This window comes from Winogradskyella sediminis, assembly GCF_003387355.1.
GTDB classification, from domain to species: domain Bacteria; phylum Bacteroidota; class Bacteroidia; order Flavobacteriales; family Flavobacteriaceae; genus Winogradskyella; species Winogradskyella sediminis.
On record NZ_QUNH01000003.1, the window covers coordinates 350,008 to 407,678 of the forward strand.

Consider the following 57,671-nt stretch of genomic DNA (forward strand, 5'->3'; position numbering starts at 1 on the left):
TGGCGACACATACCATGTTCGAAGTAATGGTAATAATGCGAATAATACCGACATAAATAATCCTAGAAATACACCAATTAATATCGGTTGGGCTGATATGGAAATCTCTACAGAAAACGGTAAAAAATCTTTTAATAGATACGGAAATAATTCTTGCACACCTACGCCAATTAAAGCTCCAATTAAGCCACCAATAACTCCTATGCCAGCAATTTGAATAAGAAAAATAAGAAAACTCTGGAGTCGTGATGCTCCCATACATTTTAAAACAGCAATAGATTTTAGTTTTTCTTTAATATAAATATGCACCGAACTAGCAATTCCAATACAACCCAATAATAAGGCTACAAATGCAGCAAGGTTTAGAAATTTGCCCACATTATCATAGCGTTGCCCTAACCGTTGGCTCGTACTAGTATGTGTATCTAAATCTGCTTTTTCAGCTTTTAATTGAGGATCTATAACTTTTTCAAACTGTTCTAAATCAAAATTTTCTGAGGTTGTATAGAAAAACTGATACTCTTTTCGGCTTCCAAACTGTAAGAGTTCGGTTTTTTCAAGAAATCGATATGGAATAATAATTGGAGGTGCGACAGAGGTTGAGATGGCAGTGCTTCCTGGAATCGCTTTTAACGCACCTAAAACCGGAAGGGTTACATTACCAACTTTAATAGAATCACCAGCTTTAACATCAAATTGAAGCATTAATGTAGCGTCAACTAACGCTCCACCTAACTCTTGGTAAGTGGTTGCAGCAGAGGTTGGTTGTGTGTCTATAGTTCCGTAAAAAGGAAAGTCTCCTTCTAGGCCTCGGACTTTTGCTAATTTCGTTCCGCCGTTCTTCGGAAAAGCAATCATGGAAACAAAATTAATTTCTCTGGCCTCAGGTTGCAAAGAATCTATTATTGCTTGTGCACGTTCGGTTGGCTCTTGTCTACTGTTAATATTGTAATCGGCACCCATTAAGGCTTTAGATTGCAACTTAATATTGTCTTTAAGATTGGTGCTAAATAATTGTATAGATACCACAGCGGCAATACCTAAAATTATGGATGCCATAAAGAGCAATAATCGTACTTTACTTGCTTTGGCATCTTTCCATGCCATTTTAAAAAGCCAGATTGTATTTTTACTCATGTTGATTTGTAAAATAATTAAAGTACAGCGGTACGTTCATTGGTTAATATTTGACCACCTTTAAGTCTTAAAATTTGTTGTGTGCGGTTGGCTAAATCCAAATCGTGAGTAATTATAACTAAGGTTGTTCCTGCTTCTTGGTTCAATTCAAAAAGTAATTGAATCACTTTTTCGCCTGTATCTTCATCTAAATTACCTGTAGGCTCATCTGCAAATAAAATAGAAGGAGCATTCGCAAAGGCTCTGGCAAGCGCCACACGTTGTTGCTCTCCTCCAGATAACTGAGAAGGATAATGGTGAACTCTATCCGCTAAACCCACTTTTTCTAATAGTGCTAAACTTTTAGACGTAGCATCTTTACCTCCTTGCAGTTCTAGGGGAACACTTACATTTTCTAGTGCTGTAAGTGTTGGTAATAATTGAAAATTCTGAAATATAAACCCGACATTTTTATTACGTAATTGTGCGCGTTCATCTTCCGAGAGCATATTTAAATCCTCTCCACATAATTCTATGGTGCCAGAATTGGGTTGGTCTAAACCTGCACATAATCCCAGTAACGTAGTTTTTCCGCTTCCCGACGGTCCAACAATAGAAAAGGTCTGACCTTTTTCTATAGAAAATGAAATGTTTTGTAGGACTGTTAATTGTTTGTTACCGCTAGAATATGTTTTTTCTAGACCAGTTATGTTTAATATCTTTGGCATATCAATTTTAATTAAATAAGACACTTTATGTCGAAGGCTCAAAATAATCAATTGCATTTAAATTTACCAATCTTAAGGAGCGCTAAACTCTTAAAGTTTTGTTATATTATAACAGCCTTTGTCTGCGTGGCTTGTGGTGAGAATTCATCGAACCGTAACAATACTGAAACTCAAACAAAAACTGAAAAAGTAGACAGCGACACAACTGAAACGTCTGCTAAAACTATATTATGTTTTGGAGATAGTATTACTGCAGGATATGGTTTAGATGATACGGAAGACGCCTTTCCTGGAGTTTTACAACGAAAGATTGATTCTTTAGATTTAAATTATACGGTAGTGAATTCTGGTTTAAGTGGAGAAACAACGGCTGGTGGTAAAGGGAGAATCGATTGGATTCTTAATCAAGAAATTGATATTTTTATTCTAGAATTAGGCGCTAATGACGGATTACGAGGCGTGCCACTCTCTGAAACACGCGCAAATCTACAAGCGATAATAGACACGGTAAGATCGAAAATGCCAGAGACCACAATTATCCTTGCAGGTATGGAGTTACCTCCAAATATGGGTGAGGATTATACCAGCGAATTCAGGGAAATATTCGCAGACTTAGCTCAAAAAAATAATTTAGAGTTTATTCCTTTTATATTAAAAGATGTTGGTGGTATCAAAGAACTCAACCAAAACGACGGTATTCATCCAACGGTTGAAGGTCATAAAATTTTAGCCCATACTGTGTGGGAGGTTTTAGAACCTTTATTGAAATCTGAGATTAAAAAGTAATTAGCCATACAATACAAAGCGGAGTGATATGGCAGACCAAGGCTCCACCTATCTTTTCTTTTTCTTAGCTTTAGAATCCTGAGGTTTTTGTAAAGCAAGTGATGTTTGAGCCACCTGATTCGCTAAAACCTTTTCGATAAGTTCTTCTTTAGTTAAATGATGAAACACGGTTTTAACATCTTGTTTTAATTGTTCCGAAATCGCACGATTGGGTTTGGTCTTAAATATTTTTTTAGCCCATAAAAGAATCTTCGTTTCCTCTATACTCTTGGCATCTGCTTTTTTGTACGCATTAAAGACAATACCTAATTCGTCTTCAAAATCATCAATATCTATAACTTCTTCTTGCTGAAGAATGGTAAGCGCTAAGCCCTTTGCTCCTGCTCTAGCCGTTCTTCCACTTCTATGCACATAGGCATCGTAAGTATCAGGCAAATGGTAATTAATAACGTATTCTACGGCTTTTATATCTAACCCACGTGAAGCTAAATCCGTAGCTACTAAAATATCAATATGACCTTCTCTAAATTGGCCCATAATCCGATCGCGAATCCCTTGTGTTAAACTACCATGAATTGCACCCGAAGAAAATTTATGAATCGCTAAGTTTTTAGCAAGTTTATTTACTGCTGCCTTAGTTTTACAAAAAATGATTCCACGTTGACCAACTTTTGAATTTAAAAAATGAAGTAAAACATCTAATTTCTCTATAGGTTCCACAACTACAAACTGATGATCTATACCTTGGTGTCCGGCAGTTGCCATATCAGCTTCAATATGCACCACCTCTTTAGACATGTAATTCTGAACCAATTGCTTAATAGTGCCTGGCATAGTTGCAGTAAAAAGCAGTGTACGTCTCGTTTTAGGTATTACTTTAATAATAGCATCTAGGCCTTCTTTTAAAGCACTAACCATTTCATCGGCTTCATCCAAAACAAAATAAGAGATTTTAGTAATGTCAATAGCATTTCGCTTTACCAAATCTGCCAATCGGCCTGGCGTTGCAACCACAATATGTGTGGTCGCCTTAAGTCGTTCAATTTGAGGTTTTATTGGAATTCCACCACAAAGCGTAGCTATAGACAGTTCGGGCATATACTTAGCAAAGGCACTTAAATTAGAACCGATTTGTTGCCCCAATTCTCTTGTTGGTGCTAAAATTATAGCTTGTACAGTTGAAACCTCTGTGTCAATTAATTGTAAAAGCGGCAATCCGAAGGCGGCAGTCTTTCCTGTTCCTGTTTTAGCTAAAGCGACTACATCTTGTGATTGTTGCAATACCGCAGGAATTGTTTTGACTTGAATATCAGTTGGTATGGAAATCTGTAAATCAGCTAAACTTTTTTGTAGCTGTTCATTAATTCCTAAATCGGAAAAACGTTTAGACATAAAATTATTTTTTTAAAAGGTGGAAAAGCCTTTTTTATAAGAAATAAAACAAAGCTCGTTCTTACAACGATACAGTCCTATTTTATAACTATAAATCTCTAAATTAAAGAGGTAAGTAGGTATTCAAAACAAACGGATAGTTTGTGGTCTATCTGTATAAAATGAAGTTATATAGTAATTGCGTCGTTATTTTTTTATAACGCGAACATTTGTGGCGATTAAGCCTTTTTTACCTTTTTCTATATTGAAGGTTACTTTATTCTTTTCTCTAATCTTATCGACTAGGTTTGTAGTATGAACAAAAATTTCTTCTTTTGAATCTTTTAGTATAATAAAGCCAAAACCTTTCTTTGCATTAAAAAATTTAACGGTTCCTTCTTTGGTTTCGCTTACTTTGTTAAGATTAAATAATTTGTTTATGAAACTTCTAATCATCGTTCTGTTGTAGTTTTTATAAAGTTTAAAAAGTAATACTTCTAATTGGTCTACTTTTAATTCACGCTACAAAAATAGTATAAATAATAGAGTTTGTAATAAAGTCTTCAGAGATAGTTGATTCTTATTCAATTTCACTGTATAGATTATATGAATTTATATCTTTGCATTCCTTTAAATCAGCCTGTGCAAAACGTGAAACAAATAAAAGCATACTTGGATCAAATCGCAACGATATCGCCATCCGATTGGGAGTTCTTCACCTCTAAGTTACAACGACGTGTGATAAAAAAAAAGAGTGTATTTTTAAAACTAAACGACATTGAGAATCATATTTCGTTTATAGAATCTGGTGTAGTCCGATTGTTTATACCTAAGGAAAATCCGGATAAGGAAATTACTTTTGGATTTAGTTTTAAAGATCAATTTGTAAGTGCTTACGATTCTTTTTTAACTCAAACACCTTCTGCTTACCAATTACAAGCGCTCTCAGAAACGACCTTGCTAAGTATAACGTATTCCGATTTGCAAGATGTTTATAAAACTACGCAAATAGGAAATTTAATAGGACGACTAACTGCAGAACGCCTTTTTTTACTTAAATCTAGTCGCGAACAAAACCTTTTAAACCTCTCAGCAGAAGAACGTTATTTGAAATTATTTAAAGAACGACCAGAACTATTAAAAATCATCCCACTAAAATATATCAGTTCTTATATTGGTGTTACAGCTCAAGCTTTAAGTAGAATTAGAAAACGACTTTAAAGCTAAACGATAAGGTTGTTTTAAGTTTTTTTATACCCCTTTGCGTAAGTTATAGTGTTTTTTTTATTGATTTAGATTCATTGTTTGAGACTTTGAGTACGTCTATCTTTGCAAAAAAACAGCTATGATTATATTACTTTTTGTTCTGGTGCTCTGGTATGGAGGTCTATTTTTTCAGTCTTTCTTTTTACATCGTTATGCAGCGCACCAAGTCTTTACAATGTCTAAAACCATGGAGCGTATCACCTTTATTTTAACCTGGATTTTTCAAGGTTCTAGCTACTTAAGCGCCTATGGTTATGGTATAATGCATCGTATGCATCACGCTTATACAGATACAGAAAAAGATCCTCATTCTCCCTCTTATGATGCCAATGTGTTTGCAATGATGTGGAAAACAAAAACGATTTATCAAGATATTAATAAGCAACGTATCCCTGTAGATCAGCGTTTTACTAAAAATGTACCACAATGGAAATCGTTTGATGCCTTTGCCAGCTCCCGTTTTTCTAGAGTCTTATGGATGTCTTTATATGTATTATTCTTTGTGTTATTTGTAACCTCGTGGTGGCAATGGTTATTGTTACCTATTACCTTTTTAATGGCTCCCATTCACGGCGTTATTATTAATTGGTTTGGCCATATTTATGGGTATGTAAATTTTCAAATGAAAAATACGAGCAAAAATTTATTTCGTTTCGATTTTTTAATGATGGGAGAAGGATATCATAACAATCACCACAAACATGCTAGCAGAGCTAATTTTGGGGTAAAATGGTATGAAATCGATGTCACTTATGTCATTATCAAAATACTAGATGCCTTAGGTGTTATTCAACTAAAACCTATAAGCATTAAGCCATAACAGATTATCAATTACATATGATAAGCTCATCAATTTTGATGGGCTTTTTTTTGCTATCAACCTATATATTAAATGCTTAAATTTATAAATTTAGAGTTCAAAGTGTTTTAATTAGTCCTTGCTGTGGTCACTGTTTTAGGCATCCAAAACATGATATATCTCATAATTTAGCATGCTGAAAGCCTTAAATTTGTATTCTGTTTTTTAGTGACTATCTAATACTTATATTTTTAAGACCTATGAATAAAAATGCAACCAATAAAGCAATCTATATTGCCACTACAGAACCCGATAGTGGAAAGTCTGTAATCTCACTAGGATTAATGCAGTTACTGCTAGGTAAAGCAGCTAAGGTAGGATATTTTAGGCCTATTATCGATGACCTTAAAACAGGCGAAATAGACAATCATATTAACACCGTGACGTCTTATTTTAATCTCGATTTAAATTTTGAAGATGCCTATGCTTTTACCCGAAGTGAAGTCATAAGATTGAAAAATGAAGATAAAGACGATAAGATTATCAGTAAAATTATAGATAAATATAAAGCTGTAGAAGAACGTTTCGATTTTGTATTAATTGAGGGCAGTAGTTTCGTTGGTGAAGGAGCTATTATTGAGTTTGATATTAATGTCTTAATTGCCAAAAACTTGGGTGTTCCGGCTATAATAATTGCCAACGGACATCATAAAACCACTGAAGATGTAGTCAGTAATTTACGAATGGCTTACGATTCTTTTAAAGACAAAGGAGTTGAAATTTTGTCCGTTATAGCCAATAAGGTTGACAAGACGAAGTCATCCATTATGGTTTCAGAATTAGAAAAAAACTTACCTTCTAATGTTATTGTAAATGCCATTCCTCTAAATCCTATATTGGCAAATCCATCTATAAAGGAGATTGTAGAAGAACTCAATGCTGAAGTGCTTTTTGGTGAGTCGCACATAAATAATCAAGCAGGTAATTATAGTGTTGGTGCTATGCAGTTGCGCAACTATCTCACACATTTAAAAGATAATGCTTTAGTTATTACGCCAGGTGACCGAGCCGATATTATTTTAGGAGCGCTACAGGCGCATGTTTCGGAAAACTACCCTTCTATTTCTGGTATTGTTCTAACTGGTGGTTTAAAACCCGAAGATTCAATTATAAAATTAATTGAAGGGCTTTCGGATGTGGTCCCTATTATTTCTGCTAAACGTGGCACCTTTTCGGTAACGAATTGTATTGGGACGATAAAATCTCAGATTTATGCTGAAAACACTCAAAAAATTTTGACGTCCATTAAAGATTTTGAAAAATATGTAAAATCCGATGCACTCGTTGAACGTCTTATAACTTTTGAAACCAGTGGAATTACTCCAAGGATGTTTCAGTATAATTTATTAAAAAGTGCCCGTTCAAATAAAAAACATATTGTTTTACCTGAAGGCTTAGATGAGCGTATTTTAAGAGCAACTAAACAACTTATAGATGTCGATGCTGTAGAAATCACATTGCTAGGAGATAAAAAACAGATTGAAGCTAAATTAGTTATGTTAGATATTCCTTTAGACCTCAATCGTATTAATATTATAAACCCCATTGAATCAGAACATTTTGAGTCTTACGCTAATACGCTTTATGAGCTTAGAAAACATAAAAATGTTAATTTAGCTATGGCTAAAGATTTAATGGAAGACGTCTCTTATTTTGGTACCATGATGGTGCACAAAGGAGATGCAGATGGCATGGTGTCTGGTGCTGTGCATACAACGCAGCATACTGTGCTTCCTGCACTTCAGTTTATAAAAACACGTCCAGAAACCTCCATTGTGTCGTCTATATTTTTTATGTGTTTAGAAGACCGTGTGTCAGTGTACGGAGATTGTGCTATTAATCCCAATCCAAATTCCGAGCAATTAGCCGAAATTGCAATTTCTTCAGCAGCAACGAGTACAGCCTTTGGAATAGATCCTAAAGTAGCTATGTTATCTTATTCTTCGGGTTCGTCTGGAGTTGGAGAAGATGTAGAACGCGTACGAAAAGCAACAGATATCATTAAATCTAAGCGTCCAGATTTAAAAGTGGAAGGTCCTATTCAATATGATGCAGCTGTGGATATAAAAGTAGGAAAAACCAAACTACCAGATTCGGAAGTTGCCGGACAAGCAAATGTATTTATTTTTCCTGATCTCAACACAGGGAACAATACGTACAAAGCTGTACAACGCGAAACGAAGGCCTTAGCCATTGGCCCCATAATACAAGGGTTAAATAAACCAGTAAACGATTTAAGTCGTGGTTGTACAACAGATGATATTTTTAACACTGTTATTGTTACCGTAATCCAAGCACAAGGACTTTAAAATTGAATTAGAATGAACATATTAGTCATAAACTCAGGAAGCTCTTCTATAAAATTTCAACTTATTGAAATGCCTTCTGAAACCTTAATTTGTAGTGGTTTGGTAGAACGTATTGGTGCAGAGGATGCCATACTTAATTATAAAACTAAGCAGATAGATCTTAAGCATGTAGAACATATAAAAGATTATAAGGAAGGGCTTAAAAAGATTGAAGATTTATTGCTCGATCCTGAGCTGGGCGTCATAAAAAACACCGATGAAATTGAGATCATAGGACATCGTGTAGTGCATGGTGGTAATTCGTTTTCAGACCCTAAATTAATTACAGATACTGTAAAGCAAGATATAAAAGCCTATAGTTCTTTGGCACCTTTACATAATCCTAATAATCTTCAAGGTATCATAGTGGCAGAACAACTTTTTCCGAAGGCTAAACAAGTGGCTATTTTTGATACTGCATTTTTTCAGACCTTACCAGAGAAAGCAAAAAAATATGCGCTTCCAAATCAACTTTACAACGAGGAGCAAATTCAGGTTTATGGATTTCATGGTACGAGTCATAAATATGTTACAGAAAAAGCTTTAGCGTACTTAAATTTAAAATCTTCTAAGATTATCACTATTCATCTAGGTAATGGTTGTAGCATGACTGCTTCTATAAATGGAAAAAGTGTAGATCATAGTTTAGGGTTTACACCTTCTAATGGTTTAATCATGGGAACACGTGTTGGAGATATAGATCATGCCATTATTTTTTATTTGGTTGATAAATTGGGTTATACGCTTCAGGAAGTAAATCATTTAGTCAATAAACAAAGTGGTATGCTTGGTATAACAGGTTATTCAGACTTAAGAGATATTGAAAGAGAAGCCGGAAGTGGCAACAAAGATTGTCAGTTAGCTTTGTCCATGAATGCTTACCGAATTAAAAAATATATCGGAGCATACACCGCTGCGATGAATGGTTTAGATGCCATTGTTTTTACTGCCGGAATTGGTGAAAACTCAAGCGTAATCCGACAATTGGTTTGTGAGGATATGGATTACTTTGGTATTGATATTAACATTGCTAAAAATGAAATTAGATCTAAAACAATCAGAGAGATTAACACCGCAACTTCAAGAACTAAAATTCTAATCGTTCCAACTAATGAAGAATTAGAAATTGCCAATCAAGCCTTTCAGCTTCTAACCTAATATAGAATTTTGCATTATTAATTTATAGATTATCGATTCCGACCCTAGAGGTCTAGAAATAGTATAAAAAAAGCGTCATATAATATATAGGACGCTTTTTCGTTTATGATCTTCTCACTAAATTTTAGCCAGAGTTCCATTTGGCTTTAATGTTATATTGCGTTCAGCAACGAAAATCCCATCTTCAGTTTTTAATTTCAGAATACGTGTAGGATCTCCTTTCTTTGTCATACGTTTTCTACATGTTTTTGTTAATAACGGATCTTCATCAAATAAAAACGACTCTACAACATATTCTTCGGAAGATGGTGCTTTTATAACAGGAAATATTTGTTGCAATTGATTGTATCTTCGATCTCCACCAGGTACAAAAGTGTAAAATGTATATCGTCCGTCAGCATCGGTTTTAATCCAACTCCTATGAAATACGTAACGGTCTTCACCTGTATTTCTCAAATCGAATTCACCATTTTCATTGGGTTGTTCAATAAATAGAATGACATCATTAGCAGGTGTAACACCATCACTTTGGTAAATGATACCTGTAAGTTTTAGTTTGTTCTTTTTAGATCTAAAATCTGGAATCGTATCCGTGCTTCTTAATTGATCTTCGGCACGATCATAAATAGGATTATTAAAATCTAAAATAGTATTAGATTCTTGTGCCTTCACATTAGTATATATATTTAAGAAAGCAATTACGAACACTAAAGTCAATAGGTTTTTCATTGGGATAAGCTTTTGGGTTTCACCAAAATTGACTCTTTTATATTGTAATACCTTAAAAATCACATAAATGCATCATTTTTACGATAAACCGAAAAAACAAACCAAAATTTCCGATGAACTGCGACACAGGGATTTATTAATGAGTCTCAACACAAGGGATCTAAAGCGATTTTGATAAAACTATTTTTAATAGAAAAAACAATATGAAAATAGGGATATTTAGCGTCCATAATTTATTAGAAATCAAATTGGTTTTATAGACTGAAATTCGGTAAGAAATTTAGGGTTTAATTAGGAAGCGTTAAACCTATAAAATGGCCTAATATTTAAAGAAATCGACACCCTTTTGTTACAAAAAAGCAATGATATTTAGGTGAAACACTCCCGAAAACGGTAAAAGTATTTCGTCGGTATTATTAGCGTTTAATCCACTAAACATGCAGTTTAACCTTAAAATATGTATTTCATATACAAAAATCTTTAGTGAAAAATGCTCAAATAAAGTTGTTTTCTTTAATAAATTGTATAGATTTGTGGAACTAAGATTAATTAAATAGCGTGAATATGAAAACCAAATCTACTTTATTTTGTGCTTTATTTTTTCTAATGATCAGTGTGAGTTTTGCTCAAAAAAAAGGGCAATCTCAAAGTATTATTAGTGGTAAAGTAAACATCGCAAAATATCATAGTCGAGAAGACCTTAAAAGGATGAAAAAAGGCGAGCTCCTCGACCTTTATATAGAACGAATTGAAGTTATAGTAAATATCCTTCCAAATATCGCGTTTGCTACAAAACCGGGAGTTACTATGGAAAATCTCGGGATTCCAGATACAAAAGATAACAAGAAAGCTTTAGAAGATAATATAGATGCTTCTACCTCTTATTTTGATAGCACTATGGAATTTCAAAAAAAGATACTACCCTACTCTGATACTACAGATTTAATTGCGGCAATTCTTTTTTACGAATCCACTTTAAAAGCATTACATACCTACGACGATTTCAAAAAAGATTAGTTAGTTTTTTTAATTATTAAATGTGTTTTAGAACCTTGACCCCAAAAAGTCAAGGTTTTTTTTAGTCCATTATTTTTCTTTTAATTAGCACTTGTAGATTCGGCTTAATGTTCTAATTTTGACGTTTAATAGGAATAATCTGTAGTACAATTCCTATATATTTTAATATATGTAGTATTTTGTCGATATTATTTGTGTTTCGTGGAATATATTTATATGTTTGATATTAATTGTAAGAATAGACCCCTTTAAATTTACCTACTATGAAAAAAATTACACTTTCTTCACTTTTATTTCTTTTGGTGTTTGGTAATTTATTTGCTCAACAAGAAAAAGGAATTATAGGTTACAATAACTGGTTAGACTCTTGGACAGACTTTCAGCCTAACAAGGCTAACTACGAAGAACCAACACAAATTTTATCTGGAAACATTTCAGAAGATATGACTTTGACTAAAAGGAACACCTATCTTTTATTAGGTGAAGTTTTTGTCACAGATAGTACAACATTAACTATAGAGCCAGGAACGGTTATATTAGGAGATCACAAAAGTAAAGGATCTTTAATTGTAGCCAATGGATCTAAACTCATTGCTGAGGGAAATTCAACAGATCCAATTGTTTTTACATCTAATAGAACGGATAAAAAACCTGGTGATTGGGGAGGCTTATTTTTGCTTGGTGATGCACCTATAAATGTATTTGGTAAAGTAGCATCGCTTAATTATGGTTTAAACCCATCATCAACAGAAAGCATTAGCTATGGTGGAGATAACATTGAAAGCGACTCTGGTATATTGGATTATGTGAGAATTGAATACGCAGGTAAGAAAACAAAAGGATTTGAAAATTTTAGCGGCTTAACTCTTGCTGGTGTCGGCAATAAAACGGCTATTAGTAATGTAATGGTGAGTTATAGCGAAGGCCATTCTTTTAATGTTTTAGGTGGCGAAGTGAATTTAACGAAGACCGTTTCCTATAGATCTAAATATAATGATTATAATTTTAATACAGGTACGCAGTGTCGTATAGAAAATGCTTTAGCAATTAGATCACCATACATCTCAAGTGCTGATGGTTCTCGGTGCATGTCTGTTCAGTCTTACGATTTAAAAGAAAATGCAGATACATCCAAAAAACAAACTTTTGTTGATGCAGAAAACCTAACGCTAGTTAACATTAGTAAAGATTTAAAATCTGATATCAGTGTTGGTTTGGTACAAGAAGCAATTTCTATTGGTCCAGATGTATCTTTTCATATTAATAAAAGTGTGATTTCTGGATTTAAGCCAGCAGTAATTTTAGATGAACGCATTACTATTAATAGTGAAAACTTAGAAAAGATTAAGATTACGCAATCTTATTTTAATAATTGTAAAGGCAACATTTTTAAGGAATATTCGTCTAATAACGATGATTTAGAAAGTTGGTATGGTAGTAGAGCTTTCAATAATGTCTATTCTAAAGGTCCAGATCACGAAACCTTTATCGCCTCTGATAACGCCAGGAATCCAGATTTTAGATTAAGAATCAATAAAATTATTGCTTCCAATGACTTGTTTGACGATGAAGAGGAAGATTAATTTGAATCTCAAAAACGCTATAAAACTCATATATGAGTCTACACTATGTAAATCATTAATTTAACCCTAAACCGCTTATAGACTAAAACTACAATTCCCAAACCAATGCTTAAACCTACTTACCTAACCCATTTCTTTTACGGAATTTGCTTTTGCCTCGCTATTATAGCGCAGCGAGCTAACGCGCAAGTAGTAATTGGTGCGCCAAACTTAGGATTTTCGCAAGCCTGTGCTAGTGAATCCTTCAACACTTATAATGCCACTTTTATTTTTTCACCAGAATCTGCTTTAGACGCCTCTAATCAATTTACCATTGAAATGTCTGATGCTGACGGTGATTTTGCTGACCCTACCGTTATACACACTACTGCAGCAGGATCAGTAACCGTTTCGCCTGCTACGATTTCTTTTTCTATTCCAGAAACCACAGCTGGTGAAAACTACCGCATTCGAATTAAAAGTAGTGCGCCTATAGCAACGAGTTCAAAATCGGTTCCTTTTGCAGCATATTATAAAATTCAAGATTCTCCTTTTACCATTAACAACCTAGTGTCTACAGGAGCGTATTGCTTAGGAGGCAGTTACTTATTATCTATTGATAATCCAGGGAATGGTACCAACGATTCACCACTTCAGTATCCAAGTCTTACTTATAAATGGTACAAGGAAACAGGACCTACGACTTCCGATTTTGTTGCCGATGGTCCGACCTTAGCCGTAAATACAGAAGGGACTTATTTTGTAAGAACAAATTATGGTACTTGTACTTCCAATTCTTTTTCTAATCGTGTTACTATTAGTGAAGCCGTATCTGGTGAAGCCAATGCCACAATAGTATCGAGTTTAGGAAATCCGTATTGCCCAGAACAAGGTCTTACCACCTTAAGTACCATTGGCGGCATTTCTTATCAGTGGTATAAGGATGGTAATATTATTCCAGATGCCACAAGTCAAATGTACCTAACTGACGAATCTGGTACTTTTTCAGTTCAAGTTGATTTAGGTGAATGTGTAGCTTCTGGTTCTATTGATCTAGTAAGTGAATTATTTGATAGTTCTATTGATGTTCCAGAATACAATGAGATGTCTGCTGAAGACTCTTTATGGGTAACGGTAACGACCACAGCATTAAATCCTGAATTCATATGGTATTTAAACGGTAATATAATTGCAAGTGCTACAGAGGCTTCATTTGAAGCTACGGAATTTGGTGATTATACCGTAAGTATAACACAAACAACAGGATGCGCTGCAACGGTTGAATATGGTTTTACCATTGAAGAAGAGCTCGATCTTTTTCCAGATGTTGAAGCTATTCCTAATCTTATCAGCCCTAATGGTGATAGTATCAATGATACATGGATTATACCAACAGCTTATGTAAGTGGTACGGATACGGAAGTGATTATAATGAATAATCAAGGAAAAATAGTTTTACAGACTAAAGATTACTTAAATAATTGGCCAGAAAACGATTTAAAACTAACAAGTATTAACCAGGTGTATTATTATATCATAACCACATCTGATAATGAAACAAAAAAAGGTTCTATAACCGTAGTGAAATAACATGAAAGGACTATTCTTACTTCTTATATTATGTTTCTGTTCTGTACAGACATTCTACGCTCAAGAAGATGACGGAGTGGTTTCACTTGCTATACCAACTCGAAATTCGTTGACCTTTAATCGTTATACCATTAACCCAACTTTTAGCTTTGTGCGAGAGCAAACCAAATATATAAGTTTCTATAATAAAAGAGAATGGGTACAGTTTGAAAACGCACCTCTCACCTATTTGGCTAGTTATTCAGGACGATTTGGTGAAAACATTGGAGCCGGCTTAGGATTGTTTCAGCAGAATTATGGAGTACTCACCACCTTTGGTGGTATTTTGAATTTTGCATATAATGCAACATTAGGATACGACAGTAATCTTACTTTCGGACTTAACATAGGTGCTTATAAAAGTGGTATCAATACAGGAAATGTAGTCACCAATTTTAATGATCCATCTTTACAAAATGTACCCGAAAATTTTCTAATAACAATTAATCCAGGTATCAATTATGGTACTGAGTTTTTAGATTTTGGTGTTTCTATAAACAATTTAGCTTTATATAATCTAGAATCGTCTGCACTTATAGAAGATAATCCTCAACAAAGTGTTCAAGCTCATGTTATGTATACAGGTTACATGTCTAGTAGAGGTTTTTTTGATGAAAGTAAATTTACTGGATTATTACGTTCAGAATTTCAAAAAGAAGAAACTATTATTTCTGGTGTTGCCATGGTAACAGTGCCTAAAGGAATTTGGGGACAAGTAGGTTACAATACACTTTATGGTGTTTCTGGTGGCATTGGATTGAATATAACTACGCAAATCGCTATTGAATATAATTATGAAACTGCTTTTGGTGACTTAAGCAATTATGGACCTTCTCATGAAATTTCTTTAGCCTATAGATTTAAAAATAATAATTATTACGATTACAGTCGTGCAGACGAAGTAACAGGTATTCTATCTACAAATAAAAACAGAAGACGTCGCGTAACTAAAACACCCAAGTCAACTGTAGCAAGTCGTAAATCAGTTATTGATGCCAAAGCAAAAGCAGATGCAGAAGCTCAACGCAAAGTAGAACAAGAAGAACTAGTATTACAGCAACAACAGGAAGCTGAAGCAAAACGTATCGAAGCTCAAAAAACAAAAGCATTGGCAGAAGCAAAAGCCAAGGCTGAAAAGGAAGAAGCAGAACGAATAGCAGCACAACGTGCAGAAATGAGAGCTAAAATTCAGGCAGAACAAAAAGCTCAAGAAGAAGCCGCTGCTCAAGCTAAACTATTAGCAGAACAAAAAGCTAAAGAAGAAGCTGCTGCTCAAGCTAAACTATTAGCAGAACAAAAAGCTAAAGAAGAAGCTGCTGCTCAAGCTAAACTATTAGCGGAACAAAAAGCTAAAGAAGAAGCTGCTGCTCAAGCTAAACTATTAGCAGAACAAAAAGCTCAAGAAGAAGCCGCTGCTCAAGCTAAACTATTAGCAGAACAAAAAGCTAAAGAAGAAGCTGCTGCTCAAGCTAAACTATTAGCAGAACAAAAAGCTAAAGAAGAAGCTGCTGCTCAAGCTAAACTATTAGCGGAACAAAAAGCTAAAGAAGAAGCTGCTGCTCAAGCTAAACTATTAGCAGAACAAAAAGCTCAAGAAGAAGCTGCTGCTCAAGCCAAACTATTAACGGAACAAAAAGCTCAAGAGGAAGCTGCTGCTCAAGCTAAACTATTAGCAGAACAAAAAGCTCAAGAAGAAGCTGCTGCTCAAGCCAAACTATTAGCGGAACAAAAAGCTCAAGAGGAAGCTGCTGCTCAAGCTAAACTATTAGCAGAACAAAAAGCTCAAGAAGAAGCTGCTGCTCAAGCCAAACTATTAGCGGAACAAAAAGCTCAAGAGGAAGCTGCTGCTCAAGCTAAACTATTAGCAGAACAAAAAGCTCAAGAAGAAGCTGCTGCTCAAGCCAAACTATTAGCGGAACAAAAAGCTCAAGAAGAAAAAGAAGCTAATGTAGATGCTATTGCAAATCCAAAGGATGCGCTCGCAGTATCGATGCAAACCATATCTAAAGCAACGGAAGCGTCTAAAGCTGTTCAAAATGAATTATTAAAGCAATTCGATGACATTGTTGCTATTAAGGATCAGGATCTAAAGGATATGAAGGAAGAGAATGATTTAAGTGATCAAGGGATTGTAGTACAGCCAAAACCATTTAAAAGTGTTACAGCTGAAAACAATAAACTTAGAGCTATTAAAGCAGATTTAGATGCTGTGATAAAAACACGTAGCGAAAAAATTGAAGAACTAAAAGCAATATATGAAGAGCGTGCAGCTATAAAGGAATTAGCCTTAGATGAAGTGACATTATTCTACAAAAAAGAAATTAACAGATTACAATCAGAACAGTTAAAAGCCAATGAAGCCAAATCTAAATTAGATCTGAAGCTAGAAGCGATTAAAGTGGCCACTGAATTTGAGAAAAGAAGACGTATTAAGCGCGCAGCTTTTAATAACGAAGATGATAGATATAGCCAAGATAGAGCTCGATTAAAAAAATTAAAGGAAACTACAGCATTAGCCGAAACTCCTTATAAAGCTGAAGATTTTGATTTTGGAGAAGCTCAAGGTAATAGTATTAAAATATTAAAAAACATCAGTCATGTTAAAAGTGGTTTCTACCTAATCATTGCGGTCCACAGTGACGTAAAAAGTAGAGATGAATTTTTAAGAAAAGTTATCGCATCTGGAAGAACTAATGTTGATTTCTTTCACGATGTAAATACGAGTAAGTATTACATCTATTATGATAAAGTTGATGATATTTCAAGTGCTAATAGAGCCTTAGAAACCAAAGGAAATAGACCTTATAATGGAAAAATGACAATAGTAAAAATAGAAAACCAATAATAGTTAAGCCACCTTTCACTTTAGTTTTTGCCCCAAGATTAAAGTGATAAACTAAAATAAAGTATCATGAAAAAACCTACTTTTTCTAGAATAGCCTTAATTGCCCTAACACTTCTTTTAGGACAACTGACATTTGCTCAAAACTACCAACCCTTTAACCCGCGATTTAATGAGGATTTAAAAGGAGATATCGTCCTAATTGGAAATAACATTCTCGGACCAAATAACGAGCCTTTTAATAATAATTGGGTTTATAACCATCAAGTTGATATGACCTATATTGATATTGATTCCGATGGTTCTACCTTTAGTTCTTCAAGTGCAGACTTAACCATACCAAATCCTAATTGTTATAGAATTATATATGCAGGTTTATATTGGGGAGCGGTAAATCCTGGAGATGCTCCTATAACCGAAGTAAAATTTAAAGGGCCTTCTGGTGGTTATAATGATATTGATGGGACAATTATTTATGAAGCAGGAAGTAATACCGTAGATGGTGGTGATAGCTTTTCTTATGCGTGTTTTGCCGATGTGACCTCTATTGTTACTAGTTTTGGTTCTGGTGCTGACTTAGGAACTTACACCGTTGCTAATGTGTCATCAGCTGAAGGAAGAACCGCTTCTTATAATCCCTATAATGGTACTGGTCAATCGGCTGGTTGGTCTTTATTTGTTGTTTATGAAGATCCGACTTTACCTGGTAAATCAATTACTAGTTTTGATGGTTTTAGTGCGATTAGTGTTGCTGGTGGAAACCCAACATTAGATATTCCTGTAGATGGTTTTAGAACAGTGCCTGCTCCTGCTCCTGTAAGAGCTAATTTTGCATTTGCAACTTTAGAAGGAGATAGCCCTATTCTAGGAGACCGTTTAAGGTTAAATGGAGTAAGTTTATCGACAGCAGATCGTCCTGTGTCAAATTTTTTCAATAGTTCTGTTACACAATTAGATGCTACCCCTGTTAATGATAGAGTACCTAATAGTACCAATACTTTAGGATTTGATACTGGTGTTATTGCTATTCCAAATCCAGGAAATACAGTTATTGCGAATGATGCTACTTCTGGTACTATTCGGTTAGAAACAAGTGGTGATACTTATTTTCCATATTTCTTTGCATTTGCAGTAGAAATTATAGAACCTAACATTGTCTTGACTAAAATTGTAGAAGATGACACTGGTAATAATATTGGTGATCAATATGTTGGTTTAGGATCGTCTTTAAATTACGTCATTGGATTTCAGAATACTGGTAATGATCACGCTACAAGCTTTCAAATTAGAGACATTCTACCTGTTAATATTATTTTTAATTATCCAGATGATTTAGTGTTACCTCCTGGTGTGTCTGTTTCAAGTTATAATCCAGCAACTAGAGAGATTATCTTTGCTATCGATGATTCTTTAGTAGAAGAAAATGATCCTGTTTACGAAATACGTATTGAAGTTGAAGTTGTAGAGTCTTGTAATTTGTTAGTTGATGCCTGTACTAATATCATAAGTAACCAGGCTTTTGCAAGTTATAATGGGTATTATAATCCTAATTTTAATATTACAGATGATCCAAGTTTAAGTAGCAATACAGGTTGCTTATTATCGCCTCAAGCAACCAATTTTTTAGCCGATTTAAATTGTACTTTTTCTCAAGATATTGTTTTATGTGGTGAAAGTGTGGATTTAACCGCAGCCAATGGTTATGATTCTTATGCTTGGTCAACGAGTCCAACAGGAACACCTGTCATTGGTGATACACAAACTATTACCGTTACGGAAACAGGATCCTATTATTCTTTTAATACTGCTGTAGCACCTTGTCAATCTATTGTTCAAGAATTTCATGTGGAAATTTTTGGAGGAAACACCACTAACCCAGTCATTCCGTACGCAGATGAGGTTGTAACTTGCCCTAATGATGGTAAATTACTACCAAATATCTTTTTATGTGGTGCTAATGACTCAAGGTTAATTGAGACTAATATTGCCAATTCAACCTCAGTTATATGGGAAAAATTAGATGAAACAAGCTGCTCGGCTGTTACCGATGCAGATTGTGCTAATGAAGATGCGTCTTGTACGTGGAATGAAGTAGAAACTGGAGCTAATTTTCTTGCCGATACAGCTGGCCAATATAGATTAACTATTAATTATCCTGGAGGCTGTTTTGTGCAGTTTTATTTCAACATATATGAAAACATTCTTAACGCTACTGTAAACGCCACAGATATCATATGTACTACAAACGGAAGTATCACAGTAAATGGAGTACCTTCTGGATATGAATACAGTTTAGATGGTGTTACATTTCAAGATAGTAATGTATTTTCTATAGATACGGCAGGGATTTATACGGCTTATATTAGACAAGTTGGAGTGACTACAAACCCTTGTGTTTTTACAGTGCCAGATGTTCAAATTAGAGATAGAGCGTTTACTGGGTCTACAATTGTAACTCAACCTTTATGTCATGGTGATAAAGGAACAATTCATTTGGCGGCCAATGATATAGATCCACAATATTCATTTTCACTTTCTCAAGGAGGAAGTTTAGTAAATAGCGTTGGGCCTGTAGTAGATAATACACATACTTTTCAAAACTTAAATCCAGGAACGTATACAGCCACTATAACTTCTGAAAATGGCTGTACATTTACTGAATCTATTACTATAACTGAGCCTCCATTATTAACAGTAACTGTTGCTTTAACAAACCCATTAAATTGTACTGATGGTGAAATTACCGTTTATCCTGAAGGAGGTACACCACCCTATTTTTATTTCGTAAACGGATCTGTTGATTTTCAGTCTGTGCCAGAAATTGTTGTAACAGCAGCTGGTGACTATAATATTACAGTTACAGATTCTAATAACTGTAGCGCAGAGGTTACAATTGCTGTAGATGCCATTTCTAGTCCTGAGTTTACTGTGGACATTACTGATATTGCTTGTGCAGATGCCAGTGATTCGGGCTCTTTATCAATTGATGTCACCAATGCCAATGGTAGCAGCATTGAATATAGTATTGATGGTGGTACGACATTTGTAAATTCTAATGTATTTACAGGATTAGCAGTTGGAAACTACGATGTGATTTTACAATACACCTCAGGTCCTGATGTTTGTGAAACTATTCCTCAGACCGTTACAATTAGTTCTGCAACAGCTATTACAGGAACGGCTGAATTAGCTGCCCCTTTTACGTGTTTATCAGACGGAACTATTATTGTTACAGATGTTACTGGTGGTGATGCACCTTATACATATAGTATTGATGGAGTAACGTTTCAAACAGGTAATACGTTTAATAACTTAACTGAAGGAAACTATACTGTAATCGTAAAAGATGCCAGTGGATGTTCTTCTGCCATGAATCAAATTACAATTGAAGCATTAAATCCACCAACGGATTTAACCTTTGATAATTCACCTATCACTTGTCCTACCAATACCTCAACGATATCTATTATTGGTACTACAGGTGGTACAGGAACATTAGAATATCAAATTACAGCGCCTGCTTCGGCCGCAACAGGGTATCAGACAGAAACAGATTTTTCCGATTTAGAACCGGGAACATACACCTTTCAAGTTAAGGATGAAAATGATTGTGTGTATAGTGAGACTTATACCATAGACCCTATCCCTACTCCAACCTTATCTGTGGTATTAACTGAAGGGTTAGATTGTACAACATCACCTGATGCCGTGATTACTGGTACGATTTCAGGTCCAGCACCTTATACTTATGCTGTTTCTATTAACGGTGCTACATATTCAAATTTAGGCACAACAGGAACACCTTTTACATACACTACGGGAACGGCAGGAACTTATCAGTTTCAGATTACCGATGCCAATGGTTGTACCGCTGAGTCTTCAGAAATCGTCATAAATCCATTATCGTTACCAGCCTTAAGCTTAGTAACGCTATCAGAACCTATTTTATGTAATGGTGATACTAATGGAGCCATCGATGTAACTATTGATACTTCTGTAGGTACACCGCCTTTTGAAATTAATGTTACCAATACTACCACAGGTATGGATTATGGTACACAAACCTCTGGTTTAACTGCAGGTAACTATACTGTAACGCTTACGGATTCTAAAATGTGTACAGCAACAGAAACAGTAACAATTAATGAGCCAGATGCTATAATAGTGGATTATGACGCTATTGATATTACTTGTGGTGCCGGAGGTGTATCTCAAGGGTCTGTTATTGTAAATTCAGTAGTTGGTGGTACAGCTCCATATAACTATTTCGTTACGGGAACAAATGGATACGCAAATTCAGAACTTAATAATATAGGTTCAACATCGGTGAGTTTTGATGTTGTTGATTTCGGGTTGTATCAAATTAATGTGGTTGATGCCAATGGTTGTTCCGTTATAGTTCAGGATGTTCTGGTAGCATCACCTCCAACAGATTTAGACATCGATGTAACAGCTACGGTAGATTGTTCTACTGGAGGTGAAGCTGAAGTAAGCATTGGTTCATCTCTTACAAGTGCAGGACCATTTTTCTTTAGTATTTATGAAGGTCCTAGTTCTGTTTACCCAACAGGAACATGGTTAGCAGAGGACTCTGTAGGAAGCGAATCAGCAACCTTTACCGGATTAATACCAGGAGTATTATATACGTTTATAGTTTATGATCAATCTACAAACTGTAGCTATTATGAGCCAGCAACGGTTCCTATTCCTACGAATTCAACATTAACCGCAACAGCTGTTAGTGCTCAAAATATTACGTGTACAGGAAATGCTGACGGTAATGTATCTTTTACAGTTAATAGTGTTTATGGTAGTGCTGTTTCTGTAAATTATGAGATTTTTGATTCATTAAGCTTAACATCAACAGGTATGACGGGTTCAGGATCTGTGCCTGCAAATGGTGCATTAAACGTTTCAGAATTAGGACCATTACCATTTGGAAACTATTTTGTTTCAATTACAGAAACTTCAGGTCCAAATGCAGGTTGTGGTGTGGTTACTGTACCTTTTAATATTACAGAATCTGCTTTTCTTTTAGAATTAGACGTAACGATTGATCAAAATGCAAATTGTAATCCTAATTCTGGAATTATCAGTGCTATCGGATCCAACGGTACACCTCCATACTTATATCAAATTACAACAACACCTACTACTCCATTGGCAACTGATACAAATTGGAATAGTTCGAGCACCTTTAATAGAGATGCTGGTAGTTATTATGTTCACGTCAAAGATGCTTATAACTGTATTGTCACAAGTGCTGTTCAAGTTTTAAATAATGACCCAACTCCAGTAATTTCTGCAAGTTTAACCAATCAATGTACAGTTGCAGAAGGAGCATATGAAATTGATGTTACTTTAGATACTCCTGGTATGCCTCCATATAGTGTAAGTATTAACGGAGGTGCATTTGAAACACGTACTTTTCCATTTACACTTTCAAATTTATATTCAGGAACTCATACCGTAGACATACAAGATGTAAATGGTTGTGGTAATAGTGTATCGATAGATGTTGTTCCTCCTTTGGCTATAACGCCAGAAGTTACAGCATCACCTTCTTGTAATGATGATGATGGTGAAATTACAATTACGGGATTTGGAGGTTCTGGATCTTATGGGTATAGCATTGCGCCTAGTCCGGCTTCTGTTAGCCTATCAGGAAATGTGTTTGCTGGAGTACCTTCAGGATCGTATACAATTACGGTAACAGATACAGTAACTTTATGTTCTGAAGACGTTACGATTTCGGTATCTCAAGCCGTTCTGCCATCGTTTACAGTAACTCCAAATACAATCACGTGTTTTGGTGATAACTCTGGATCGTTTGAAATAAATATTGAAGATTATTCCGGAGCCTATACTTATGAAGTATTTGATAGTTCTGGTGCGTCTGTAACAGGTCTTGTTAATGCACACACAGCTACAAATCCTGAAATAGTAACAGGAATGGAAGCTGGAACATTTTCAGTAATAATAACTGAAACTGATATTCCTTTCTGTTCAGCTACATCTAGTGTAATTATAACATCACCATTAGAAGCTTTAACCCTTGATGCGTCTGAAACTTCAAACGTAACATGTAATGACAGTGAAGGAACTATTACAGCAATCGCTTCAGGTGGTTGGGGAGATTATGAATATGAACTAACAGGTGCTACTACAGTAGCTTATTCTTCAAATGGAGCATTTACTGGGTTATCTGCAGGCACATACACTGTAAATGTTAGAGATTCAGGTGGTTGTATTGTGTCAGAAACTATGACGTTAGAAACTCCTACTCCAATTGCAGCGACGTTTACACCTAGTGCAAATGTTTTAGCATGTTTTGGTGATCGGGATGCTAGTATTACAATTACAAATGTTACTGGTGGTCAGGGTTCTAATTATACTTATACATTAAATACCGTATCTCCAACACCAAGTGTTTCTGGTCCTCAAACATCTAATGTATTTGAAAATTTAGGTCCTGGAACTTATTTTGTAAGAATTACAGATGGTTATGATTGTGACCTGATTTCTGAGAATATTGAGATTACAGAGCCTACACCAGTTGAGGCGAGTTTAGTGAGAACAACAACACAAACCTGTTTAACAGAATCTACCTTAACATTAAGTGCAACGGGAGGGACTGGACTCTACGCATATAGTGATAATGCTTCTTTTACTCCAATACTTGGAACTTTTGCAACATCAACGACATTTTCGGTGCCAGACGGAACGTACTCTTATTACGTAAGAGATGCCAACGGTTGTGTAACTAATGTTTCGAATGAAATCACTGTAGATCCATTACCTACTTTAGAAGTAACCTTAGAATCTACTAACCCAACTATTAATTGTGCTGGTGACAACAACGGTTCTATTTTAGCAACGGCAATTGGTGGATTAGGAAACTACACATACACCTTACAAGATGATTTAGGTAATGCAGTCATCGCTACAGAAAATAGTCCTGGTTATTTTACAGAACTTTATGCCGGTGACTATGTCGTTTTAGTAGAAAGTGGTGATTGTACTGCGACATCTGCTCCAATTAGTATAACAGAACCAGACGATCCATTAGATGCTTCAATCGTTGTTAATAATGTAAGTTGTGCTGGTAGCAATAATGGGTCTGTTGAAATTTCAGCTACAGGAGGTACAGGAATTATAAAGTATGCTATTTCACCACAACTCAATCAATTTTTTGAAACGAACACTTTTGAGAATTTAATGCCAGATGATTACACTATTATAGTACAAGATGAATTAGGTTGTTATCTAACTTTCGATTTTACAATTACAGAACCTTCACCTGTAATCCTAAGTATCGTTGCAGATTCATTTATTCCTGAAGTGTGTGCTGGAGATGTTAATGGCGAATTTAGTATAGACATTTCAGGAGGTACACTTCCTTACAGTGTAGGTTTAGATGATTATAATGGTGTTTACACTACAGGAAGTGCGATACAAACAGAATTTGATTTCTCTAATTTAGAAGGTGGAGACCATACGGTTTTTGTTAGAGATGCTGAAGGCTGTGAGTCTGAATGGAATATTACTTTTCCAGAATCCGTAAGTATTCTGCCAGAAGTAACTATTGAATATATCTGTGAAGATAACCAACAAGGAAATATCGTAACCGTTACAGTTGATGCTTCAATTGAAGATCTAACGCAACTAGATTATTCATTAAACGGAGGACCATTTCAACAAAGCAATATCTTCTATAATGTCCCAGTAGGTACAGACCATTACATAGAAGTGCAACACTCTAATACGTGTATTCAACAAACCGACTTTTTTAACATTGTAGCCTCTGATCCTGTGACGTTATCACTTGAAGAAGGCGAACTCAATGAATTTATAGCGAATGCTGAAGGTGGTTCTGGTGATTACCAGTACACTATAAACGATGAAGATTACGGTAGCGAAAACACATTCATTATTTACGAGTCAGGCTTATACACTATAACAGTTACAGATAGTAGCGGCTGTTTTGCAACCGTTGAGGTAGAGTTAGTATTTCAAGATATCTGTATCCCTAATTGGTTTACACCAAATGGTGATGGGAAATTTGATACGTGGTCACCAGGATGTATAGAAAATTACCCAAATCTCACCTTCGATATTTTTGATCGCTATGGTCGTAAAGTAGCGACATATAGAGTTGGTGAAGCTTGGGACGGAAAGTATATGGGGAAAGATTTACCAACCGGTGATTATTGGTTTGTTGTAAAAACAAATGATTCCATACACGATAAAGAATTTGTCGGACACTTTACACTTTACAGATAATAGCCATAACACTTAGAAAGATAACATTATGAAAAAATTCACACTATATATTCTTTTTTTGGTCTTCGTACAAAGTTATGGCCAAGAATTAAACTTACCTGTTTGGACGCAGTATTTGGCAGATAACGATTTTGTGGTATCTCCTACGTATGCAGGAATTGGAGATAACCTAAAAATTAGAGCTAATGGTTTAACACAATGGGTTGGTATCAAAGATGCTCCGGATAATCAATCCGTGTATGCCGATTTTAGAATGGCAGACCGCTCAGGAATAGGAATATCTGCCTACAATGACAAGAATGGAAATACACGTCAAAAAGGTGTTAAGTTTTCTTTTGCGCACCATTTAACTTTAGATTATAAAACGAAACAGTTTGTATCATTTGGATTGTCGTATAACATTAATAGTTTTAGAATTGATATTGAAAATTTTAATACTACCTACGACATTCCAATCCTCGATCCAACAATTACAGATGATAGATCTGTTTCTAATAATAATTTTGATGCCGGAATTTTATACCGTTGGAAAGCATTTTTCTTAAGTTTTAATGCCAATAATATTCTAAAAAAAGATTTAGACCCATACACTGGCTTAGAACCTAGCCGTCTATTAAATTATCAGTTATATACTGGATTAGTGATAAAAAACCGTCATAATAAAGATGTTGAATTTGAACCATCTGTGTTTGTACAAATGTTTGATAGTGATAGACGTTCTAGTACAGATTTAAACTTTAAATACAGAAAATTTAATAGAAAAGGAGATTACTATTTTGTGGGAGGTTCTTACCGTTTCTTAAACGACCAATTCTTTAAGCCACTAAATTTAGGGCCAATGGCAGGTATTACTTTTAATCAGTTCTTTTTTGCGTATTCGTATCAATTAACAATGAATGATCTATCCGGTTTTAATTCAGGGACACATATGATAACAATCGGTTTAGACTTTTTACAAGGCGCTAGTAATTGTGCCTGTACTAAAGGAACGAGTCAAAGTTATTATAGATAAACGTTTAAAGTATACCATTTTAGTTAAAAACATAGATTTAGATCTGAATTGATTTTTTTTTACACATAACTATCTCTTAATGTTATGTTTAAGTTCGACGATTTAATAATCCGTACAACGGAGTTTTTAAAGGTTTAAGTAAATTAATAGTTACGTTTACTATGCTATTAATTATTAGACCTATTCAATGAAAAATCATTTCACTAAGAAATGGTTTGGGCAAATCCCATCTTATATTCAGTCCAAATCATTCAAAATTAGATCCACACTCATTATAATTGCATCATTGTTATTATTTGGTGCATTCCCTTATTTTAATGGTCAAGGTCCAGGATTAACACTACAGGATCATGGCACTATTGGTCCGTATGCAGATTTAAAATTTCCAGATGAAGCTAATATTGACTTGTCTTTAACGCATAGAGTTGCCTACCCAAATTTAACATTTAACTCTCCAATAGTTTATAAAGCGGTACCCAATCAAAATCGCATTATATTAGCACAACTCGATGGAGTTATCTATTGGTTTGACGATGACGAAACCACAACAACAAAAACCGTATTGTTAGATTTAAACGAAGATGTAGGAGTGGTTCACGATGGTGGTTTTTTGGGCCTAGCATTACATCCGGATTTTAATGCTGCCGCAAATGCTAAAAATTATATTTACGTTTATTATACTTCAGAAAATTGGAATAGTGAAGATGAACCAAGGCCAGGAACACATACTGGTCAGGGTTGTACTTGGAGCGAAGGCACAAGAAATGAATACCAAGGAAACTCATTAATTTTAGAGCGTTTTGAGGTCGATCCTACAAATTTAACTTTTATTCCTGGCTCTAGGCTTAATTTGTTTGATGTAAGAATGTATGGTACTACCCATTATGGTGGTGGAATGGATTTTGGTGATGATGGATTTCTATATTTAACTATTGGAGATCAGGCTTCTTGGAGGCGTGCTCAAGATATTACGGACAATTTTAATGGAGGCGCTTTAAGAATAGACGTAGATAAAGATCCTACTAAAAGCCATGCGCCAATTAGAAAAAAACAAGATGTTGGATATGTTGGTGAATCTTCAGGAATTAATTATTGGATTCCTAACGACAATCCTTTTTTAAGTCCAGATGGTTCACGCTATGAAGAATATTACAGCGTAGGATTAAGAAATCCTTTTAGAATGTCTAAAGACCGTGTTACAGGTGAATTTTACATTGGTGACGTTGGCTTAAGCTCACATGAAGAGGTGAATATCCTAAAAAAAGGTGCAAATTACGGATGGCCTATATATGAAGGATTTGGGTACAGAAATACCAGTTGTGCTTCCATGTTAGACGGAATGCCACACGAAGAACCTTTAACAGAATTTTCAAGAAATGACGCAAGGGCTTTAGCTGGCGGCTATGTATACAGAGGAACAGAAATTCCTGATTTATATGGGGTATATGTCTGTGCCGATTATTCTAGAAATGGAATTTTTACGGTAAATACGCTTACTGGAGATTACGAACAAGTCTCTAGTTTACAAAATGTAATTTCCTTTGGTGAAGATAAAGATGGAGAACTGTATTTGCTAAGACATGGTAACAACAGAAACATACATAAACTTATTGAAGGCGTCGATAATGGCTATGCTCCCATGCCACAATTACTTTCAGATACAGAGGTTTTTACTAACATGACAACCCTAGATGTAAAACCAGGTATTGTGCCATATGAGTTATATGAGTCATTTTGGTCTGATGGCGCATTAAAAAGACGTTGGATTGCTGTACCAAATAACGATGGTGTACATAGCGGAACTAGTGAACAAATAAAATATTCTGAATATAACGATTGGGAATTTCCACCAGGAACCGTAATCATTAAACAATTCGATTTGCAAATTGATGATAACGATCCCTCTATTACTAAAAAAATTGAAACTCGTTTTTCTATTGCCGATAGACATGGAGGATGGTATTATTTAACCTATAATTGGAATGATGCACAAACGGATGCTGTATTACAAACCACAAGTTTAAATGAACCTGTTACCATTTCTACCAATAATTCAGGAGGTACAAGAACACAAATGTGGCATTTTCCATCAAATTTAGAATGTGTATCCTGTCATAATGAGGCTAATAATGGTAACTTAGGTCTTAAAACCAGATACTTAAATACCGATTATACGTATAATACAACTGGTTTAGAAAGAAATCAGTTAGTAACTTTAAGTCATTTAGGGATTTTAGACCAAACCATAACAGATGCAGACACAGAAGCCATCATAACTAATAAAAGAATAGATGATTCTCAGGCTTCATTAGAAGATAGAGCAAGGTCGTATTTAGATTTAAACTGTGCATATTGTCACAGATTGGATAATCCTTTAAGAACCAGTTTCGATTTACGTTATTACAACAGCCTTGAAGCTACAGGTATTTTATCTACAGGGATTTTAAGTCCATTAGAGATTGATCCGGATGAAAAAATAATATATCCAGGTGATGCTTCAAAATCGATACTTTATCATAAGATTAATAGTGTTAATCAAGCTATTATGATGCCTCCTTTATCTAAATTAGAAATTGATGACTCAGGAGTCGCTTTAATAGAAGAATGGATAAATCAATTGGATTCCGATATTACTGGTATTGAGAACAATCCTAACCCTATGAGTAATTTAGCACTTCTACCTTCTGCAGTTAATTCTGGGTTTACAGGTCCTGGTATGGAACAAGGTCGTGGCACTCCTTACGAAATTTTATATGAGCCTTTAACTGGCGAATACAAAACCTTTTCTCAATATGCTGAATATGGTGTAAAATATCAATATAATCAAGGACAAGTAGATGTAGATGATGGCTTCTTTTGGCGTGTGGATTGGCCCAACCCTAAATTTGTGAATTACGTTACTATTGGTGGTTCGTACAGTGGACAATCTCAAGAATATACTATGTGGAGAGTCAGTTACTTAAGAGAGGGCAATTGGATAACTATAGATGAAGGTCAAGGAGGCTGGATAAGTGGAGGTACTTTTCAATGGGGAGGAAATCAACAAGTGCCTATATATGCTGAAGCTTTACGAGTACAACTTTATAGCGATGGTATTCATGATGTTAATAGTATTCATATCAGAGGGAGAGGCGCTTCTTCAGGTGCTGGAAATAATGCACCTAACAATCCCAATCTAAACGATATAAACTCAGAACCTAAAGCCACTCTTGTACAGTTTGTACCATTCGATAATTTTACAACAATAGAGAATGTTATTGCTGGCACCCAACAAACAACCTGTAATGTTGTTGATAACACCTACTCACAAGATGTTATTGTAACCTATTCAAATGCACCAGAAACAGGCTCATTGGTTGTTAATGGTCAAAGTTTCCCAATTACCACGAGTCCACAAACAATTACTTTAACCGGATTACCATCCAATGGACAAGCAGTAGAAATTGAAGCTGAATTCACAGATGGTTACAAAAGTTTATATAATAGTAACGCTACAGTATTTACAGCTCCAGAAAACTGTGTAGATCTCATTGTTGGTGTTGATGAAACTCTTGAAATTGATTCGGATTATACGGTTCCTGCAGCTGGTAAAATTGAAATTTTTGAAGGCGGTAGTTTAACTATTACAGGTAATTTAGTTGTGAATGGTGAAGTAATTTTAAACTCAATATCAAATAAGTATTCAAGTCTAATTGTTGAAGGAACAAGTACAGGTAACGTTAATTATAAAAGACATGTTAACGCCTTTAATGGTGTTACAGGTAATGATTTAATTTCAACTCCGGTTAGTGGACAAACATTTGGTGATTTTGCGATTAGCAATAATGAAAATTTATATGAAAACCCATTAAATACATCTCAGAAACTGTTTGGTCCTTTTAATGAAACTTCAGGAACCTATGGAGTCTACTCCACCGACACAAATGCAGCAACAAATTTAGAATTAGGTGTCGGTTATAGAGCTGCCAGAGAAAGCTCAGATGATGCCTTGTATGGCACTACCCTAACCTTTACAGGTAATGTTGCTACCAATATTGTTACTCATAATATAACCACTTCAGGGTCGTCTTATAGTGGATGGAATTTAATTGGAAACCCATACACATCCTATATTGATTTTGACACCTTTTTTAATCATAATAAAAATGAGCTTAATAGTGGTGCTTACCAAGCAGTGTATGGTTACGATGGTGATACCACAAATGGCTGGACTGTTCTTAATAGTTTAAATATTACGGAAGGTAAATTAATTGCTCCAGGACAAGGATTCTTTGTAAGAAGTCAACAAGGAGGAGGCACCATAGAATTTACACCAGAGATGCGTGTAAGCGGTACTAGTGACGACTTTATATTAGGAAGATCAACACCTTCAGCTCATATTGGGTTTTTAAAACTTAAGTCTAGTGCATTAAACTCAGAATATACTACAGATATCTATTTTAATACCAATGCTACTTCAGGTCTAGATCCTGGTTATGATGCTGCACTTTATACAGGTAGTGCTCCTGCTTTTGCAATTTTTTCTCACCTCGTAGATGATGATTCAGGAGTGCCATTTATGATTCAAGCACTAGATGAGGTAGCCTTAAATAATGCTACAATTGCATTAGGAGTTAATGCGGCCCAAGGTCAGGAAGTCACAATAAGTATCGAGGCATCCGACTTGCCAGATACAGTTAATGTCTACTTAGAAGATACGGCTCATAATACATTCACTTTATTAAATTCAGACACCTATACATTTACTGCTCAAAGTGATTTATCTGGCGTAGGTCGTTTCTATATTAGATTTGAAAATGAAGTACTTAATATAGATAATCCAACACTGAATGTTTTAAAGATTGCAGCAAACCAAGCTGAACGTACCATTGAGATTATAGGTCCGTTAGAAGCACAGACAACATTAGTACTTTACGATATTAACGGTCGAAAAATTTTAGATACAAATTTAGACCTTACTTCTACAAACCAATCCGTAAATGTTAAACACCTATCTACAGGAATTTATATTGTAGAGCTAGCAATGGTTTCTGGAAATACCCGAGTTCAAAAATTAGTTATCGAATAGACCTTTTTGTCAGGAGAAGAAAAACGCAAAACTTTATATAGGTTTTGCGTTTTTTTATATCTAAAATTCTAATTTATTAATACTTTTATTCTACAATGGATAAAAGCAATTTATTACGTTATAAAGGATACATTAAAACACCTTCTTTATTTCTTTCTCAAGGGAGTCTTAATTTAAATCCCATTGAACTCAGTTCAGAATTTGAGTCCTTACCAAAAGATGTTAATTTTAAAAATCAGCGATTAGGAAAACTTGTTGAAGAATTTGTTTTTTACCAACTAAAGCTGCAATCTAACGTAAAATGGCTGGTTGAAAATATACAAATTCAAAAAGAACGTACTACTATTGGTGAGTTGGATGCGCTCTACCTCTTAAATAATAAACCTATTCATCTTGAAGTGGTCTACAAATTCTATTTATACGATAGTCTTAAGTCGTATAACAACCCACTCTCCTATTGGATTGGTCCCAACCGTAAAGACACCCTTTGCTATAAAATAGATAAGCTTAAAAACAAACAATTCCCATTACTGTTTAAGAGCGACACTAAGCAGCAACTAGAGCCTTATAATATTGATATGACAACAATATCTCAGTCACTCTGTTTTAAAGCACAATTGTTTTTGCCATGTAATGAAACTAATATTCAATTTGGGAGTTTAAATCAAAATTGTGTTTCAGGTGTTTATATTTCGTATCTTAATTTGTTTAAGTTTAAAACGTTAAAGTTTTATAAACCTCAAAAATTAGATTGGTTAGTTGTACCACATAATGATATCGATTGGCGAGATTATGATAGTGCAATTATGGATATTGAAAAAGAAATTGAAGTAAAGCGTTCTCCTCTCGTTTGGATAAAACATAGTGATACCAAAATTGTAAAATGCTTTGTAACCTTCTGGTAAATATGAAAGAACATCGTTATTTGAAAATATACAAACCTTACGGCTATTTAAGTCAATTTGTGAACCATCAGAATAAACGGAAATCTAAAAAATTATTAGGAGCGTTTTGTGATGCCGCAGAAGGTATTATGGCTGTAGGACGTTTAGATGAAAAATCTGAAGGCTTACTATTATTAACAACAGATGGAAAGTTTAGTAACTACATTACAAGTAGCGCCATTGAAAAGGAGTACCACGTTATGGTTGATGGTATTATCACACCAGAGATTATCACCAAACTATCAAATGGAGTAGAAATTTCTGTAAATGGATCGTTGTATAAAACAAAGTCTTGCAAAGCAGAAATTTTAGAAGACACGTCACATATAGTAGAACGTTTTGTTCGTGATGAACGACATGGTATTACAACATGGCTATCCATTACTATTACCGAAGGAAAATTTAGACAAGTCCGAAAAATGACTGCAAAAGTAGGATTACCAACATTGCGATTAGTCAGGGTGAGGATTGGCGAATATCGTTTAGATAAAATGAAACCTGCTGAGGTCTTACCTATTAGTTATTAGAAGCATCGGCAGTAGTTGCTTCAGCTGTTTTTTCTGTGATAATTACTTTTTCGTTCTGAAATACAATAGTAGCTTTTACTCCTGTCAGTAGATTCCATTCTTTTGAGGAAATAACGTTACCTTTATCATCATATACCACAAATTCTGCGGTATTAGGACCAGATTCTCCTTGGTTTAAAGCAATAATATCTACTATATTTTTTCCTTCAGCCAAATTCACTTCTACCCTTCTATAACTGCCTGTAAGTAATAAATTATTTTTGACAACTGTACCGTTTACCAAAATTTGAACACGGTCTCCATCGGGATATTGATGATCTCTACAGACTATATTTACAAATTTGGTGTCTACATTGTGCTCTCCTAAAAATTGATCGGACATGGTTCTTACGATGCCACCTTTTACAGCTTCCGTTTTCCAACGTTTTTCAAAAATTTCACCAGGACTTTTTAAGCCGTCATTTTCAATCATAGAAAATGGTTTTTCGGTTTCTCTGATTATAAATTTTTCTTCACTTTTCTCAGTGTTACCACTAGAATTTTCATCTTCTTTCTTAAGAATCGGCGCCACCTTAACTTTAACCAAAGCAGAGTCTTTTTTCTTCTTAGACTCTACAGCCGGAATACGGATAGATTTCGTCTCCTTGTCCTTAATAACTTGAGAAAACATCATTGAACTACAAAAGATGCAGAGTAAAAATGCTATGATATGACTCGTTTTCACTATAATATTATGGGCTTAAAGTATTTTATTATTAAAGTTACAAAAACCGTACCTATTTCAAATTAAAGATATAAAAATGAAAATCATTACAAAAAAAAGTTAAAACTTGCCATTAAAGCTAATCCTTAACTTTCTATTATACTCTTCAAATAGCCAATCTTTATAATTTTGAGTACTGTTCATTATACAATAGCAATACTGTTTTATTCTAAAGGCAATTTCATCTTGAAGAGCTTTAGTCAACTCTCTGGCATCATAAACATCTTCACTGTTTTCAATACACATTTTGGAATGCTGCTCAATAGAGCGCTCTATTACAGTAAACGATTTTTTACCTTCACTAATGACATTTTTATATTCTGCTTTTACATCAAAATCTACAGTATAAGACTTTTTAAATTTTACTTTTAAAGTCTCTGGCATGGTGTAAACAAAATCGCGCTCTAATAAATCATCATCAACAATATTATCTAAATAATAATCTGGATGTTTAAAGATATGCTGCCAATCTACTGGTTGATCCCAAGGTCCAAAACGAGCTTCGTTATTTCCTAAATCAATGACCTGAAAGGTGTTTCTGTCCTTGTAAATTCGACTACCACGACCTATCATTTGAAAATATAAGGTTAATGACCTCGTGGCTCTGTTTAAAATAATGGATTCTACAGAGGGTTCATCAAAACCGGTAGTTAAAATACTTACAGATGATAACACCGCATCTGGTGTATTTTTAAACCATTTTAAAATTTCTTTTCGGTCTTGTTTTGAAGCTGTATTATCTAAATGTCTAACGTTATAGCCCGCTTTTTTAAAGGTATGATATACCTCTTTAGAGGTATATATTCCATTATTAAAAATTAGGGTTTTCTTTCCTTTAGCCATTTCCTCGTAAGCCGTTAGAAGCTTAGATTGCATTAAACTATTAGTATATAAAGCTTCCGAAGATTTTACGGTATAGTCACCGTTAATTCCTATTTTTAAGGATGTTAAGCCCACGTCGTAATGAGAAACTTCAGCCTTAGCCAAAAATCCATTTTTAATTAATGTAGAAATATCATCACCGACAATTAACTTATTATAATTGTCTTTCATAGGTAGTTTTATATTACTACTTAAAGGTGTGGCTGTGACGCCAAGAATAAAACAATCTTCAAAAAACTTAAATAACTTTCTAAATGAGTTATAGTGTGCTTCGTCAATAATAACCAGTCCTACATTTTTTAATTGAAAATCATTGTCCGATAAGCGGTTGTTTAAAGTTTCCACCATGGCAACAAAGCACTGGTATTCATCTTGGTCTGGTAAGGTTTTTACTTTGCTATTTATTACTTTATTCTGAACATTAAAACCAGATAATACATTAGACGTTTGCTTGCAAAGCTCAATACGATGCGTCAAGATTACAACCTTTTTCTTGTGTTGTTTTACATAACGTCTTACAATTTCAGAAAAGATAACTGTTTTACCACCACCTGTTGGTAGTTGATACAACAGATTAAAATCATCAGATTCATCTCGCATCACATCAAAAATGCGGTTCAGGTCTCGAATCTGATAATCATAGAGACTTTTCTCAGTAGCATTTTGTTGAATTGTTTCGGTTTCTGATGACATATATTGGTTTTGCACTTTATTAATTTCGCAAAAATAGCACATTGTAAAGGTATATGGAATGATTTGTTAACAAGATTTAAAAAGATTGGTACTGTTATTGTTATTAGGATATTATTAACATTTAAATCTATATTATTATGAAATCATTTAGAAGACATGCTGCATCGGTCAATGCAGGATCTATGGCAGACATTGCATTTTTATTACTTATTTTCTTTTTAGTAACAACCACTATTTCGGCGGACAAAGGTATTTTGAGAAAACTACCTCCTGTTTGTGATACACCAAACTGCACAGCGGATATTCCTGAACGGAACTTATTACAAATTTCTATGAACGACAATCAGGAGATTATGATTGAAGCTAACACTGTAAAATTAGAAGAGGTTAAAGATATTGTTGAAGCCTTTATTGATAATAATGGTAGTAATAATTGTGATTTTTGTGAGGGTGAACAATTAAGTAACTCATCTGATCATCCTAAAAAAGCCGTCATCTCATTAAGTCATAATACATTAACCAAATATGATTTATTTATTGCAGTACAAGATGAAATTACAAGCGCTTATTACGATCTAAGAATGCGCTATGCAAAGCAAGTCTACAATAAAACCCCAGATCAGTTAACGAAAGAGGAACTTATTGCTGTACAAAAAGCTTATCCGTTTATAGTTTCGGAAATCATGGTAAAACGTTCTAATTAGTTATTGTGTCTCTAGGTGGAATGCAGTATTCAATAACAACGTTCTTTTTGCCCCATTGTTTTGCTCTTTTAATATCGTTATCCATATAAATATCAATGCGATTGTAATACCGTCGATTCATCTTATCTTTAACAATATATAAACTATCAAAGCCTTCAATTTTAACTTGAGTATTATATACTAATCCAGAATCTAATAAATCTCGAGATACAGCGAGATAGCGCATTCCTGGTTTTAAGCTATCACCAAATGCCGTAATATTAGGGTTAGAATTTGTCTGATATACTAAAGAATTGTACGCTGTTGCCGTAACTTTAAAAGTTTTTAATTGGCAGTACTCTTCTACTCTATCGTTACAATTGTAAAGACTAAAATAACAAAACACCATAAGTAAGTAGTTTATTTTCATATATATAATGAAATATGTTAAAAGGTGTTAAATTATTAATATGTTATACATAGTACTGTAACAAAACAAAAGTTTCATCGTCTACTAAGTATAACCAATTAAATATTAGAAATTATGAGAACCTTAAACAGCAATCAATTATCGAGTACATCTACTGAAACAAAAAGTTTTACATGGAACCAAAGAAGACGTTATAGATTATAATATAACATTTCATCAATCAATCAATCAATCAATCAATCAATCAATTACATCACTTATTATGAAAGTCTTATCAAAAATCGTCAACACATCTAACAGTTTAGATGATGACCTCAAAACCATTAGATTATAAGATTAAATGTATTTTAACTTTAGTCTAATAAAAAAGTCAGTTTCCGATTAAAGAAACTGACTTTTTTTATAAGTAGATAGTTAAGACTTATTTTTTAATAACCTTTTTAATTATTGAACTTGAAGTTGTAGATAATTTTACAAAATAAATTCCTGTTACAAAGGGTGTCATATTTAAACGATGAGAGTTATTAGGCTCTAAGCTACCTTTACTTACCTGTTGTCCTAAAGTATTAAACACCTCGTATTTAACGTCTTCATTAATATAAGTTAATTCAATATTTAAATTATCTGTAACAGGATTAGGATATAAGTTAATTGAACTTTCTAAATTAAATTCATTAACACTTAAAGGGTCTTGCACATTAAATGTCACTGATTCGGAAGTCGTAAACTCACCACCTACAATAATTATATTTTCATTTTCATCTTCTAATGTATAAGTACCATTACCAAAAAATCCACAGCAGATTCCATCACCTTGAGAGTCGGAAATTGTAAATGTATAACATTCATCAAAACTAGGTATGTTTATAATTTCTTCATATGATTGTGCATTGTCATAGGTATTAACGGGTTGACTGCTTACTACAGTTCCAGCACTATTTGTAAGAGTCCAAGAGGTTTCGCTGCCATAATTATCTGTTAAAAGATTTAAGACTAATGAAGAAGTTGTATATGACTGTAACACTTCAAAAGTAAAACCATATGAGTCATTAGCAGTGTTTTGGTCTTGTCCGCCATTTGGATTAGAAACGTTAATAATAAATGAATGATTTCCAGGGCCTAAATTAGAGTATGTTGGCGTTGCAACGACAACACTTTCTCCATTTAATAAGTTACCTGTCCAACTTATAGACGTGCTTGTCTCTTCATCTAAACTATAAGAGATGTCTGCAGAAGTTAAAGGTAAATTTCCTGAGTTTAATAGTGTTACTAAAGGTGTAAAATCTTCACTACAAAGTTCAGTAGTATTATCGGCTCCAACATTTGCTCTTGCGTCAATATCATAGGTTTCAAATGGAGTATAGGGATCTAAAACTTCAATACCAGAATTAGTAGGGTCTAACCAATCCTTCAGTCGTGTTGCAGCCGTAGATCCGTAATCCCACGCCACGCCAAAACGTCCATAAATATCGTAACCACCATTATCCACAGTGCCAGAACATGCTGCAGTACCCGCAGAAAGCATACCTATTAAATGACCTGTTTCATTAAACAATCCTGATCCCGAAGAACCTCCTTCCGTTACACCTAATTCCCAATCATCTATTAGCCACATCTGAGCTGTAGAATTACCATTAAAATCCGTTGTAAATCTAACTGCACCTTCATCATTTCGAGAGACTTTCTGGATATCTCCACTTGGATGATGAAAGCCAAAACTTATAGCTGGTACATCTGTTGTTGAATTGTTCCAACCAGCCCAAATTAAATCGTAATTATTTTCAAAGAAACTAGAATCCGTAATTTCTACTAATTCCATATCAGATTTTGAGCTGTTAGCTCTTACAGTTGCACCACTTACGGTTTGGTTATATGTACCATCTGTACTATTTGCTATTGTGCCGCAAGATGGGTTTGGACTTCTCCAGTTAAACCTAAATGCCCATGTACCTTCTCCTCCAGCACAATGATTAGCTGTTAACATATAAGGTTTACCATCATTATTTGTGTTATTAATTAATGTTCCTGAACACCAATCAGTTCCACTTCTTAATATTAAAGCTCCTGAAGTTTTAATATTATCTTTCACGGCGTTTAAACCGTAAGGGTCTGGTGAAGGAGTAATATCGCAATCTACATCGTAATTACAATTCCCGGATTCACCTAAGGACTTTTCGTAAGTCTCAACTGTACGATATCCATGTACTACAGAGCCAACAGTAATTTTAGCTTCACCAACAACATTGGCAGGTTGGTAATATTCGATGTAAGCAGAATCCCCTTCTACCAACCACGTTCCTAAAACTTCCTCAGCATTGTTATTGTGATAAGTAAAAGGTCTTAATAAATCGGTTTTATCATCATTATAGACATACAATTTTGCACCTTCAGGAATTTTGAATACATCGAACATAAAGTTTAATGATTGTGCACCGTTAGATGTATAAGCCATTCTCCAGATACGATCTCCGTTCTCTAAAGTTGTCCATTCACCAACCTCATTAAAGTTGTGGTCTACATAAATATCATGACCAAATCTCCAAGGAATAGACTTGTCTTGATCATTAATAAGATCTTCTTCTTGCAATTTTTTTAAATCGAAAGACGGAAGTTTAAAAGGAATCACATCAGAGATGTTAGCTTTACTCCAACTTGGTGGTTTTAGATCTTCAGGTATTTGTTGAGCAAAAGAGAAGGTGAAAGTTAATGCCAACACCAATAGTAATTTAATTTTCATATCTTAATTTTAGGGTATTAATTAATTTTAAAATAGCTATATCTACTCAAATAAAGCCAATTATGGATTGAGTTTAAAATTTAATATACTTAAACTTAATTTTTATCTACGTAACATTAATATTAATCTACCAAAATGATATTAAACTAATAAGTTAATAGCTGTTTTAAAGCAGACTCAAAACGCCCTTTTGCTAAATACTGATCCTCTAACTGACCAATAAAAGGAATTGGAGTTTCTAAACTTGCTACACGTTTTACAGGCGCATCTAAGTATTCAAAACAATCTTCCATTAGCATAGCAGATAAGTCACTTGCAATACCACCAAATAAAGAATCCTCTTGAAGAATAATAGCACGTCCTGTCTTCTTAACAGAATTAACGATTGTGTCTTTATCCAATGGTTGTAGAGTTCTTAAATCAATTAAATCTGCCGAGATATTAGTGTTCTTATCTAGAGTTTCTAAAGCCCAATGCACGCCTGCTCCATAGGTTATAATAGTGACTGCCTCTCCTTCTTGTAAAACAGCAGCTTGCCCAAATGGGATAGTAAAATAATTTGTTGGTACATCTTGACGTGTGCTTCTATATAAAGCCTTATGTTCAAAAAACAATACAGGATTAGGGTCATTAATGGCTGTAGCTAATAAACCTTTTGCATCATAAGGAAATGCAGGATACACCACTTTTAATCCTGGGGTTTTAGTAAACCACGCTTCATTAGTTTGCGAATGAAATGGGCCTGCAGCAACTCCACCGCCACAAGGCATTCTTACTACAACATCTGCTTCCTGTTGCCATCTATAATGCGATTTTGCTAAATAATTAACCACAGGATTAAATCCGGATGTTACAAAATCTGCAAATTGCATTTCCACTACCGACTTAATACCCGAAATAGATAGTCCCATGGCAGTTTCAACTATGGCAGATTCACAAATCGGTGTATTTCTCACACGCTCTTTTCCAAAGGCTTCTACAAAACCATCTGTAATTTTAAAAACTCCACCATATTCCGCTATGTCTTGTCCCATAATCACTAGGTCATTATGCTTTTGCATGGACTGTTTTAAACTTTCGGATATAGCGTCTATAAACCTTAACTCCTTAGTGTTTTGGCTTGGTGTAAAATCCTTATATTCAAATGATTTATATACATCATTTAATTCTACACTTTCATTTGCTGTAATTGCTGGCTCAGCATAAGCACTACTTAATGCGGTCTCTATTTCAGATTTAATTTCATTTATATAAGTCTCATCTATCTGAGCGGTAAGTATCTTTTTACTAAACAAAAAACTTCTGTAGTTTTCTATCGGATCTTTAGCTTCCCACTCGTCCATTAGGTCTTGAGGAACATATTTTGTTCCACTCGCTTCTTCATGCCCTCTACGTCTAAAAGTTTTAAATTCAATTAAAATTGGACGCGGACGTTTCCGTATACTTTCTGCTAATTTTTGAACCTTTGTGTAGGTTTCAATAATATTGTTTCCGTCTAAAATAAATGATTCAATACCGTAACCTTTACCTCTATCTGCGATATGTTTACAGTTATATTGTTCATTTGTAGGAGTAGAAAGACCGTAACCATTATTTTCTACACAAAATATAACTGGTAAACTCCAAACCGAGGCAACGTTTAAAGCCTCATGAAAATCCCCTTCACTTGTACCTCCTTCTCCCGAGAAAACAGCCGTAACATTACCATTCTTTTTTAATAAATTGGCTAAAGCGATTCCATCTGCAACTCCTAATTGTGGTCCTAAATGAGATATCATCCCCACAATATTATAGTCTTGAGTACCAAAATGAAACGAGCGATCTCTCCCTTTTGTAAATCCACTGGCTTTACCTTGCCATTGACAAAATAAACGATGTAACGGAATGTCTCTTGTAGTAAACACGCCAAGGTTTCTATGCATCGGTAAAATATATTCGCTAGGCTCTAAAGCCATTGTAACACCTACAGAAATGGCTTCTTGTCCAATTCCTGAAAACCATTTTGAAATTTTTCCCTGACGTAAAAGAATGAGCATTTTCTCTTCAATTAGTCGTGGTTTTAACATGTTATAGTAAAGTTTTAATAACGTTTGGTCATTTAAACTTCGTTTATCGTAAGCAATGTTACTTTTAGTTATAGTTGGCATGTAATGTTGTTTCTGAGATATTTATAGTGTATTCATATAACGTTTTCTGTTTATTTTAAGCAACGCTATAAACGACTTCTTTTTTACTTGTGGTAAAGGTATCAATATTTCAAAAGTAAATAAAATTGCTTCAATATTCTCTGTTGCACTTCAAATTGTCAATAATTCCTACTTATATTTTTAGCACTATTATTGTTACATTTGTATATTGACAAAAATTTAATAACAAATCCCATGGATAGAATACCTAGTGTAGATTTAAAGGATTTTATATCTGATGATCCAAAACGCAAAGAAAAATTTATAAATGATATAGGAAAAGCTTATGAGGACATAGGTTTTGTAGCTTTAAAAGGACACTTTTTAGATGATGAGTTGGTAGATAGTTTATATGATGAAGTTAAAAACTTTTTCGACCTACCTTTAGAAGTTAAAGAAAGTTACGAGATTCCTGGTATTGGTGGACAACGTGGTTATGTATCTTTTGGAAAAGAAAGCGCCAAAGGAAAAAAAGAAGGTGATTTAAAAGAATTTTGGCACTTTGGACAATATGTTGAAGACGATGAAGAACGTCGAAAAGAATATCCGGAAAATGTTGAAGTAAAAGAATTAGAGGATTTTAATAAAGTAGGTAAACAAACTTACCAAATGCTCGAAAAAACTGCTAAATATGTATTAAGAGCATTAGCATTGTACTTAAATTTAGAAGAAACGTATTTTGATAATTACATTCATAATGGTAACTCTATCTTAAGACCAATTCACTATCCTCCAATTACCGAAGAACCTAAAAACGCCGTTAGAGCAGCTGCTCATGGAGACATTAATCTTATTACTTTATTAATGGGAGCTCAAGGTAGAGGCTTGCAAGTGCAACGTCATGATGGCGAATGGATTGATGCGATTGCAGAACCAGACGAATTAATGATTAATGTTGGTGACATGTTATCGAGACACTCTAATAATAAATTAAAATCTACAATTCATCGCGTTATTAATCCTCCAAGAGAACTTTGGGGTACCTCTCGCTACTCTATTCCGTTTTTTATGCATCCTATTAGCGAAATGAAACTAGATGTGTTAGAGAGTTGTATTGATGAAGATAACCCAAAGCAATTTGAAGATATCACAGCAGGAGAGTTCTTAAACGAACGCTTAATTGAACTTGGACTTATTAAAAAATAGTACTTAGTAGTCGGTCTTAGTCGCAGTTGCTCAACCCAACTTATTGACTGAAGCCGATAACTAAGACTGTAAACGGAACCTATGGATTTACAAGATCAGTTAAAAAACCTTTTCCCAGACCATACGCCAGAACCCGCAGATCATTCTGAAGATTCAAAGAATGATTTATGGCTACAAGACGATCCTATAATTTGCAAATACGAAAAGCGAAAAGGAAAACCAATTACAATTCTTGAAGGCTATACAGGCGCGACTGAAGATTTCAAAAAATTAGCTAAAGAACTAAAAACAAAACTTAGTGTCGGTGGCAGTTTTAAGGATGATAAAATCATTATCCAAGGAGATTACAGAGATAAAATTATGACCATGCTTAAAGAAAAAGGATTTAATGTAAAACGCGTAGGTGGTTAATTGGTATGGTAAAGAATGGCTTACATATTACCAATGGTAATAATCTCACGGACTATTTAAGAGATTTAGATTTTAAAGAAGATATTTTAACGTGGCAAGAGATGCTCTGCGAAGGGCCTACAATTCCTGCGATTAATTCTAGGGCGTTTTTAAATCTTCGTACAGAGTTTTTAAAAACACATTACGACATTGAAGTTAATACAAGAGAAATTCTTTCAGAATTATCTAAATTAAATGAAATTGATAAATACACTGAAATAAATCTATGGTTTGAGTACGATTTGTTTTGTCATATCAACCTTTTAGGTGTTATAAATTTATTACATCAAAAAGAGATAAAAAAGCCACTTTATCTTATATGTAGTGGACGTGTAGAAGGCGAAAAACGCCTAAAAGCTTTAAGTGAACTCAATCCTGACCAATTAAAATCGCATTATAAAGAACGTGTTTTACTAACCAAAGAAGATATTGATTTAGCTATTGCTTTATGGAGAACTTATTGTGGTAGAGATCATAATATCTTAAAACCTTATATTGTTAAAAAATCTAATTTTAAATATTTAAGTAATTGTTTAAGAGCGCACTTAGAACGGTTTCCTTTTCAGAAAAGCGGTCTTAGTGTCATCGAAGCCAATATTTTAACAATAGTAAAAGATAATTTCATTAAGTCTAAAAACCACCTTTTGGGTTATAGTCTTAATTATCAAGGTTATTATGGGTTTGGTGACCTGCAAGTTGCACGAATTATAGATAAATTAGATCTCTTTTTTACAGAAGATGACAGCGGAATTACACTCAATAGAAAAGGTCATGAAGCCTTATTAAAACAGCATAATTTTGTTAAAGACATAAATAACGACATGGTTTATGGTGGAGTTAAACGTTTAGAGTTTCAATTCAACATAAAACAGAATAAACTTATAAAAACCATAATTTAATGGCTATAAAAAATTCAGAACTCATTTTAAATCCGGATGGTAGTGTATACCATCTCAATTTAAAGCCCGAAAATATTTCAGACACTATCATTTTTGTTGGTGATCAAGATCGTGTAGAGAAAATAACTAAGCACTTTGATAGTGTAGAATTTAGTACTCAAAAACGAGAATTTAAAACACAAACTGGCTACTACCAAGATAAACGACTTACGGTTATTTCCACAGGTATAGGTCCTGATAATATTGATATTGTCTTAAATGAACTTGATGCTTTAGTTAATATTAATCTAGAAACCAGAGAGCTTAAAAAAGAACTTTCTAGTCTTAATATTGTTAGAATAGGGACTTCGGGATCTTTACAAAACGATATACCTGTAGATGCCTTTTTAATTAGTACACATGCCTTAGATATTAATGGGATGTTACACTTTTATCAAATTAACGGCATTAGTAATCCTGAAATTGAAGATGAATTTATAAAGCATACGGACTGGGATAAAAATAAAGCCAGACCCATAATTATTAATAACAGTAAGTATTTAGAAAAGTATTTTGAAGGGGAGGATATACATAAAGGCATGACAGGTACTGCAGGTGGTTTTTATGGACCTCAAGGACGTGTATTGCGCTTGCCCTTGCAAGATCCGGAGCTTAATACTAAATTAGACAACTTTAGTTACAAGGACTATAGAATTACCAATTTTGAAATGGAAACATCAGTGATTTATGGACTTTCAAAATTGTTAGGTCACGAGGCTCTATCCTTAAACGCTATCATTGCCAATAGAGCAAACGGTGATTTTAGCAAAGATCCTAAAAAGGTGGTAGATCAATTAATTTTATATGCTTTAGAGCGTATCGTAAATATCTAATAAGCATAAAATAACTTTCTGTTTTATAGGAAGAATTACAGAATTTAGTAAAACACAGAATGAAAAAAGTAAATATAGGAGGTGTTCCTGAACACTTTAACTTAGCGTGGTACCTCACACTTAAAAACGGTGAATATAAAGATGAAAACATCAATTTAAGGTGGCACGATTATTATGGTGGCACAGGCGCTATGACTAAAGCTTTACGTTCTGGAGAGATTGATATGGCTGTGATATTAACCGAAGGAATTGTTAAAGATATCATTGAAGGAAATCCGTCTAAAATCGTTCAAACTTTTGTAGAAACCCCTTTAATTTGGGGCATACATGTCGCAGCCGATTCTAAATTTAAAACTGTTAAAGATATCAAAGGTAGTAGAGCTGCCATAAGTAGATATGGCTCTGGCTCTCATCTTATGGCTTATATCAATGCTAAAAACAACAATTGGGACTTAGAAAAAGACTTGAATTTTGAAGTTATCAAAAACTTAGATGGCGCCATTAAAGGTCTAACAGAGGGAGATGCTGATTATTTTATGTGGGAGAAATTTACCACTAAGCCCATTGTAGACGAAGGTGTCTTTAGACGAATTGATAATTGTCCTTCGCCTTGGCCGTGTTTTGTAATTGCAGTAAGACAAGATTTTATTGATCAGAATGCAACGGAGCTTAAAACTATCTTAGATATTATTAACGGAACAACTTCAGAGTTTAAATCTATTCCAAGTATAGATAAAACGATTGCTAATCGTTACGAACAAGAGCTAGATGATGTACAAGAATGGTTATCGTTAACAGAATGGTCGCAAACTATTATGGATAAGAAAACTTTAGATAATGTACAAAATCAACTTTTTGACCTAAATATTATTGAGAAGAAGGTAGCATATTCCGATTTAATTCATAAGATTTAAGTTTGTAGCCATAGTAACCATTGGATATTGAGCGCAAATCATTTTAACAATTTCATATTTTTAAAACCATCATATTTAGACAGATAATTATTTAAAGTTAAAGTGTTTTGGATTATAATTTCCAATATTTCAAAAATTTAGTTACATTTGTTTACCTCTGCATCAGTATTATTGATAACCCAAATAGATAAATATGATTGTAAACATTATTCTAATTTTATCATGCTTAGTTGCTATTAATTTTTTATTATTAATATTTAGTTGCAATAAAACCACTAAGAAAGTTTCAAATAAAGTGGCTCAACCTGTAAAAGCTAATATTAAGCCAGCTCAAACAATTAAATCTAAAAAATCACCTACTCTAGTGTCCAATCAATTACAGTCTTCTCGTCAACTTGCGCCAACTGGTAGTTAGTTTTACTGAAATGCTTATTTCCAAACCAATACCCTCTATTTGCACTTAATGGAGAAGGATGACCGCTCTCAAGAACGATATGTTTTTTAGTATCAATTAATTTCTTTTTCTTTTTAGCATAGCCTCCCCAAAGTAGAAACACAACATTTGTTTTTTCTGTACTAATGGTTTTAATAACCGCATCTGTAAATTGCTCCCAACCTTTCTTTTGATGACTTCCAGCTTTATGCGCTCTAACCGTTAAAGTGGCATTTAACAACAAAACTCCTTGATCTGCCCATGGTATTAAATTACCACTTATAGGGTAAGCAACACCAAGATCTTGTTTTAGTTCTTTAAATATATTAACTAACGACGGAGGATGTTTTATACCATCGTTTACGGAAAAACTTAAACCATTAGCCTGACCAATATCATGATAAGGATCCTGACCTAAAATAACGACCTTTAAGTTATTAAAATGACAATGATTAAAAGCATTAAAAATATCTGATGCCTTAGGAAAACACTGATAATGGCTATACTCTTCTTTGACAAAGGCTGCTAAAGCTTTGAAATAAGGTTTTTCAAACTCGGTTTCGAGATAAATTTTCCAGCTTTCATTTATATTTACATTCATAGACGCTTAATCAAATTAGATTCTTAATAAGGTTTAAATTTGCAACAAACTATTTAGAATGAAACATCTAAAATTTCCCTCTGCACAAACAATTTTATTTATCATAGCAGGTTTAGTTACGCTTTTAACTTGGCTAATTCCGGCAGGTAAATACGATACGTTAAGCTACAATACTAAAACAGACAAATTTACACGATTAAGTCTAGATAAAGAAATTGAGCTACCTGCTTCACAAGCTACACTCGAAGATTTAAATATTAAAATTCCCTTAGGTAAATTTACTAACGGTGATATATACAAGCCTATTAACATCCCTGGAACATATAGCGAATTAGAAGCCCAACCACAAGGTTTTCTTGAGTTTGTAAAATCGCCAGTTAAAGGTATCATTGAAGCTGCAGACATTATTTTCTTAGTTTTAATTATCGGTGGTTTAATAGGTATTCTTAACAAATCTGGAGCTTTTGATGCAGCTATTGGTCAACTTGTAAACCTATTAAAAGGGAGGGAATCCTTACTTATTGTGTTGGTAACAACCTTAGTTGCTTTAGGTGGAACTACCTTCGGTTTTGCCGAAGAAACAATTGCGTTTTTTCCTATTTTGATTCCTGTGTTTTTAGCGGCAAAATACGATGCCATAGTTGGTGTAGCTTGTATTTTCTTAGGTTCTGCCATTGGTACCATGTGTTCTACAATAAATCCTTTTTCTACCATTATTGCTAGTGATTCAGCTGGTATTAATTGGACGACTGGTCTTTATGGGCGTATATTTATGTTGCTCTTATGTCTAACGATTACTATACTTTATATCCTTAATTATGCGAAACGCGTAAAAAATGATCCTTCAAAATCTATAATATATCATCAAAAAGAAGAAATAGAAGCCTTATTCGCTTTAAAAAATAGTACCAATATTAAATTTAATTGGAGACTAAAATTAGCCTTGTTCGTTTTTACAAGTTGCTTTATACTAATGATAATTGGTGTATCCGTTTTAGATTGGTGGTTTATAGAAATGACAACGGTCTTCTTGGTCGGCTCTATACTTATTGGGTTTATTATTAAAATGAGTGAAACCGAATTCATTGAAACCTTTGTAAAAGGTGCAAGTGACCTATTGGGAGTTGCATTGATTATTGGGATTGCCAGAGGAGTCACCGTACTTATGACCGACGGATTAATCAGTGATACCTTATTATTTTACGCCAGTGATTTAACCACAGGCATGTCTAAAGGCATTTTCACTAGCGTATTGACAATGATTTATGCCGGATTATCATTTTTTATTCCAAGCTCTTCCGGAATGGCTGTTTTAACCATGCCTATAATGGCACCTTTAGCAGATACTGTGGGAATTGGACGCGAAATAGTAGTAAACACGTATCAATACGGTTTAGGGCTCTTTTACCTTATCAATCCTACTGGCTTAATATTAGCATCGCTAGCGGTAGCTAAAATCAATTTTAGTAAATGGCTAAAATTTATAATGCCTTTATTTATAATATTAACCTTAGTAATTTTAATCGTTTTAGCACTATCTTCATACGTATAGTATATTATAAAACTCTAAATTTGCAACTCTAAATTTGTAGCCTTTCATATGATAAATATTCATGAAAAAACATTAAAAGACCTCGAGTTTTTTACCGTTTTAAATCAAGTTAGCGAACATACTCTTACAGCTTTAGGAAAAGAAGCAGTATTGGCAACTCTTCCTTTTAAAGAAGAGCAACGGCTGCTATTAGAACTTGATTTTACAAATGAATACTTATCTTCTTTTGATAATGATAATCGCATTCCAAATCACGGTTTTGATTCGATTTCTAAAGAACTAAAACTTTTAAAAATAGAAAACACGTATTTAGAGGTGCATAGCTTACAGAAAATTGTAAGCATGTCTATTACGGTTAATTCCATTCTAATTTTCTTAAAGAAGTTTGAAACCTATTACCCTAAACTCTATCAAAATAGTCAAGATATTGAAGTTACTAAAGTCATTATTGAACAAGTCGATGCAGTTATTGATCGGTTTGGTGATATTAAGGATGATGCCTCTCCCGTACTTTTAAATTTAAGACGCACCATAAATCAACTAAAAGGTAAAATAAACAGCAGTTTTACTTCTGCATTAAACACCTATCATAATTTAGAATATCTCGATGATATTAGAGAGTCCGTTGTAGATAACAAGCGTGTGCTTGCAGTTAAGGCTATGTATCGTAGAAAAGTAAAAGGTGCTATAATGGGTGGAAGTAAAACGGGTAGCATCGTTTATATTGAACCTGAAACGACCTTACAACACACAAGGGAGCTGAACAATTTAGAATATGAGGAAAAAGAAGAGGTCATAAAAATTTTAAAATCCCTTACCGATTATATTCGTTTGTTTTCTCCACTTCTTAAAGATTACCAGGAATTTTTAACGGAATTAGACGTTATATCTGCCAAAGCAAAATATGCACAAAGTATGAATGCTATTTTGCCAGAATTCTCAGAAGAACGCCGTATGTATTTGCGTGATGCTTATCATCCGTTACTGTTTTTAAATAATAAAGAAAAAGTGGAAACGACTTATCCTCAAACGATAGGATTAGAAAAAGACAGTAGAATTATTGTAATTTCCGGACCAAATGCAGGAGGAAAAAGTATTACCTTAAAAACAGTTGGTTTGCTACAAGTAATGTTGCAAAGTGGTATGCTTATTCCTGTACACGAGCGCAGTAAAGTGTGTTTATTCGATAGAGTTTTGAGTGATATTGGTGATAATCAATCCATTGAAAACCATTTAAGCACATACAGTTATCGTCTTAAACAGATGAATTATTTCCTCAGAAAATGTAATAATAAAACCTTATTCTTAATCGATGAGTTTGGAACAGGAAGTGATCCAGAATTAGGAGGTGCTTTAGCAGAAACGTTTTTAGAAGTTTTCTATGAGCGAGAAGCCTTTGGCATTATCACTACCCACTACTCTAACCTCAAATTATTAGCCAATGAGTTGCCATACATGGAAAACGCTAATATGCTTTTTAACGAACGTACATTAGAACCGATGTACAAATTGGTGGTTGGCCAAGCAGGAAGTTCGTTTACGTTTGAAGTGGCACAGAAAAACGGCATTCCATATAGCTTAATTAATAAATCTAAAAAGAAAATTGAGCGCGGCAAAGTCCGGTTCGATGCAACAATTGCGAAGCTTCAAAAAGAACGCAGTAAATTAGAACGCACCGAACGTTCACTTAAAGAAAACGAAAAGAAGAAGTTGTCCGAAGCTGATAAGCTAGAAGAAGTCAATGCTAAAGTTCAAAAGAAATTAGAAAGCTTTCAAGAGTTATATGATTCTAACCAACGCTTAATTTACTTAGGTCAAAAAGTCAATGATATCTCAGAAAAGTATTTTGAAAATAAAAAGAAACGCGAGTTAATGGCTGAACTCTTTAAATTGGTTCAAATTGAAAATTCAAAGCGTAAAAAATTAACAGCGAAACAAAAACGCGCCGAAAAGCATAAAGAACGCCAAGTAAAAGCAGAAGCAGAAAAGAAAGTTGAAGTCATTCGTAAGAAGAAAAAAGCAGCTAAAAAGAAAGAAGTTAAAGTAGAAAAACCTAAACCTATTATACGTGTAGGTGATCGGGTACGCATGCAAGATGGACGAGCAATTGGCAGTGTCGATTCAATAGAAAAAGGCAAAGCCAACGTTAATTATGGTATGTTTACCACCAACGTTAGCTTAGATCAATTGGAATTGGTTGAAGCTAAAAAATAAAACGAAGAACTTCAACATCCCTTACACTAATTTGTAAGCTACTATAGTAAATGAAGAAGAGGATTTAACGTCTTTTTTAAATGCCTTACAGTCATAATACTTATCTTTGCCTCATTCTGTCCTATTGACGAAGGCAGACATCCATAAATAAAACCTGAGGCTTAAAATATATTCCTGGCTTCTAAGGAATGACACATGATGTTAGAAATTCCAAAAAACAAACAATTAATACTCTTCGACGGAGTTTGCAATCTCTGTAACTCTAGCGTTTTGTATGTAATAAAACGAGATCAAAAAGATAAATTCTTGTTTGCTCCTTTACAGAGTGACATTGGAAAGACTATCATTAAAAAATTTCATATAGATACAGAAAAAACTGATTCTATATTATTATACAATCCTGAACAAGATCGTTTAACATATAAATCAACAGCGGCATTATTAATTGCTAAGGACTTAAAATTTCCTACTAACCTAATGGCTGTTTTTTTAATAGTGCCTGCTTTTATAAGAAATTGGGTTTATAATTATATTGCCAAACACCGTTATCAATGGTATGGAAAAAAGGAAGCTTGCATGATTCCTACTCCTGAGTTAAAATCTAAATTTTTAGATTAAATAAAAAGCCTTTTCGCAACCAACGAAAAGGCTTTTTTAAATTAACAACTTACTTAAAACTAATGTCAACAAAAAAATGTATCAATTTTGTATTGAGCAATATTAAATTGATTAATAGCACACTATTTTATTACCACAAAGATATAGACCGCTTAAAAAGCAGCCTAAAATAATCGTTATACACACTTGTAATAATGATTTAGGTTTAAAAAATGTCAATTCTATCTATCAATAACATTTTAACAGTAATTGTCTTACTAATCAATAACGTAGGTTCACGTATTATACTTTACACTTCACTCATTGTAAATTACATAGCGATACTAAGTGTTTTAATTTTGAATAAACCAAAACACTTTTTCACTATGATTATCCAATCAATTTTTTTAAAAAAGCCACTATGCATTTTATTTCTTCTTGCATTACAAATGGTACAAGCATCACAACAACCTAGTAAAATAAAAACAGTCACCGTATACTTGGATGGAGCAGAAATAAACAGAGAATCTACAGTAAAAATTGATGCAGGGAAATCTGAAATCACGTTGAACGGATTGTCACCTTTTATAGAAGAAAGCAGCATCCAAATCTCAGGATTAAAAGACGCTTCTATTTTATCTATTAATTATGGCATCAATTTTTTATCTAAACAAAAGAAAAGCGATTCCATCGTAACATTACAAAATAAATTAACAGTATTAGAGGATAAGATACAATACCAACACCATTTAATTGCTGGTTATAATGAAGAACTAAGTCTATTACAAAAAAACAAAACATTAGGCAATGCCTCTGAAGTTGTTAATCTAGAAAAGTTGAAAACCTTTGCGACCTACTATAGAACGCGGATTACAGCACTTAAAATAGACCTAGATAATTCTAATTCCAAAATTCTAGATTACCAAGAACTGAAGTCTGATATAAACTTACAGTTAAAAGAATTAAACGTTATTAAAAAAGTACAAACCGGCGAAATTAAAATTAAGCTAAATAGCACTATCGCTACAACACTAGACTTAAAAATTACATACAATATTAAGAATGCCGGTTGGTTTCCTGTGTACGACTTAAAGGCTGATAAAATTAATAGTCCTATTAATTTGGAGTATAAAGCGCATGTTTTTCAAAACTCGGGTTGCGACTGGACGGATGTTAATTTGGTACTTTCTACAAGCGATCCCAATACTAATAATACAAAACCTATTGTGAACCCCAAGTATTTAAACTTTGTAAACCCATATCGCAACTACCAATCACAAAGGGCCACTAGAAGCTATAATTACAAGTACAATCCTTTAGTTAAAAATGTTTCTGGCGTTGTAACATCATCGTCAGATGGTTTACCATTACCTGGAGTTAGCGTTCTTGAAAAAGGAACTTCCAACGGTATAGAAACTGATTTTGACGGTCGTTATACTCTAAAAACAACATCTGGAAATACATTACAATATTCCTATGCAGGTATGAAAACAGAAACCTTACCAATTCACTCTAGTATTATGAATGTTTCATTAGATGATGCCAATACTTTAGACGAAGTAGTCGTGGTTGGTTACGGAACAAAAGGTGAAAAATCAATCTCTAAAGCGATTTCTACAGTGAAATCTGAAGAAATATCTCACGCTTTAAAAGGACAAGTTGCTGAAGTCAATATACGAGGTGTTGGTAGTTTAAAATCAACATCTAATCCGCTATATATTGTTGATGGTGTACCCTTTACTGATAAACACATAAATAATATAAATCCTGATGATATTTTAGATATAAAAGTGCTTAAGGATGCATCCTCAACCAGTATGTACGGCAGTCGTGGATCCAATGGTGTTGTTTTAATTACATTAAAAGAAGCGTCTAAAAGTAAGATAAACAACTTAGGTATTACTGTAGAAACAGGGATTATGAATACCAGATTCGAGATAAATAAAATGCATTCAATTCCATCTGACGGTGATATTTCGGTTATAGACATTGACCAGTTTAGTGTACCAGCCTCTTATAATTATTTTGCAGCGCCTATTCTAAATGAAAATGTATTCTTAACTGCTAAAATTGGAAATTGGGAACAGTACAATTTATTACCAGCTGAAGCAAATATATATTTTGAAGGAAGTTATTCTGGTAAAACCAACATTAACCCAAGTGCCACTACAGATAGTTTAACGGTGTCGTTAGGTGTAGATCCTAATATTATAGTAAAACGCAAACAACGGAACGATTTTAAAAAGACAACATTTATAGGAAACAATAGAGTGATTCAAAAAGCCTTTGAAATTGAAATAAAAAACAATAAACCTACCGATATTCAACTCACATTATTAGATCGCATACCAAAAAGCCAAGATAAAACCATTAAAATTGACGATATAGAAACCGGAAGCTCTAAATACGATGAAGATAATGGTATCTTAACGTGGCGACTAAATTTAAAATCGAGTGCCACAGAAAATGTTAAACTTTCGTATTCTGTAAAATTTCCGAAAGGTAAACGCGTTAACTTATAACAAAACACACAGCCTCAAAATAAAATAGCTTCAGTTAAACCCTAACTTCTGTTAGTTAGGAACGAGTTTAATTCTCATAAGAAGAATGTCTAACTTCTTGTAAGTGTCATTAAAATTGGCAGAACCACTATTTTCGTTTTGAGGCTTTTTTACTGCTTTAGTAAGCGCTCTAGAAAACGATACATATTTTCTTCTGTAACATCAAATGCCTCATCAGATAAAAATAAAACCTTTACATCTTCGAGTAAGATGTCTACATCATCTTTAGCATAATTATGTTGCTCTAAACTCGTCATGATTTTCTTGATACCTTGGTAATCGTTGTCACGATTAAATTCATCATGTATATCTTGAAATGTTTGCTTATCGATTTTAGAAAGAATCATGTCTCTTTCTTCAGGAGTTTCTTTAAAATCAGAATTTGCAGCAAAAAGTAAAATGTAGGCTACGAGTTCATCTCGTGTCCAGTCGATTGTGTTCATTGAATTAAGGTGTTAAGCTTCCATATTCTGTCCATGAACCATCATAGACAATTAAATTATTATAATTACAAAGTGTCGCTCCTAAGGCTAAAATACAAGCCGTAATACCAGAGCCGCAACTAAAAACTATTTGAGTTTCATTTGCGACTAAAGTATTAAAGATTTTTAGAAGTTCTTTTTTAGGTTTCATTATATAACCATTAAATAATGTCGTGTAAGGTAAATTTTTTGAATTAGGAATTGTACCACGTCGCAATCCTTCCCTAGGTTCATCAACCTTACACATAAAGCGGTCTTTTGAACGTGCATCTACAATTAAAGTGTCTTCTTCAGTAATGTACTCTTGTAAACCTTTAAAATCCGTCATTAATTGCGGCTGAAAACCAGCAATAAAATCACCTTTATCATAACAGTCTTCATTATAATTTTCAACTTGAAATCCTTTCAGTTGCCATTGCGGTAGACCTCCATCTAAGACCGCTACATTTTTAAAGCCAAATACTTTAAACAGCCACCAAACTCTAGCACTAGAATAGATACCCTTATCATCATAAACGATAATTACGGAATCGTTATAAATACCTAAGCCTTGAGCTTCGCTTTCAAATTGTGATTTTGAAGGTAACGTGCTCGGAAATGGAGCGGCAATATCACTAAACTTTTGTTTAATATCAAAATACCGCGCATTGGGTATACGTATAGCAGCCGAACTGATTACCTTATTTATGGTACCATCTAGCAAAATGAGGTTACTAGCGTTATAGTGCTTTTGAAGCCATTCAACTGAAACCAAATCTGAAGTAACATCAACTAGGTCCAACGGATTATTCATGATCTCTGTAGAATTGAATATGACACCTTAATGGGCAAATCATGTATTTCGTTTTAATTTGAATAGCATAAAGTTAAAATAATTTATCAAACTTCAATAGATAGCTTTTTAAGAATCTAAATCAAATGTTTCAGAAGGATTTTCGTGTGCTTCATAATTCAACATATTTTCACCATCTGCAATTATAGAACATACTGTAGCATCACCTGTGACATTCACTACCGTTCTAAACATATCTAATATTCTATCTACAGGAAATATGATGGCAATCCAAGCCGGATTTAATCCAACAGAGCTCAATACAATAATCAACATAACTAAACCTGCACTTGGTACCGCAGCTGAACCGATGGAAGCTAACGTAGCTGTTAATACTACTGTAATTTGTTGACTTATGGTTAAATCGATCATATGTAATTGCGCTAAAAATATAACAGCTACAGCTTGATACATACTTGTACCATCCATATTAACAGTGGCTCCAATAGGCAGTACAAAACTACTTATCTTTTTATCGACGCCTAAATTCTCTTCTACACATTCCATAGTGACAGGAAGTGTGGCAGCACTACTCGATGTTGAAAATGCTAAAGTTTGTGCTGGACTCATAGCTTTAAAGAATCCGGTATATGGTATTTTCTTAACAAATAGTTTTAAAACTAAAGGATAAATTACAAATATCATTAATATTAATCCCGCTAAAACAGTTAACGAATACCAACTTAAGCCTTTGAAAATCTCGACAACTTTACCGATGTCATCGCCAGCCATTTTACTTACAACACCTGCAAGTAAAGCAAATACAAAAAATGGTGCACCTTGCATTACAATGTCCACCATTTTTAAAAAGACTTCATTTATTCCGTTAACTAAGTTTAAAACTGGAAGTGATTTGTCTGAAGGTATAAATAACAGACAGACACCAAAGAATATGGCAAAAAAGATGATTTGTAACATTAAGCCATTATCGGATAAAGAATGGAAAAAATTACTAGGAACTACATCTATCAATGGTTGTAAAGGGGATGTTTCCTTACGTTCTTCAACTGTTTCCATTTTGTCTGCAACAGCAGCTTCTTTTAATTCACTTTTGGATAATTCTGAAATTTGCTGCGCACGTTTAAAAAACTTTGGATCTTGAAGGTAGTTGATGCCATCTTTTATGTCATGGCCTTCGCTATCTGCCCAAATCTCGTAACTAATACGATTATCTATTCGGCTTTGTTCATCAATAAGTTCTCCTGGTTTAAAAACATTAACAAGTACTAATCCCAAAGAAATAGCCATAATCGTGGTAAGCAGGTAAATCCCTAAGGTCTTCCCTCCCATTCTACCTAAGCTTTTAGGATCGCCAATATTAGCTACACCACTTATAATTGAAAATAAAACCAATGGTACTGCTATAAGCTTTAATAAATTAATGAAAATAGTACCAAAAGGATCAATCCAATCTATAGTAAATTGACTCCATCCCATTGAGCTAGAAATTAAAGCCCAAATGATACCGAGTACCATTCCTATAATAATTTTCCAATGTAGTGCTAGTTTTTTCATATGTAATACTTCTATAAAGCAGGATTTTGTTGGTTTATAATTATATTTCTAATCTAAGGAGAATTACCAATCTCTAGATTCTTGTCGTCGCAGCAACATGTTATCGGCTATCACTAAAGCAGCCATAGCTTCAACAATAGGCACAGCTCTTGGCACTACACAAGGGTCGTGCCTGCCTTTACCTTGCATTTCTACAATTTCACCAGCGCTATTTAAAGCATCTTGTTTTTGAATCACGGTGGCTACAGGTTTAAAAGCCACTCTAAAATAAATATCCATACCGTTAGAAATACCACCTTGGATGCCTCCAGATAAGTTCGATTTAGTACTTCCATCTTCATTAAACAAATCGTTGTGCTCACTACCTTTCATTTTAGCACCACAAAACCCACTTCCATATTCAAAACCTTTTACGGCGTTTATAGATAGCATCGCTTTACCGAGTTCTGCATGGAGTTTATCAAAAACAGGCTCACCTAGTCCTACGGGTACATTTTGAATCACACATGTAACCGTTCCTCCAATGGTATCTCCTTGTTTTTTAATAGCTTCTACTTTTGAGATCATCTTCTCAGCTGAAGCTTCATCTGGACAACGAATAACATTTGATTCAGTTTTACTAAAATCTAAATCTTGATAAGGTTTGTCTATAAATATGTCACCTACCGAAGAGGTAAACGCATGTATTTTAATGTTACTTAACATTTGTTTAGCAATGGCTCCTGCAACCACACGAGATGCGGTTTCGCGCGCAGAACTCCGTCCGCCACCTCTATAATCTCTAATACCGTATTTTTTATCGTAGGTATAATCAGCATGACTCGGTCGATACACATCCTTTATATGCGAATAATCTTTAGATTTTTGGTTGGTGTTATGAATTACAAAACCAATTGGAGTGCCAGTAGTGACTCCTTCAAAAATACCAGAATAGAATTCAACTGTATCAGGCTCTTTACGTTGTGTTACAATTTTAGATTGCCC

39 protein-coding genes (2 of these 39 only partly in view) are annotated in these 57,671 nt (G+C 34.1%); 24 read left to right on the forward strand and 15 right to left on the reverse strand.

Translation table 11 applies throughout. From position 1 onward, the window contains the following. Both C8N41_RS14280 and C8N41_RS14285 read right to left on the reverse strand, forming a co-directional pair. A protein-coding gene (locus tag C8N41_RS14280) for an ABC transporter permease (protein ID WP_115839833.1) crosses the window boundary here: on the reverse strand, nt 1-1,107 show its beginning. 1,386 nt of this gene lie to the left of the window's left edge; the window shows 1,107 of its 2,493 coding nt (coding positions 1-1,107); it begins with the start codon at nt 1,105-1,107; its stop codon lies off the left edge, out of view. A 47-nt stretch (nt 1,108-1,154) separates the two neighbouring features. After that, nucleotides 1,155-1,844 (reverse strand): ABC transporter ATP-binding protein, encoded by a 690-nt coding sequence (locus tag C8N41_RS14285; RefSeq protein WP_115839834.1) that lies wholly within the window; start codon nt 1,842-1,844, stop codon nt 1,155-1,157. Nucleotides 1,845-1,871: 27 nt separating this feature from the next. Between C8N41_RS14285 and C8N41_RS14290 the strand changes: the two genes are divergently transcribed. Continuing rightward, nucleotides 1,872-2,630 carry an arylesterase gene (locus C8N41_RS14290; protein ID WP_115839759.1) on the forward strand — a complete coding sequence of 253 codons (759 nt, stop codon included), beginning with the start codon at nt 1,872-1,874 and terminating at the stop codon, nt 2,628-2,630. A 48-nt stretch (nt 2,631-2,678) separates the two neighbouring features. Here C8N41_RS14290 and C8N41_RS14295 read toward each other — a convergent pair whose 3' ends face one another. Both C8N41_RS14295 and C8N41_RS14300 read right to left on the reverse strand, forming a co-directional pair. Next, nucleotides 2,679-4,022: a DEAD/DEAH box helicase gene (locus C8N41_RS14295; RefSeq protein WP_115839760.1), complete on the reverse strand. Its 1,344-nt coding sequence runs from the start codon at nt 4,020-4,022 to the stop codon at nt 2,679-2,681. 186 nt (nt 4,023-4,208) lie between these two features. Continuing rightward, complete coding sequence (locus C8N41_RS14300) at nt 4,209-4,457, reverse strand: cold-shock protein (RefSeq protein ID WP_092447627.1); 249 nt, start codon at nt 4,455-4,457, stop codon at nt 4,209-4,211. 195 nt (nt 4,458-4,652) lie between these two features. Here C8N41_RS14300 and C8N41_RS14305 point away from each other — a divergent pair, with 195 nt between their 5' ends. From C8N41_RS14305 to C8N41_RS14320, 4 genes are all read left to right on the forward strand, one after another. Continuing rightward, nucleotides 4,653-5,222, forward strand: coding sequence for a Crp/Fnr family transcriptional regulator (locus C8N41_RS14305; protein ID WP_092447850.1), 570 nt, complete (start codon nt 4,653-4,655; stop codon nt 5,220-5,222). Nucleotides 5,223-5,346: 124 nt separating this feature from the next. Continuing rightward, nucleotides 5,347-6,087: an acyl-CoA desaturase gene (locus C8N41_RS14310; RefSeq protein WP_115839761.1), complete on the forward strand. Its 741-nt coding sequence runs from the start codon at nt 5,347-5,349 to the stop codon at nt 6,085-6,087. A gap of 239 nt (nt 6,088-6,326) precedes the next feature. Further along, nucleotides 6,327-8,435, forward strand: coding sequence for a phosphate acetyltransferase (pta, locus tag C8N41_RS14315; protein WP_115839762.1), 2,109 nt, complete (start codon nt 6,327-6,329; stop codon nt 8,433-8,435). A 12-nt stretch (nt 8,436-8,447) separates the two neighbouring features. Continuing rightward, nucleotides 8,448-9,632: an acetate/propionate family kinase gene (locus tag C8N41_RS14320; RefSeq protein ID WP_115839763.1), complete on the forward strand. Its 1,185-nt coding sequence runs from the start codon at nt 8,448-8,450 to the stop codon at nt 9,630-9,632. 117 nt (nt 9,633-9,749) lie between these two features. Here C8N41_RS14320 and C8N41_RS14325 read toward each other — a convergent pair whose 3' ends face one another. Continuing rightward, nucleotides 9,750-10,361: a peptidase associated/transthyretin-like domain-containing protein gene (locus C8N41_RS14325; RefSeq protein WP_092447849.1), complete on the reverse strand. Its 612-nt coding sequence runs from the start codon at nt 10,359-10,361 to the stop codon at nt 9,750-9,752. Between the two features lie 564 nt (nt 10,362-10,925). Here C8N41_RS14325 and C8N41_RS14330 point away from each other — a divergent pair. The 9 genes from C8N41_RS14330 to C8N41_RS14370 all read left to right on the forward strand — a co-directional run bounded on the left by C8N41_RS14330 (nt 10,926) and on the right by C8N41_RS14370 (nt 33,245). Beyond that, nucleotides 10,926-11,378, forward strand: coding sequence for a hypothetical protein (locus tag C8N41_RS14330; RefSeq protein ID WP_115839764.1), 453 nt, complete (start codon nt 10,926-10,928; stop codon nt 11,376-11,378). Between the two features lie 263 nt (nt 11,379-11,641). Further along, nucleotides 11,642-12,961, forward strand: a complete 1,320-nt coding sequence (locus C8N41_RS14335) for a hypothetical protein (protein ID WP_115839765.1) — start codon at nt 11,642-11,644, stop codon at nt 12,959-12,961. A 105-nt stretch (nt 12,962-13,066) separates the two neighbouring features. Further along, nucleotides 13,067-14,530 (forward strand): T9SS type B sorting domain-containing protein, encoded by a 1,464-nt coding sequence (locus C8N41_RS14340; RefSeq protein ID WP_115839766.1) that lies wholly within the window; start codon nt 13,067-13,069, stop codon nt 14,528-14,530. Between the two features lies 1 nt (nt 14,531). Next, the gene (locus C8N41_RS14345; RefSeq protein WP_115839767.1) at nt 14,532-17,414 is read left to right on the forward strand and encodes a PorP/SprF family type IX secretion system membrane protein; all 2,883 of its coding nucleotides are present in this window, start codon (nt 14,532-14,534) and stop codon (nt 17,412-17,414) included. A 66-nt stretch (nt 17,415-17,480) separates the two neighbouring features. Beyond that, nucleotides 17,481-25,694: a T9SS type B sorting domain-containing protein gene (locus C8N41_RS14350; protein WP_115839768.1), complete on the forward strand. Its 8,214-nt coding sequence runs from the start codon at nt 17,481-17,483 to the stop codon at nt 25,692-25,694. A 28-nt stretch (nt 25,695-25,722) separates the two neighbouring features. Beyond that, nucleotides 25,723-26,706: a PorP/SprF family type IX secretion system membrane protein gene (locus tag C8N41_RS14355; protein ID WP_092447618.1), complete on the forward strand. Its 984-nt coding sequence runs from the start codon at nt 25,723-25,725 to the stop codon at nt 26,704-26,706. A gap of 187 nt (nt 26,707-26,893) precedes the next feature. Next, on the forward strand, nt 26,894-31,774 hold the full coding sequence (locus C8N41_RS14360; RefSeq protein ID WP_115839769.1) for a PQQ-dependent sugar dehydrogenase: 4,881 nt from the start codon (nt 26,894-26,896) through the stop codon (nt 31,772-31,774). Nucleotides 31,775-31,869: 95 nt separating this feature from the next. Further along, nucleotides 31,870-32,679 carry a DUF1853 family protein gene (locus C8N41_RS14365; protein ID WP_115839770.1) on the forward strand — a complete coding sequence of 270 codons (810 nt, stop codon included), beginning with the start codon at nt 31,870-31,872 and terminating at the stop codon, nt 32,677-32,679. 2 nt (nt 32,680-32,681) lie between these two features. After that, the gene (locus tag C8N41_RS14370) at nt 32,682-33,245 is read left to right on the forward strand and encodes a pseudouridine synthase (RefSeq protein ID WP_092447615.1); all 564 of its coding nucleotides are present in this window, start codon (nt 32,682-32,684) and stop codon (nt 33,243-33,245) included. Here C8N41_RS14370 and C8N41_RS14375 read toward each other — a convergent pair. After that, a complete protein-coding gene (locus C8N41_RS14375) occupies nt 33,235-33,918 on the reverse strand; it encodes a hypothetical protein (protein WP_092447614.1) in 684 nt (227 codons plus the stop codon). The two genes, C8N41_RS14370 and C8N41_RS14375, sit on opposite strands and share 11 nt — an antisense overlap. A gap of 150 nt (nt 33,919-34,068) precedes the next feature. Continuing rightward, on the reverse strand, nt 34,069-35,583 hold the full coding sequence (locus C8N41_RS14380) for a DEAD/DEAH box helicase (RefSeq protein ID WP_115839772.1): 1,515 nt from the start codon (nt 35,581-35,583) through the stop codon (nt 34,069-34,071). 137 nt (nt 35,584-35,720) lie between these two features. On the opposite strand from C8N41_RS14380, the gene C8N41_RS14385 reads away from it, so the two are divergent. Continuing rightward, nucleotides 35,721-36,287, forward strand: coding sequence for an ExbD/TolR family protein (locus C8N41_RS14385; protein WP_115839773.1), 567 nt, complete (start codon nt 35,721-35,723; stop codon nt 36,285-36,287). Here C8N41_RS14385 and C8N41_RS14390 read toward each other — a convergent pair. From C8N41_RS14390 to C8N41_RS14400, 3 genes are all read right to left on the reverse strand, one after another. Then, on the reverse strand, nt 36,280-36,696 hold the full coding sequence (locus C8N41_RS14390; RefSeq protein ID WP_092447611.1) for a 3D domain-containing protein: 417 nt from the start codon (nt 36,694-36,696) through the stop codon (nt 36,280-36,282). The genes C8N41_RS14385 and C8N41_RS14390 overlap by 8 nt on opposite strands. A 421-nt stretch (nt 36,697-37,117) precedes the next feature. Beyond that, nucleotides 37,118-39,433, reverse strand: coding sequence for a T9SS type A sorting domain-containing protein (locus C8N41_RS14395; protein ID WP_115839774.1), 2,316 nt, complete (start codon nt 39,431-39,433; stop codon nt 37,118-37,120). Between the two features lie 146 nt (nt 39,434-39,579). Next, nucleotides 39,580-41,580 (reverse strand): alpha-ketoacid dehydrogenase subunit alpha/beta, encoded by a 2,001-nt coding sequence (locus C8N41_RS14400; protein WP_115839775.1) that lies wholly within the window; start codon nt 41,578-41,580, stop codon nt 39,580-39,582. 234 nt (nt 41,581-41,814) lie between these two features. Between C8N41_RS14400 and C8N41_RS14405 the strand changes: the two genes are divergently transcribed. The 5 genes from C8N41_RS14405 (at nt 41,815) to C8N41_RS14425 (ending at nt 45,900) form a co-directional block, all read left to right on the forward strand. Continuing rightward, nucleotides 41,815-42,765, forward strand: coding sequence for an isopenicillin N synthase family dioxygenase (locus C8N41_RS14405; protein ID WP_092447608.1), 951 nt, complete (start codon nt 41,815-41,817; stop codon nt 42,763-42,765). 81 nt (nt 42,766-42,846) lie between these two features. Next, nucleotides 42,847-43,176: a translation initiation factor gene (locus C8N41_RS14410; RefSeq protein WP_092447607.1), complete on the forward strand. Its 330-nt coding sequence runs from the start codon at nt 42,847-42,849 to the stop codon at nt 43,174-43,176. Between the two features lie 5 nt (nt 43,177-43,181). Then, nucleotides 43,182-44,114 (forward strand): DUF1835 domain-containing protein, encoded by a 933-nt coding sequence (locus C8N41_RS14415; protein WP_115839776.1) that lies wholly within the window; start codon nt 43,182-43,184, stop codon nt 44,112-44,114. Beyond that, a complete protein-coding gene (locus tag C8N41_RS14420; RefSeq protein WP_115839777.1) occupies nt 44,114-44,986 on the forward strand; it encodes a nucleoside phosphorylase in 873 nt (290 codons plus the stop codon). The genes C8N41_RS14415 and C8N41_RS14420 overlap by 1 nt, the downstream gene beginning before the upstream one ends. A 59-nt stretch (nt 44,987-45,045) precedes the next feature. Continuing rightward, nucleotides 45,046-45,900 (forward strand): substrate-binding domain-containing protein, encoded by an 855-nt coding sequence (locus C8N41_RS14425; protein WP_115839778.1) that lies wholly within the window; start codon nt 45,046-45,048, stop codon nt 45,898-45,900. Between the two features lie 356 nt (nt 45,901-46,256). Here the strand turns inward: C8N41_RS14425 and C8N41_RS14430 are convergent, their stop codons facing one another. After that, on the reverse strand, nt 46,257-46,934 hold the full coding sequence (locus C8N41_RS14430) for a uracil-DNA glycosylase (protein WP_115839779.1): 678 nt from the start codon (nt 46,932-46,934) through the stop codon (nt 46,257-46,259). Nucleotides 46,935-46,992: 58 nt separating this feature from the next. Between C8N41_RS14430 and C8N41_RS14435 the strand changes: the two genes are divergently transcribed. The 4 genes from C8N41_RS14435 to C8N41_RS14450 all read left to right on the forward strand — a co-directional run bounded on the left by C8N41_RS14435 (nt 46,993) and on the right by C8N41_RS14450 (nt 53,819). Then, a complete protein-coding gene (locus tag C8N41_RS14435) occupies nt 46,993-48,486 on the forward strand; it encodes a YfcC family protein (protein ID WP_115839780.1) in 1,494 nt (497 codons plus the stop codon). 48 nt (nt 48,487-48,534) lie between these two features. Further along, the gene (locus C8N41_RS14440; protein WP_115839781.1) at nt 48,535-50,700 is read left to right on the forward strand and encodes an endonuclease MutS2; all 2,166 of its coding nucleotides are present in this window, start codon (nt 48,535-48,537) and stop codon (nt 50,698-50,700) included. Between the two features lie 195 nt (nt 50,701-50,895). Next, on the forward strand, nt 50,896-51,318 hold the full coding sequence (locus C8N41_RS14445) for a thiol-disulfide oxidoreductase DCC family protein (RefSeq protein WP_115839782.1): 423 nt from the start codon (nt 50,896-50,898) through the stop codon (nt 51,316-51,318). A 365-nt stretch (nt 51,319-51,683) separates the two neighbouring features. After that, nucleotides 51,684-53,819: a DUF4139 domain-containing protein gene (locus tag C8N41_RS14450; RefSeq protein WP_170137133.1), complete on the forward strand. Its 2,136-nt coding sequence runs from the start codon at nt 51,684-51,686 to the stop codon at nt 53,817-53,819. A 149-nt stretch (nt 53,820-53,968) separates the two neighbouring features. Here C8N41_RS14450 and C8N41_RS14455 read toward each other — a convergent pair whose 3' ends face one another. The 4 genes from C8N41_RS14455 to aroC form a co-directional block, all read right to left on the reverse strand. Beyond that, a complete protein-coding gene (locus tag C8N41_RS14455; RefSeq protein ID WP_092447598.1) occupies nt 53,969-54,301 on the reverse strand; it encodes a hypothetical protein in 333 nt (110 codons plus the stop codon). A gap of 4 nt (nt 54,302-54,305) precedes the next feature. Continuing rightward, nucleotides 54,306-55,133 carry a sulfurtransferase gene (locus C8N41_RS14460; protein WP_115839784.1) on the reverse strand — a complete coding sequence of 276 codons (828 nt, stop codon included), beginning with the start codon at nt 55,131-55,133 and terminating at the stop codon, nt 54,306-54,308. A gap of 108 nt (nt 55,134-55,241) precedes the next feature. Then, nucleotides 55,242-56,687: a dicarboxylate/amino acid:cation symporter gene (locus C8N41_RS14465; protein ID WP_115839785.1), complete on the reverse strand. Its 1,446-nt coding sequence runs from the start codon at nt 56,685-56,687 to the stop codon at nt 55,242-55,244. A 63-nt stretch (nt 56,688-56,750) separates the two neighbouring features. Then, nucleotides 56,751-57,671, reverse strand: the 3' portion of a protein-coding gene (aroC, locus tag C8N41_RS14470; RefSeq protein ID WP_115839786.1) for a chorismate synthase. 150 nt of this gene lie beyond the right edge of the window; only the last 921 of its 1,071 coding nucleotides appear in the window; the start codon falls outside the window, past its right edge; the stop codon is at nt 56,751-56,753.

Coding starts and splice junctions, on each gene's coding strand:
- C8N41_RS14285 (WP_115839834.1), bottom strand. CDS start 1,844: ATGCCAAAGATATTAAACATAACTGGTCTAGAAAAAACATATTCTAGC.
- C8N41_RS14290 (WP_115839759.1), top strand. CDS start 1,872: ATGTCGAAGGCTCAAAATAATCAATTGCATTTAAATTTACCAATCTTA.
- C8N41_RS14295 (WP_115839760.1), bottom strand. CDS start 4,022: ATGTCTAAACGTTTTTCCGATTTAGGAATTAATGAACAGCTACAAAAA.
- C8N41_RS14300 (WP_092447627.1), bottom strand. CDS start 4,457: ATGATTAGAAGTTTCATAAACAAATTATTTAATCTTAACAAAGTAAGC.
- C8N41_RS14310 (WP_115839761.1), top strand. CDS start 5,347: ATGATTATATTACTTTTTGTTCTGGTGCTCTGGTATGGAGGTCTATTT.
- pta (WP_115839762.1), top strand. CDS start 6,327: ATGAATAAAAATGCAACCAATAAAGCAATCTATATTGCCACTACAGAA.
- C8N41_RS14320 (WP_115839763.1), top strand. CDS start 8,448: ATGAACATATTAGTCATAAACTCAGGAAGCTCTTCTATAAAATTTCAA.
- C8N41_RS14325 (WP_092447849.1), bottom strand. CDS start 10,361: ATGAAAAACCTATTGACTTTAGTGTTCGTAATTGCTTTCTTAAATATA.
- C8N41_RS14330 (WP_115839764.1), top strand. CDS start 10,926: ATGAAAACCAAATCTACTTTATTTTGTGCTTTATTTTTTCTAATGATC.
- C8N41_RS14335 (WP_115839765.1), top strand. CDS start 11,642: ATGAAAAAAATTACACTTTCTTCACTTTTATTTCTTTTGGTGTTTGGT.
- C8N41_RS14340 (WP_115839766.1), top strand. CDS start 13,067: ATGCTTAAACCTACTTACCTAACCCATTTCTTTTACGGAATTTGCTTT.
- C8N41_RS14345 (WP_115839767.1), top strand. CDS start 14,532: ATGAAAGGACTATTCTTACTTCTTATATTATGTTTCTGTTCTGTACAG.
- C8N41_RS14350 (WP_115839768.1), top strand. CDS start 17,481: ATGAAAAAACCTACTTTTTCTAGAATAGCCTTAATTGCCCTAACACTT.
- C8N41_RS14355 (WP_092447618.1), top strand. CDS start 25,723: ATGAAAAAATTCACACTATATATTCTTTTTTTGGTCTTCGTACAAAGT.
- C8N41_RS14360 (WP_115839769.1), top strand. CDS start 26,894: ATGAAAAATCATTTCACTAAGAAATGGTTTGGGCAAATCCCATCTTAT.
- C8N41_RS14365 (WP_115839770.1), top strand. CDS start 31,870: ATGGATAAAAGCAATTTATTACGTTATAAAGGATACATTAAAACACCT.
- C8N41_RS14370 (WP_092447615.1), top strand. CDS start 32,682: ATGAAAGAACATCGTTATTTGAAAATATACAAACCTTACGGCTATTTA.
- C8N41_RS14375 (WP_092447614.1), bottom strand. CDS start 33,918: ATGATGTTTTCTCAAGTTATTAAGGACAAGGAGACGAAATCTATCCGT.
- C8N41_RS14380 (WP_115839772.1), bottom strand. CDS start 35,583: ATGTCATCAGAAACCGAAACAATTCAACAAAATGCTACTGAGAAAAGT.
- C8N41_RS14385 (WP_115839773.1), top strand. CDS start 35,721: ATGAAATCATTTAGAAGACATGCTGCATCGGTCAATGCAGGATCTATG.
- C8N41_RS14390 (WP_092447611.1), bottom strand. CDS start 36,696: ATGAAAATAAACTACTTACTTATGGTGTTTTGTTATTTTAGTCTTTAC.
- C8N41_RS14395 (WP_115839774.1), bottom strand. CDS start 39,433: ATGAAAATTAAATTACTATTGGTGTTGGCATTAACTTTCACCTTCTCT.
- C8N41_RS14400 (WP_115839775.1), bottom strand. CDS start 41,580: ATGCCAACTATAACTAAAAGTAACATTGCTTACGATAAACGAAGTTTA.
- C8N41_RS14405 (WP_092447608.1), top strand. CDS start 41,815: ATGGATAGAATACCTAGTGTAGATTTAAAGGATTTTATATCTGATGAT.
- C8N41_RS14410 (WP_092447607.1), top strand. CDS start 42,847: ATGGATTTACAAGATCAGTTAAAAAACCTTTTCCCAGACCATACGCCA.
- C8N41_RS14415 (WP_115839776.1), top strand. CDS start 43,182: ATGGTAAAGAATGGCTTACATATTACCAATGGTAATAATCTCACGGAC.
- C8N41_RS14420 (WP_115839777.1), top strand. CDS start 44,114: ATGGCTATAAAAAATTCAGAACTCATTTTAAATCCGGATGGTAGTGTA.
- C8N41_RS14425 (WP_115839778.1), top strand. CDS start 45,046: ATGAAAAAAGTAAATATAGGAGGTGTTCCTGAACACTTTAACTTAGCG.
- C8N41_RS14430 (WP_115839779.1), bottom strand. CDS start 46,934: ATGAATGTAAATATAAATGAAAGCTGGAAAATTTATCTCGAAACCGAG.
- C8N41_RS14435 (WP_115839780.1), top strand. CDS start 46,993: ATGAAACATCTAAAATTTCCCTCTGCACAAACAATTTTATTTATCATA.
- C8N41_RS14440 (WP_115839781.1), top strand. CDS start 48,535: ATGATAAATATTCATGAAAAAACATTAAAAGACCTCGAGTTTTTTACC.
- C8N41_RS14445 (WP_115839782.1), top strand. CDS start 50,896: ATGATGTTAGAAATTCCAAAAAACAAACAATTAATACTCTTCGACGGA.
- C8N41_RS14450 (WP_170137133.1), top strand. CDS start 51,684: ATGATTATCCAATCAATTTTTTTAAAAAAGCCACTATGCATTTTATTT.
- C8N41_RS14455 (WP_092447598.1), bottom strand. CDS start 54,301: ATGAACACAATCGACTGGACACGAGATGAACTCGTAGCCTACATTTTA.
- C8N41_RS14460 (WP_115839784.1), bottom strand. CDS start 55,133: ATGAATAATCCGTTGGACCTAGTTGATGTTACTTCAGATTTGGTTTCA.
- C8N41_RS14465 (WP_115839785.1), bottom strand. CDS start 56,687: ATGAAAAAACTAGCACTACATTGGAAAATTATTATAGGAATGGTACTC.